General features: G+C 46.1%; 33 protein-coding genes and 1 tRNA gene. 19 read left to right on the top strand and 15 right to left on the bottom strand.

Translation table 11 applies throughout. From position 1 onward, the window contains the following. Positions 1-16 precede the first annotated feature (16 nt). A tRNA-Met gene (locus AAKU61_RS17400) sits at positions 17-93 on the bottom strand. 285 nt (positions 94-378) lie between these two features. Between AAKU61_RS17400 and AAKU61_RS17395 the strand changes: the two genes are divergently transcribed. The 3 genes from AAKU61_RS17395 (at position 379) to AAKU61_RS17385 (ending at position 5,641) form a co-directional block, all read left to right on the top strand. Further along, a complete protein-coding gene (locus AAKU61_RS17395) occupies positions 379-3,135 on the top strand; it encodes a diguanylate cyclase domain-containing protein (RefSeq protein ID WP_354334309.1) in 2,757 nt (918 codons plus the stop codon). Between the two features lie 83 nt (positions 3,136-3,218). Further along, positions 3,219-4,589, top strand: coding sequence for a nucleotide 5'-monophosphate nucleosidase PpnN (gene ppnN, locus AAKU61_RS17390; protein WP_354334307.1), 1,371 nt, complete (start codon positions 3,219-3,221; stop codon positions 4,587-4,589). A gap of 92 nt (positions 4,590-4,681) precedes the next feature. Further along, a complete protein-coding gene (locus tag AAKU61_RS17385) occupies positions 4,682-5,641 on the top strand; it encodes a chemotaxis protein (protein WP_322118267.1) in 960 nt (319 codons plus the stop codon). A 180-nt stretch (positions 5,642-5,821) separates the two neighbouring features. On the opposite strand, the gene AAKU61_RS17380 is transcribed toward AAKU61_RS17385, so the two are convergent. Then, the gene (locus AAKU61_RS17380; RefSeq protein ID WP_354334305.1) at positions 5,822-6,223 is read right to left on the bottom strand and encodes a hypothetical protein; all 402 of its coding nucleotides are present in this window, start codon (positions 6,221-6,223) and stop codon (positions 5,822-5,824) included. A 266-nt stretch (positions 6,224-6,489) separates the two neighbouring features. Here AAKU61_RS17380 and AAKU61_RS17375 point away from each other — a divergent pair, with 266 nt between their 5' ends. From AAKU61_RS17375 to AAKU61_RS17365, 3 genes are all read left to right on the top strand, one after another. Beyond that, positions 6,490-6,714: a hypothetical protein gene (locus AAKU61_RS17375; RefSeq protein ID WP_322118269.1), complete on the top strand. Its 225-nt coding sequence runs from the start codon at positions 6,490-6,492 to the stop codon at positions 6,712-6,714. A 172-nt stretch (positions 6,715-6,886) separates the two neighbouring features. After that, positions 6,887-8,803, top strand: coding sequence for a CocE/NonD family hydrolase (locus tag AAKU61_RS17370; protein ID WP_354334303.1), 1,917 nt, complete (start codon positions 6,887-6,889; stop codon positions 8,801-8,803). Between the two features lie 245 nt (positions 8,804-9,048). After that, positions 9,049-11,112 carry a M13 family metallopeptidase gene (locus AAKU61_RS17365; RefSeq protein ID WP_354334301.1) on the top strand — a complete coding sequence of 688 codons (2,064 nt, stop codon included), beginning with the start codon at positions 9,049-9,051 and terminating at the stop codon, positions 11,110-11,112. Positions 11,113-11,192: 80 nt separating this feature from the next. Here the strand turns inward: AAKU61_RS17365 and AAKU61_RS17360 are convergent, their stop codons facing one another. Together AAKU61_RS17360 and AAKU61_RS17355 are read right to left on the bottom strand one after the other, a co-directional pair. Next, positions 11,193-11,459 (bottom strand): hypothetical protein, encoded by a 267-nt coding sequence (locus AAKU61_RS17360; RefSeq protein WP_354334299.1) that lies wholly within the window; start codon positions 11,457-11,459, stop codon positions 11,193-11,195. Between the two features lie 270 nt (positions 11,460-11,729). After that, complete coding sequence (locus AAKU61_RS17355) at positions 11,730-15,104, bottom strand: S41 family peptidase (protein ID WP_354334298.1); 3,375 nt, start codon at positions 15,102-15,104, stop codon at positions 11,730-11,732. 633 nt (positions 15,105-15,737) lie between these two features. Between AAKU61_RS17355 and AAKU61_RS17350 the strand changes: the two genes are divergently transcribed. After that, complete coding sequence (locus AAKU61_RS17350; protein ID WP_354334296.1) at positions 15,738-16,079, top strand: zinc ribbon domain-containing protein YjdM; 342 nt, start codon at positions 15,738-15,740, stop codon at positions 16,077-16,079. Between the two features lie 265 nt (positions 16,080-16,344). After that, positions 16,345-17,754 (top strand): MFS transporter, encoded by a 1,410-nt coding sequence (locus tag AAKU61_RS17345; RefSeq protein ID WP_354334294.1) that lies wholly within the window; start codon positions 16,345-16,347, stop codon positions 17,752-17,754. A 538-nt stretch (positions 17,755-18,292) separates the two neighbouring features. Here AAKU61_RS17345 and rsgA read toward each other — a convergent pair. From rsgA to AAKU61_RS17330, 3 genes are read right to left on the bottom strand one after another with little or no spacing between them, the layout of a single operon-like run. Further along, positions 18,293-19,228, bottom strand: a complete 936-nt coding sequence (gene rsgA / locus AAKU61_RS17340) for a ribosome small subunit-dependent GTPase A (RefSeq protein WP_322119355.1) — start codon at positions 19,226-19,228, stop codon at positions 18,293-18,295. Next, positions 19,228-19,575 carry a 4a-hydroxytetrahydrobiopterin dehydratase gene (locus tag AAKU61_RS17335; RefSeq protein WP_354334292.1) on the bottom strand — a complete coding sequence of 116 codons (348 nt, stop codon included), beginning with the start codon at positions 19,573-19,575 and terminating at the stop codon, positions 19,228-19,230. Before AAKU61_RS17335 ends, rsgA begins: the two co-directional genes overlap by 1 nt. Positions 19,576-19,601: 26 nt before the next feature. Continuing rightward, on the bottom strand, positions 19,602-20,876 hold the full coding sequence (locus tag AAKU61_RS17330) for a M48 family metallopeptidase (protein ID WP_354334291.1): 1,275 nt from the start codon (positions 20,874-20,876) through the stop codon (positions 19,602-19,604). A 36-nt stretch (positions 20,877-20,912) separates the two neighbouring features. Here AAKU61_RS17330 and orn point away from each other — a divergent pair, with 36 nt between their 5' ends. Then, positions 20,913-21,521 carry an oligoribonuclease gene (gene orn, locus AAKU61_RS17325; protein WP_354334289.1) on the top strand — a complete coding sequence of 203 codons (609 nt, stop codon included), beginning with the start codon at positions 20,913-20,915 and terminating at the stop codon, positions 21,519-21,521. A 157-nt stretch (positions 21,522-21,678) separates the two neighbouring features. Here orn and AAKU61_RS17320 read toward each other — a convergent pair whose 3' ends face one another. From AAKU61_RS17320 to AAKU61_RS17310, 3 genes are all read right to left on the bottom strand, one after another. After that, positions 21,679-22,062 carry a hypothetical protein gene (locus AAKU61_RS17320; protein WP_354334287.1) on the bottom strand — a complete coding sequence of 128 codons (384 nt, stop codon included), beginning with the start codon at positions 22,060-22,062 and terminating at the stop codon, positions 21,679-21,681. Between the two features lie 48 nt (positions 22,063-22,110). Further along, complete coding sequence (locus AAKU61_RS17315) at positions 22,111-24,684, bottom strand: PKD domain-containing protein (protein WP_354334285.1); 2,574 nt, start codon at positions 24,682-24,684, stop codon at positions 22,111-22,113. A gap of 380 nt (positions 24,685-25,064) precedes the next feature. Further along, the gene (locus AAKU61_RS17310; RefSeq protein ID WP_354334284.1) at positions 25,065-25,421 is read right to left on the bottom strand and encodes an FKBP-type peptidyl-prolyl cis-trans isomerase; all 357 of its coding nucleotides are present in this window, start codon (positions 25,419-25,421) and stop codon (positions 25,065-25,067) included. 373 nt (positions 25,422-25,794) lie between these two features. Between AAKU61_RS17310 and AAKU61_RS17305 the strand changes: the two genes are divergently transcribed. The 8 genes from AAKU61_RS17305 to AAKU61_RS17270 all read left to right on the top strand — a co-directional run bounded on the left by AAKU61_RS17305 (position 25,795) and on the right by AAKU61_RS17270 (position 33,843). Next, positions 25,795-26,769: a YncE family protein gene (locus tag AAKU61_RS17305; protein WP_354334282.1), complete on the top strand. Its 975-nt coding sequence runs from the start codon at positions 25,795-25,797 to the stop codon at positions 26,767-26,769. 101 nt (positions 26,770-26,870) lie between these two features. After that, the gene (locus AAKU61_RS17300; protein ID WP_354334311.1) at positions 26,871-27,605 is read left to right on the top strand and encodes a polysaccharide deacetylase family protein; all 735 of its coding nucleotides are present in this window, start codon (positions 26,871-26,873) and stop codon (positions 27,603-27,605) included. A gap of 71 nt (positions 27,606-27,676) precedes the next feature. Beyond that, the gene (locus AAKU61_RS17295) at positions 27,677-28,711 is read left to right on the top strand and encodes a sterol desaturase family protein (RefSeq protein ID WP_354334280.1); all 1,035 of its coding nucleotides are present in this window, start codon (positions 27,677-27,679) and stop codon (positions 28,709-28,711) included. Continuing rightward, complete coding sequence (locus AAKU61_RS17290; RefSeq protein ID WP_354334278.1) at positions 28,711-29,541, top strand: EI24 domain-containing protein; 831 nt, start codon at positions 28,711-28,713, stop codon at positions 29,539-29,541. The genes AAKU61_RS17295 and AAKU61_RS17290 overlap by 1 nt, the downstream gene beginning before the upstream one ends. A gap of 133 nt (positions 29,542-29,674) precedes the next feature. Then, positions 29,675-30,460 carry a competence/damage-inducible protein A gene (locus AAKU61_RS17285; protein ID WP_322119346.1) on the top strand — a complete coding sequence of 262 codons (786 nt, stop codon included), beginning with the start codon at positions 29,675-29,677 and terminating at the stop codon, positions 30,458-30,460. A 48-nt stretch (positions 30,461-30,508) separates the two neighbouring features. Continuing rightward, the gene (locus AAKU61_RS17280) at positions 30,509-31,834 is read left to right on the top strand and encodes a TAXI family TRAP transporter solute-binding subunit (RefSeq protein WP_354334276.1); all 1,326 of its coding nucleotides are present in this window, start codon (positions 30,509-30,511) and stop codon (positions 31,832-31,834) included. Positions 31,835-32,060: 226 nt separating this feature from the next. After that, positions 32,061-32,645 carry a response regulator gene (locus tag AAKU61_RS17275; protein WP_354334274.1) on the top strand — a complete coding sequence of 195 codons (585 nt, stop codon included), beginning with the start codon at positions 32,061-32,063 and terminating at the stop codon, positions 32,643-32,645. Between the two features lie 373 nt (positions 32,646-33,018). Further along, positions 33,019-33,843 (top strand): formyltransferase family protein, encoded by an 825-nt coding sequence (locus AAKU61_RS17270; RefSeq protein ID WP_354334273.1) that lies wholly within the window; start codon positions 33,019-33,021, stop codon positions 33,841-33,843. Between the two features lie 237 nt (positions 33,844-34,080). Here AAKU61_RS17270 and AAKU61_RS17265 read toward each other — a convergent pair whose 3' ends face one another. Both AAKU61_RS17265 and AAKU61_RS17260 read right to left on the bottom strand, forming a co-directional pair. Beyond that, a complete protein-coding gene (locus AAKU61_RS17265) occupies positions 34,081-34,758 on the bottom strand; it encodes a Bax inhibitor-1/YccA family protein (RefSeq protein ID WP_322118782.1) in 678 nt (225 codons plus the stop codon). 168 nt (positions 34,759-34,926) lie between these two features. Then, positions 34,927-35,472, bottom strand: coding sequence for a YybH family protein (locus tag AAKU61_RS17260; RefSeq protein ID WP_354334271.1), 546 nt, complete (start codon positions 35,470-35,472; stop codon positions 34,927-34,929). A 525-nt stretch (positions 35,473-35,997) separates the two neighbouring features. Here AAKU61_RS17260 and AAKU61_RS17255 point away from each other — a divergent pair. Then, positions 35,998-36,963 carry a DUF808 domain-containing protein gene (locus tag AAKU61_RS17255; RefSeq protein ID WP_354334269.1) on the top strand — a complete coding sequence of 322 codons (966 nt, stop codon included), beginning with the start codon at positions 35,998-36,000 and terminating at the stop codon, positions 36,961-36,963. A gap of 126 nt (positions 36,964-37,089) precedes the next feature. On the opposite strand, the gene AAKU61_RS17250 is transcribed toward AAKU61_RS17255, so the two are convergent. The 3 genes from AAKU61_RS17250 to AAKU61_RS17240 all read right to left on the bottom strand — a co-directional run bounded on the left by AAKU61_RS17250 (position 37,090) and on the right by AAKU61_RS17240 (position 40,503). Next, complete coding sequence (locus tag AAKU61_RS17250; RefSeq protein WP_354334267.1) at positions 37,090-38,196, bottom strand: alpha/beta fold hydrolase; 1,107 nt, start codon at positions 38,194-38,196, stop codon at positions 37,090-37,092. Between the two features lie 144 nt (positions 38,197-38,340). Next, entirely contained in the window at positions 38,341-39,225 is an 885-nt protein-coding gene (locus AAKU61_RS17245) for a CPBP family intramembrane glutamic endopeptidase (RefSeq protein WP_354334265.1), read from the bottom strand. Positions 39,226-39,762: 537 nt separating this feature from the next. Next, positions 39,763-40,503 carry a hypothetical protein gene (locus AAKU61_RS17240; RefSeq protein ID WP_354334263.1) on the bottom strand — a complete coding sequence of 247 codons (741 nt, stop codon included), beginning with the start codon at positions 40,501-40,503 and terminating at the stop codon, positions 39,763-39,765. Positions 40,504-41,015: 512 nt separating this feature from the next. Here AAKU61_RS17240 and AAKU61_RS17235 point away from each other — a divergent pair. After that, positions 41,016-41,600, top strand: coding sequence for a hypothetical protein (locus tag AAKU61_RS17235; RefSeq protein WP_354334261.1), 585 nt, complete (start codon positions 41,016-41,018; stop codon positions 41,598-41,600). Positions 41,601-41,679: the final 79 nt, after the last annotated feature.

Here is a 41,679-nt window from a genome sequence, read left to right as displayed (position 1 = left end):
AAGCCTTTGATTTTATTGGTTGCGGGGGCAGGATTTGAACCTACGACCTTCGGGTTATGAGCCCGACGAGCTGCCAGACTGCTCCACCCCGCGTCCGAAGGGGCGAATTGTACAGGTCGATCATGAACTTCACAATCTATTACTGAAAATAATGTTTTGCCGCATTATTTACTACATTCATATCGGCACTACTATTTTTTTGAGGAAACATTTTCTGTCGTTTAATGTTGAAAAAAATAGGTGGAGCCGCACGCAAACTGAAGGCTAATTTTGATCTATGCATGTTTCACTCAAGATAATGTCTTATCGCAATAAAACCTACATAAAATGCATGCATAATAGAGCGCTTTGATGCTATTGCACATTTAAAGAATTTCCATGTATTTATACGCGCTTGATGATGAAGTAAATCGGCTTGAGACCGAGTTGGCTGCATTGGCTGGCGCAGCAAGAGTTAACACCTTAGTCAACGTTGCCTGGCACTTAAGGCAGCGCGATAGCCAGCGGGCATTAAGTTTGGTGGACGAGGCTGACGGTTTGTTGCGCAACAGCCCTTTGATGCCAGACCAGCGTCGCGGCGTGCGCGCCAGATTGGCATTAATCCGCGCTGAGGTGGCTGCGCTGTTCCGCGAATTTGATAACGCTGAAGAGTTTTTGCAAAGTGCCAGAACGGGTTTTATTGCTGCCAGAGATCCGGTCGGCGAGGGCGACGCCGCCTTAACAGAATCAGTGATCGCGCTGGAACAAGGTCAATTGGAGCGCGCCATTGCCGCTGCTCAAAATGGCAGCAGTAATTTTGGGCGAGTTGGCGATCACATGCGCCAAACCCTGGCTCGTGGCTGGGCGATTTATTTAACGGCATTTACCGATAGCTTGGCTGCAAGTGAGCTGTTGGCTGAACTGATTACTCTCAATCTTGAGCCACGACACCCCGCTGTTGCCGCGTTGATTTCAGCAGCACAAGGAGAAATTTTATTCTCTCCTGAACTGACTCGATCTGCTGTGATGTACCACGACGCCAGTAAATCTGCTGAACAGGCAGGGCTTTTACGGTTGGCGATTGTCGCCGCATCAAACGCGGGCGTTTGCTTGCAAAAACTTGGTGACTTTGAAGAGGCCGCAGCTTGCTATGACTGGGCGGTATCTTGCTCGCGCAAGACTGGATGGCCTGCATTAATTGGTTACAGTATGATGCGCCTGGGCGAATTATTACGGCATTTGGGGCAGTTAGAACAAAGCCAGATTGTGCTGCAAGAAGCCTTAGAGCGCATGAGTGATAACAAGATCGGTATTCACAAAGCAATTGCGCAGGCAGAGCTTGCTAATACCTTGTTGTTGCGTGGAGATGCGATTCAGGCGGCACGTTATTTTGAATCCGCAATTGTGTTGTACCGTGAAGCAGGTTCGCGTAATAATTTGGCTGAGCATTTGATTTGTTACGCCCGCGCCTTATCAACAGCAGGTCAGCCAGATGCCGCGCTAAAAGCGATTGAGGAGGCAAGACAGTTAATCGACGAGCTATCTTTCGATGCGCTGGGTGTTGATATTAACGAGGCAATGGCCGAAATTTATGGTCGTCATACTTCGTTCTCACCTGCGGATATGACGGCACCGAATATCGTCTTGCATTATCTTGAGCGAGCTTTGAACTTTGGTAACACGGTACCTGGTTGGCTGGCACCTTCTAAATTGTTATTGTCTTTAGGTGAAGCTTGGTCCAACGCGGGCGATGGCCAACGCGCGTTTGCGTATGCCAAACAAGCGATTGCTGCTGACCAGCGCGAGCGTACCAAACAAGCGGCAAATTGGGCAACATTGATGCAAGTGCGTCATGAGACTGAACGTGCCCGAGCTGATGCATTGCATCATCAGCAGCTAGCTGCGACCCTGATAGAAACCTCGCAAACTCTCGATTTACTGAGCAAGATCGGTCAAGAAATCACCGCTGACTTAAACCTCGAAAATGTTTGTCACGGGCTGCATCGCCACCTGAGTGCTTTATTAGATGCATCTGATTTATCCATCTGGTTGTTAGACGCAGATGGCATTAGTCTGAACTTGTATCACCGGGTAGAAAATGGCGAAGTTATTTCTTTGCAACTGACGACACCAGATAGAAGCACCCGCAATGCTGCGCGTTGTATCACTGAGGGCCAAGAATTGTTGATGGAGATGGGATTTTCTAATTCGTCTTCTGATGTATCCAATGCTGATCGCATGCGCATCGCTTTGTATGGCCCTTTGATTGTCGGCGATCATATCTTGGGTGTGATCGCGATACAGTCGCCCAACCAAGCCGCTTACGGGGAGCGGCAACGACTCATATTTCGTAGCTTATGTGCATACGGTGCTATCGCTTTAGATAACGCTCATACGCACCACAATTTACAAAAAACTCAAAAACAGCTAGAACAAGCTTTGCTTGAATTAGAAGATGCGAGTTTGACTGATCCTTTAACCGGACTCAAAAACCGACGTTTTCTGACTCAAAATATTGAGGCTGATGTCGCTTTAAGTATTCGTAGCTATCAGGCGCCATCTACCACGGATGACCCAATTCCAAAAGATACAGATTTGCTAATGTTCCTAGTTGATCTAGACCATTTTAAGCAAGTCAATGATAAATATGGTCATGCTGCCGGTGATGCGATCTTGGTGCAGATACGGCAACGCTTGCAGCAAGTATTCCGCGATTCTGATTACCTGATACGGTGGGGCGGTGAAGAATTTTTGATCGTGGCACGTGGCACTTCAAGAGACAGAGCTGAAGAACTGGCAGAGAGAGTGAGAACTATTGTGGCTGATGTGCCCTTCCAACTTGAGGGCGACCTATTTATCCGTCAGACTTGCTCGATTGGTTTTGCTTGTTTCCCGTTCGTGACAGCTTATCCACGTGCGATTGACTGGCAAGACGTAATTGATATTGCTGATATCGCCTTATATTCAGTGAAGCATTCTGGCAGAAATGGTTGGGTTGGCTTGTTGGCGGAAGAACACGCATGGCCAGAATTATTGCTTTGTACCTTGAAGGCCGACGCGCAAGCCGCCATACTCAATAACGAATTGCGCATGACTACAAATAAAGTGACGGAGGCTGTAGTCCATGCTTTGCGTGCCAAGCAGCCCGGCGAGTAAAATAAATACATCATCACAGGTACGTTCGGATATCGACTAAGCGACTGCCTGAGTTCATTCCTATTTAGAAAGATATGCGACACATGGAATATGCCGTAATTGATACACAAATTTCACCCGATGGCCGGATGGAAGTTTTATCCAAAGCCGAAGTACAAAAATTATTGGATACCAGCCATAGCGGTCTTTATCAATTGTTTCGCCGATGCTCACTCGCTGTATTAAATTGCGGTAGCAGTCTGGATGACGGTAAAGAATTGCTGGAGCGTTATAAGAACTTTGATATTCGCATTGTCCAACGTGAACGTGGCATTAAGCTGGACGTCAAAGCGGCACCTGCCAGCGCCTTTGTTGATGGTGTAATGATCAAGGGAATACAAGAGCATTTGTTTGCTGTGCTGCGCGATATTTTGTTTGTTCAGTCCGAGATAGAAGACAATCCACAGTTCGATTTGACAGCCACAGAAGGTATTAGCAACGCGGTATTTCACATTCTGCGCAACGCTAATTTCTTACGACCACAAATCAATCCTAATATCGTCGTTTGTTGGGGCGGGCACTCCATCTCTAGTGATGAATATGACTACACCAAGCAGGTGGGTTATCAAATGGGTTTGCGAGCCTTAGATATTTGCACCGGTTGTGGTCCGGGCGCAATGAAGGGGCCGATGAAGGGTGCAACGATCGGCCATGCGAAACAACGTATTCACGGCGGACGTTATTTAGGGCTGACTGAGCCAGGTATTATCGCGGCAGAGGCACCAAATCCTATCGTCAATGATTTGATTATTTTGCCTGATATTGAAAAGCGCTTAGAAGCATTTGTCAGAGTAGGTCATGCTGTTGTCGTGTTCCCTGGCGGAGCAGGTACGGCGGAAGAGATTTTGTATTTGTTGGGTATTTTGCTTCACCCAGAAAATGCGGAAATGCCTTTTCCCTTGATTTTTACAGGACCAGAAAGCGCTAAGGATTATTTCAAACAAATTGATCAATTTATTGCTCATACTTTGGGTGCAGAGGCGCAGCAACGCTATCAAATTATTGTGAACGATCCCGTATTAGTCGCGCAGGAAGTGCAGGCCGGTATCAAGAAGGTAAGAGAATTCCGTAAAGCCAGAGGAGATGCGTATTATTTCAATTGGTTGTTAAAAATCGATACAGAATTCCAAAAGCCGTTTGATCCCACTCATGAGAATATGCGCAACCTCGCGTTGCACAAAAATCAGGAGCGCCATTTGTTGGCGGCCAATTTACGGCGCGCTTTTTCAGGCGTGGTCGCAGGCAATGTCAAAGACCAGGGGATACGTGCCATCGAGAAGCATGGCCATTTTGAAATCAGGGGCGATGTCACTCTGATGGAGTCCATGGATGCCTTGCTTAACTCATTTGTTGCACAAAGTCGCATGAAACTACCAGGCAAAGCATATATACCGTGTTATCGCGTTATAAAATAAGTTTTAGTAGCATAATTAGATGTAATGACGAGTCGCCCGATTTGCTCATACATACAACATGATCGACTCCCTAACCCTTGAGGATTACTGACATGAGTAGCAGCGTACAACAGGAAGTTGATGAGCGTACTAACCTGACTGGTTCTAATAAATTTGAGCTGTTGTTATTCCGGCTAGGCGGAGATGCTAACGGCGATCGCTCGGAGCTGTTTGGTATTAATGTTTTTAAGGTGCGTGAGATTGTTGCCATGCCAGTGATTACTGCTGTCGCTGGTGCTATGCCACACAATCTTGGTGTAGTGAATTTGCGTGGACAGATTATTCCGGTAATTGACTTGCCATCGGTAGTTGGGTGCAAGCCTAAGACTGGTCTAAATATTATGTTGGTTACTGAATACGCCCGTTCAACCCAAGGTTTTGCGGTGGAATCGGTAGAAGAAATCGTACGTCTCGACTGGAGCCAGGTGTTATCCGCAGAATCTAGCGCCGGTGGCGGCATGGTCACCAGTATAGCCCGCCTTGATGGCGATGTAGAAGATACCCGTTTGGCACAAGTCTTGGATGTGGAGCAAATCCTACGTCAAATTTCACCCAAAGATGGTAAGGACGTAGACCCAGAAACAATAGGTGCCAAAATTGCACTACGCGCTGGCGCAGCGATTTTGGCAGCCGATGATTCTGCCGTTGCACGTGGCTTGATCGAGCAAGCTTTAAATGCCATGGGAACGCCATTCATTATGACCAAAACTGGCAAGGAAGCATGGGAGCGCTTGCAAGCTATTTCAGCTGCTGCGCAAGCAGAAGGCAAGACGGTATACGACAAAGTAGCGATGGTGCTGACGGATTTGGAAATGCCAGAGATGGACGGCTTCACCTTGACCCGCAATATAAAACAGGATGAGCGTTTTAAAGGGTTGCCAGTGGTGATTCATTCATCTTTGTCCGGTTCCACTAATGAGGATCATGTCAGAAGCGTTGGCGCAGATGCATATGTCGCAAAATTTGTAGCAGAAGAATTGGCTGCGACTATTCGTGAGGTGTTACGAGGTTAATCTTGATCGCTTAAGTTTGACTACGCTAGTAAGTTAAACTGAGCTAAGTTAATTTGATTTAAACGTAAGTTCACATGTAAATTACCAATTATAAAGGGCGCATTAAGCGCCCTTTATAATTAAATAGTCTAATTAAGTAATCGTTTGGGACAGTCACTTTAGGCCAAAATTAATTTTGATTTAACGATCTGCTGGTGCTTGTGCCGGTACTCGTTGCCAGCCAGCAGGGCAACTTTTAATTGATGGATAAAAGCCATCGGGGTTATGACAGTAGTACCAATCACCAGAACTTTGTTGCGGTGTCACAGGTGTTACGTAGTTATTAGGCGGATTATTACTATTTGACTGCTCAATATAGACTGTGGTTGGAGGAGCAACTACGACATCTGGATAATAGCGATAGGTATTTGGGTAATAATATGGTCCACCATAGTAATATGAACTGGCAAACACAGGGAATGGGTTTACATAAATCCCCAGACCAAAGCGTGGTCCATGATAAAACGGACGTGCTAGCGCTACACTGCTGCTAGTGATGGCAAGGATTACCAACAAAGAAACAAAAGGTTTAATTAACTTCATCACACACCTCACAAAAAATACAATGACGACATCTATACTTAGTTTAGGATGAAAATCATAATATTGCTTAACGAATTACAGCCTGTTACTGGTTCGTTACACACTTATCATCTTTATTTAAACTACGTTACATGGCAGGTTTTAAGCAAAATAGAGCTCAATACATTATTGATACAGCCGTGTGTATCTGACCGGATAAGTATGAAAAAGTTTAATCAATACAATACAAATAGCGTTTTAATTAAGATAGTAAAGCGGAGAGAAAAATGACTTACGAAGAATATTTAGATGAAGTAACCACGCTGTTGACTGAAATGTATGACCTCACAGACGAGGCGGCGATTAGGTATGTGATGCGCGCACAAGCGGCGAGTTTTTTTAGTTTGCATGACGATTACCCAGAAATGCGCAATCAACAGCGCGCGATTCATGATGCCAAACTAGTATTTGAGCAAAGAAACAAATCACGTCCAGAAATTTATCGAAAATAATTTCGATTTTCAGGCACTAAATGTTGCTCTAATGGTCAATATCAAGATTTTGATTTAGTTTTTACAGTTTAAAGAGAAAATCATCCTTTTTATGAAAGAGCGCTAGTGCTTTCTATTAAGGTTTTTTTCTTTCATTTTGTCCAATGCTGATTTAATTTACTTGAAAGCTGCCATGCCAAGTTTGAAGTCCTTGTTCGTTATTTTCCCCCTCTCTGTCTTTGCTTTTACAAATATTGCTAGTGCGGATAGTTTCAATACAAAAGAGTTGAACAAAGCCGACGCTGCTGAAGCAAGTAAGCCCAATACCCGTGAAAACTACACCAAGTATGAATATCGCATTCCCATGCGTGACGGCGTTAAGTTATTCACTGTGGTGTATGTTCCCAAAGATGCCAGCAAGACCTATCCATTTTTGATGGTACGCACGCCATACAGTGCAGGCGTTCATCAGCAGGATCAATTGCATTATGGGGTAGATTTTTATCCTACTTCTTTAGGTCCATCTAAAGAGTTTGATGCCAGCGGCTACATTTTCGTCAATCAAGATGTGCGTGGCCGTTATATGTCTGAGGGTAAATGGCAAGAGATGACGCCGCATCAAAAAACTGCGCGTTTAGCAGGTGAGGGTGTTGAGAGTCAGGATATGCATGACACCGTTGAATGGTTGCTGAAAAATGTATCTGGCAATAACGGCAAAGTCGGAATCTGGGGCATTTCTTATCCCGGATTTTATACATCTGCCAGTATCATCGACTCCCATCCGGCGATCAAAGCAGCATCTCCGCAAGCACCAGTGACTGATTTGTATATGGGCGATGACTCATATCACGGCGGCGCCTTCATGCTGGCGGCAAATTTTGGGTTTTATGCCAGCTTTACAGAGCAAGCTAACCCGACTAATCAACCTAAGCGTTGGGATGAATTTGATTACGGCACTGACGACGGTTATGACTATTTTCTGTCACACTTAACGTTAAAAAATATTACGGATCAGCTCACAGAAAAGCAGCGCGAGTTATTGATGCCCACAATTACTCACACTAGCTACGATGGTTTTTGGCAGTCCAGAAATATCGCAGCACACCTCAAAAACATACATGCTGCCGTGCTCACCGTTGGTGGTTGGTATGACGCAGAAGATCCACAAGGACCTTTGACCACTTACCGTAGCATTAAGAAAAATAATACTGGTATCTACAATGGCTTGGTCATGGGGCCATGGGCACATGGAGGTTGGGGCCGCTCAGAAGGAAAGTCACTGGGATATGCCAATTTTGATGCGAAGACGGGCGACTATTATCGTAAAAATATCGTCTTCCCATTTTTTGAACAGTATCTGAAAGGCGTTACTGGCAAAGCGATGCCTGAGGCGCAAATGTTTGAAACTGGTACGAATGTTTGGCGCAGCTATCCATCCTGGCCGCCGCAACAAGCGCAATCCCGCAGCTTGTATTTAGGTGCCAATGGCAGTTTAAGCTGGACCCAGCCATCCTCTTCTCTTGCTGATGGCAACGCATTTGATGAGTATGTCAGTGATCCTAAAAAACCTGTCCCGTTTGTTGGTTATACCGCGATTGGTGTGCCAAGAGAATATCCGACATCCGATCAGCGTTTTGCCTCCACCAGATCAGATGTGCTGGTGTATAAGAGCCAGCCGCTGGAGGAAGATATCACCATCGTCGGACCGATTTCTCCTAAACTATTCGTTTCTACCACGGGCACTGATGCTGACTGGGTTGTGAAGCTGATCGATGTGTATCCGAGTGATTATCCTTCTACCGTAGAAGAAAAATCTAGACCCAATGATGTGCCACCACCTTCTATGACGATGGCTGGATATCAGCAATTAGTGCGCGGTGAACCCTTGCGCGGCAAATTCCGTAATGGTTTTGAAAAGCCGCAACCGTTCGTTCCTGGTCAGATTGAAAGCGTGAATTATTCTATGCCAGACGTCAACCATACTTTCCGTCGTGGTCACCGCATTATGGTGCAGGTGCAAAGTTCTTGGTTTCCGCTGATTGATTTGAACCCACAAAAATTTATGCAGATTCCTGATGCAAAGCCTGAAGATTTTCAAAAAGCGACTTAGCGCGTGTACCATGCACCGGGACAGTATTCCGCCATCGCGGTTCAAGTTTTACCGACGGAAAAATAGCGTCGATAAGCTAATCAGTGTTCGATGCAATGGCAACAAATGGTACTAAATGGTAGTAAAAAAGTGCCAAAAGCGCTTCGTGATCTGAGTGATGTCATTGACGTCATTTGATTACTTGATTCCTGTCTGACTTAGTTAAGCTGAGTCAGGCTTTCATTTATTTTTATGAGACACGATCGATGAAAAAAACAATGACACTACGTCGTAGCGCATTAGCGATTTTGCTGTGCTTCTCTTCAACCGCAGCGGTTCATGCCCAATCCAATACTAATAATCTGGTATTAGAGGCACAGACGATGGACCTCAAAGCAGATCCATGTACGAATTTTTTTGAATATTCTAACGGTACCTGGCTCAAGAATAATATGATCCCGGCCGACCGCTCCCGTTTTTCTGCTTATGACGAAGTGACTGAGAGAAATCTGCTGGCCTTGAAAGCGATTGCAGAATCCGCATCCGCCAAATTGGCAGAACCAGGAACTACCGCCGTTGTTAATCTGGTTGGTGCTTATTACCATAGCGGTATTGACGAGGCTCGGATCGAGGCCGATGGCGCCAAGCCACTGGCAGCAGATTTGGCGCAGATTGATGCGATTACTGATCGTACACAGTTGCTAGCTGTCATCGCCAGACAACATCAAATTGGTGTCGGATCGTTATTTAATTTTTATGTTGATCAAGATGCTAAAAACACGACGCGCTATATTGCGCAAATCGTTCAAGGTGGACTGGGATTGCCGGATCGTGACTATTACCTTAAGACCGATGTAAAGACGGTAGATATTCGTAAAAAATATCAAGCATATGTCGCCACTATGTTCACGTTGTTAGGTGATGCACCAGAAGTGGCAAAACAAAATGCAGCCGCAGTCATCGCATTCGAGACGCGCCTGGCAAAAGCCTCCTTAAGCAAAGTTGCACTGCGCGATCCACAAGCTTCTTACCACCTCATGGATATCAACGGCTTAAGCAAATTAAGCAAACTTGATGGCAATGCCAAGTGGGCAAACTATTTCAAAGACATAGGATTAGATCAGCCGGCACAATTTAATATCGGACAGCCAAAATTTATTGCGGAAGCCGGTTTGATGCTTAATACCTTACCGCTTCCTCAATGGAAAACCTATTTACGCTGGCAATTAGTCAACGCAAATGCCAAGGATTTATCTTCTGCATTTGTGAATGCTAATTTTGATTTTTACGGAAAAACTTTAGCGGGAACAAAAGAATTACAACCGCGTTGGAAGCGGGTATTACATAACCTCGATACCAATATCGGCGAAGCATTAGGCGAGCTTTATGTTGCGCAATTTTTTGGTCCAGATGCAAAAGCAGGTGTACTGGAAATGGTCGACAACATCAAGCAAGCGATGCGCGACAGTTTGAGTAAATTAGACTGGATGTCTGCCAGTACCAAACAGCAAGCTTATCGTAAGCTCGATACCATCGTAGTCAAAATTGGTTACCCAGATAAATGGCGTGATTACAGCCAGCTAAAGATTGATCCAAACTCCTACGCTGGTAACAACATGCGTGCTGCCGAGTTTGAGTTCAAACGCAATCTTGCCAAGTTAGGTAAGCCAATTGATCGTAACGAGTGGGGCATGACGCCGCAAACCGTCAACGCTTACTACAATCCTACGATGAATGAAATGGTCTTCCCAGCGGGTATTTTGCAACCGCCGCTGTACCATATTAAGGCTGATCTGGCCGCTAATTATGGCAATACTGGTGCGACTATCGGGCATGAGTTGACACACGCATTTGATGATGAGGGCCGTCAGTTTGATGCCGATGGTAATCTGAAAAGCTGGTGGACCAAGGCCGATGAAAAAGCCTTCTTAAAACGAGTAGCGGGAATAGAAAAACAATTTGACGAATTCAATCCTATCGAAAAATTGCATATCAACGGTAAATTAACTGCGGGTGAGAATATTGCCGATTTAGGTGGCGATAAAATCGCTCTGCAAGCATTGCGCGCAGCGCTGAAGAAGACGCCACAGCCCGAAGTGATTGATGGTTTGACGCCAGAGCAGCGCTACTTTATCGCCAACGCACAAAGTTTCCGTGGCAAAACACGTGATGAAAATTTGCGTCTGCAATTAGCGACTGATCCCCATTCACCTGAAAAATATCGGGTGATTGGACCTATCGCCAATATGCCAGAATTTGCCGAAGCTTTTAGCTGTCCTGCCGATCGCTCGCCGTTGCGCCCAGCAGGGAGGCGCGTCACGATCTGGTAACTTGGAACGGTCGTAGTCAGAGTAAATAACTAATACGGATAGAAGGTGTAATCAGACCCCGGCTGGATCATCGGGACTGATTACACCTTTTCCATTTCTTCTGCATCTAACGCGATCACATGAGTTTGCAGCATGCCCGTCTCGTCATGCCATTCGCGCACAACACATGCCTGGCCGAAATCATCCAGATCAACAATTTTAAAAAAATTACCGATCATTGATTCAAATAAAATTCTTTCATCTTCGGGAAAGCTTTTGATAAATTGCTTGTCCAGACTCACAATACGCACGATATCTCCCACCGCAACTGGTTGATTTTTACAGTCGAGTAATTTTGGGGTAGTCATATTGGGAGTCCTGAAGTGTGGTGATAGATGGGAGACGCATTATCCCATAGCTTGATGCCGCGGTTAAGTGTGCTTGCTCGTCTTGGTGTCTTCAAATATAAAATTATTTGAAATCAGATGTCTAGATTCTATAAGGCTTATGGCGCGAAAATAGCCTGCAAACCTTATAAGTGTTGAATGGTTTCCAACTCAATTGAGTTAAAAAAAGGGTAGTGCACCTGATGATATCACTACCCCAATGCTGTTAGTTACTACCTAAGCAGTCGCTCATTACTTACCTAATTGCGTCGGCATTGCGGGAGCCTGCTGGCGTTGTACTGGCTGATAGGTCTGCATTTTTTGCATGACATTCTGGATCGCTGCGTCGAGTTGTGTGTCGTGTCCGAGGTTGACTTCTGTCGGATCTAACTCGACATCAATGTCTGGTACGACGCCTTCATTCTCAACACGCCATTCGCCGTCTGGGGTAAAGAACCGGAAGAACGGTACTAGCAGATTGCCGCCATCGATTAGATCGGGATTGGTGGAGATGCCGATCAATCCACCCCAGGTGCGTTTGCCGATTAACGCACCCAAACCCAGACGTTTAAACGCATATGGTAAGAAGTCGCCGCCTGATCCTGCATCCTGATCAATCAGCATGGCTTTAGGGCCATAGATCGCTGCTCCTGGCGTATCAAACAGCAGGCCATCTCGGTCCTTCCAACTTGCCAGATATTTTCTGCTCAGGATGTCTGTGATGTAGTTAGCCGCTTGTCCACCGCTATTGCGGCGCTCGTCTACGATCAAGGCAGGTTTATCTGCTTGCGCATAAAACATGCGGTTGAAGTATCGATAGCCAGTTTCACCAGTATCTGGCAGATAAACGTAAGCGACTTTGCCGTTGGTTTTTTTCTGCACATACTCACGGTTTTTTTCTATCCATTGCCATTGGCGTAATGCAGATTCATTTCCGATAGGCTGCACGATAATCTGATGGGTTTGCTTGCTGGCCAGGTCACTGGTAAGCGTTAATGTCACTTGCTTACCTACCGTGTTTTCTAACAGTGAATAGATATTTTTGCTGGCATCCAGAGGTTTGCCATTAATCGCAAGCAAGTAATCACCAGGTTTGATTTGCAGGCCGGGGATTGCTAATGGTGCTTTTAAAAATGGATTCCAACGGTCGCCCGGCAGAATGTTTTTAACACGATAATGTCCTTGGTCGATGCTAAAGTCGGCACCGAGTAAACCTACAGCGACTGGTTTTTCTTCTTGCACGTCTCCACCACCGATGCGGTTATGACCGACCTGTAATTCACCGATCATTTCTACCAGCAAGTCGTTTAAATCCTCACGTCGTTGCACATGTTTAAGCAATGGTTGGTAGCGTTTATAAATACCGTCCCAGTCCAGTCCGTGCAAATTGGCATCATAGAAGAATTCTTTTTCCATCCACCAGGCTTCGTTAAAAATCTGTTCCCATTCCTCACGCGGATTGACCTTCATGCGTAGCTGAGATAAATCGATTGGTTTGGTTTCTAATTTTTCACCTGCATCGCCAATTTCTAGTTTGACTTTACCGGACTGGATTAAGATTTTTTTGCCATCACCACTGAGGCTGAAAGAAGCGATATTTTGTCTGAGTGATTTCGCTTTTTTGTCGTCAAAACTAAAACGGAACAATTCTGCATCGTCGTCATTTTTTGCAGAAGGCAGTTCATTGCTGACGCCGGGCTGACGATGCTCTAAATAAAATAGTGAGCCGTCGGAAGCGACCGCCAGCGTATCGTAATTACGCTCTGCCACTGGCAGCGCAACGATACGTTGTTGCAAGCCATCCAGATCAATTTTGACGGGCTTAGTTGGCTTGCCAGAGCTATCGTCCTTGGCTTTATCTTTACTCTCTTTATTATCCTTAGAGCTTTCTTTAGTATCGTCTTTAGCGCCTTCTTTTTTGTCGCTATCTTTTTTATCCTCGTCTTTTTTTGCATCATCTTTTTTATCGTTCTCATCACCGCTCTTCGGTAGCAGAGGCGATTTGCCGTCCGCCGCTAGTACGGCAACGTAGATGCCATTGCGCAAGGGACGTTCTTGGGTAGACATATCCAGTCCTACATGGGTGGGTCCAGAATTAGTCGACGCAGTAAAGTACAAATAGTCTGCCGCGGCAAAAACAGGATTATCGGCGTGGCTCATGCCATCGGTCAGATTGACGTTTTTACCCGTTTGGAAATCATGCAGTTTGATTTGTGAAAACTGGTTCGCACCCACCACGGTATATGCCAGCCAGCGGCTGTCGGATGAAAACGAGACAGCGAATTTAGAACGTCGGGCGCTCACATCGATCTTGCTGATATTGCCCGTCACCAGACTGATTGCATACAGTTGCAAGTGATTGTCCTGTAGCACGATCGTCTTGGCATCCGGTGACCAGTCTAATAAGTTGAAATAGCCTTGCTTGCCCAGCGCATAGGTTTTGGCTTTGTCTAAGCCGGTCTGATCGCGTACGACCAGACTATGCTGACGACCTGCATCTGAGATGTAGGCGATCTGCTTGCCATCAGCGCTCCAGATACCATCTTTTTCACGGATGCCTGAGGTCTCTGTCAAATTGCGGACTGAACCATCTTTCACCGGTACGGTAAATACATCGCCGCGGGCGCTAACGACGACACGTTTGCCGCTGGGGGACAGACTCGCCGAAGTGATATTGCTGCTGGCGTCTTTCCATTGTGGTCGCGCTTGTATTGCTTGCGCTGTTTGTGACTCCAGATCGACGTGGATGCTTTGTGTTTTGCCGCTGACCGTATCCAGTTCCTTAAGCGCGCCACCGACTTCATACACGACTGTCGTGCCATAAGCACCGAGGTTACGGACATCCCAAACGGTTTCTGTCGTGACTTGCCGTACTGTTTTATTTTGGCGGTTGTAAGCAAATAGATTGGCCGCACCATCTTTGCGATCAGAGATAAAAAATACCTCGTCGCCAACCCAGACAGGATTGCTGTCGTTGGCGTTCTCGTGAGGGATTTTTTCTAATTTGTTATTTGCCACATCCATAATCCAGACCGGTGGCGTGGTACCGCCGCGATGCTGACGCCAGCCGCTGGTACCGCTATATGCCTGACGGAAAGGGCGATAGGCCAAGAGTTTTCCATCGCCAGACCAGTTACCTTCAAAGGCAATGGCTTCCATGACTTTTTTCTCGTAACCGCCTTCCAGCGGCACCTCATACAACTGGTTACTGCGACTATTCGCGATTTCTCGGTTGGATGAAAACAGCACGCGTTTACCATCGGCACTCCAGCCCACCACCACGTCTTGACCAGGGTGCCAGGTCAAGCGCCGCGCTTCTCCGCCTTGGACTGGGATTACATACACGTCGGTATTGTTGTCATAGCTGGCAGAGAACGCCAGCCATTTGCCATCAGGAGAAAATTTGGGGGCAAATTCAGATGCCGGATGCGTAGTCAGTCGCATAGGATGTTGGCCGTCGCGATCTGCCAGCCAGATGTCACCTGCATATACAAACGCCAGATGGTCGCGGGACACCGTTGGTTGGCGCAGCAGCAGCGTGTCGGCAGCGTTTGCTGCCTGGGTAGTAAAACAGCTTGCCAGCAAGATGCTCAGAACAGATAGACGACCAAGTTGATGAATACGCATTCGACTCCTCCTTTATAAGTTTTCTAGTTCAGGCAGGTGCCTGAGTATATTTAGACTGACGCAAAATTTAGCATACACAGTTGCTATCGCTGCGTCTTGTCGACGCAAATTGTTTCAGTCTTATTATATTAATGAATTACATAGACTATTTCACCATAGAAATAGTTCGCAGTTTTAAAAAAATACCTCGGCGAGTCTAAGCTTTATAGCCAGTGTTGCGTTATTTGTCGATCTTGTTTGTGCTCAAGATTCCTAGTACGGCACGAAGTGAATCACTTGCTATTTTAATTAATAGGGGAGTATGTCGATAAATATGCGTTTAAGACCATTAATTATTTGGACAATAAAATATACTAAATAGGAGTATATTTTTATGAAGACTTAATTTTTTATCTAACTTTTAATGTAATTGCACGTTTGTTAGCGTATTGTTTGCCTGTCGTTGATTGCGGTCATAAAGTCGTTATCGCTTTCTGCCAAGACTCAATTCTTATCCGTCAGATGTAGAAGAGCGCATAAAATAGCGAACTTCAATACTTCCTATTTATTCGCTGGCAATACTGCACTCGATCTGATTTATTGCCTGCTCCCGTCTAAAAATCGTCTCCCAGTTCCAATACAAGAAAGCACACCATGAGCAGTTTGCCGCAATGTCCTCAATGCCAATCCGTCTATACCTATGAGGATGGCAGTAATTTTGTTTGCCCTGAATGTGCTCATGAGTGGAGCAAGGACGTAGTGGAGGATAGCGTTGATCAAAAAGCAGTGGTGCGCGACGCCAATGGCACGGTGCTCAATGACGGTGATTCGGTCACGGTCATCAAAGATTTAAAAGTCAAAGGTTCTTCTTTAGTCGTCAAGGTCGGCACCAAGGTCAAATCGATTCGTCTGGTGGATGGCGATCATGATATTGATTGCAAAATTGATGGCATAGGCGCGATGCAATTGAAATCGGAGTTCGTTAAAAAAGCCTGATGCTGAGTTTTAGCGCATCAGCATCAGGTATCAATAATGTGATTGCTTTGGTTTTTGCTAATTGGATAGCGGCAGGCGGTATAAATATGTAGCAAGGCGGGGCTCTAACTTACACATGCTGCATGCTGTTACAGCGGATTAAAGGGGGCGGTGCTATCATCGCCTTATTGTTCAGCAGCACTAATTAGTGATTCAAGCTAAATTTCTTACTAGCTTTTAAGAAAATTTTAAGCAAATTCCTGTACTCACTTACTCTCTTTTCTCTATGAATGAAACCGACGTCAAACGCTACCTGCCCTGGGTAGTAGCAACCGCCTTATTCATGGAGCAGCTCGACTCCACCATCCTCAATACCGCAGTCCCCTCAATGGCCCTCAGTTTGCAGGTCACACCGCTGAGTCTTAAAGCGGTTGTCACCAGTTATATCCTGAGTCTGGCGGTGTGTATTCCCATCAGCGGCTGGATGGCAGATCGCTTTGGTACGCGGCGTGTGTTCAGCACGGCGGTCGGCATTTTTACCTTGGCTTCTGTGCTGAGTGGTTTGTCAGTTAATGTGCCGATGCTGGTTGCCGCCCGGATTTTGCAGGGGATAGGTGCGGCGATGATGATGCCAGTCGGGCGCCTGGCGATTATTCGTACCTTTCCAAAATCTGAGCTATTGATGGCGATGAACTTTGTAATCATCCCGGCCTTGATCGGCCCTTTGTTGGGGCCGACGATTGGTGGTCTGATTGTGCATTGGTTACCCTGGAGGGTGATTTTCTTTATCAATGTGCCGGTCGGTTTGGTCGCGCAATGGCTGATCCACAAACATATGCCTGATTATCGTGGTGATGGCAATCGGCCGATTGATGTGATTGGTCTGCTGCTGTTTGGCGTTGGCACGGCCTTGCTATCTTGGCTGCTAGAGATATTTGGCGAACACCGGATAGACGGGACATCAGAGGGCATTTTATTTTTGCTGTCGCTTTGTCTGCTAGCCGCCTATGGCTGGCATGCACGCAATACGCCGCACCCCTTATTGCGTTTGACCTTGTTCCGCATCCGTACTTTTAGAGTCTCTGTGGTGGGTGGGTTTATCACGCGCCTAGGCTTGGGCGGTTTGCCGTTTTTGCTGCCTTTACTTTACCAGCTTGGTCTTGGATTGCCGGCCTGGCAATCTGGTTTGCTGATGATGCCCGCTGCTGCCGCTGCGATGGGGATGAAGCTGATTTCAGCGCGCGTATTGCGCCGCTTTGGTTATCGCAAAGTATTGATGATGAATACCGTCATGATCGGCGTGACGATTTGCACATTTGCTACGGTGTCTTCAGGCACACCGATTATCTGGATTGTTTTTTTAGGATTAACGCAGGGCTTTTTTAATTCGCTGCAATTCTCCAGCATGAATTCGATGGCGTTTGCCGATATTGGCACTGCCGATTCCAGTATGGCTAGTACGATTGCCAGTTCGTTGCAGCAGATGTCGATGAGCTTTGGTCTGGCTTGCGGATCTTTAGTGACGGCCTGGTATTTGGGGGACTTGCCGCAGTCGGACAAAGTCGCCGTGACCAGCGCCTTGCATCACGCATTTTTGACTTTGGGGGTAATGACGATGCTCTCGTCGCTGACATTTTGGACTTTGCGCGCCGAGGATGGTGAGAGCGTCAGCAAGGGCTTGCCAGCGGCAAATTGATTACCATCGCTGCTGCTAGATTAAACCCAGATTTTCCATTAGATCGCTACCACTTCGCAAAAAACCCAGACGGCGTGCGGTCTTCAGAGGGATAGCACCACCGCGATTTGAGTGGGAACGCTACAGCGACAATTGCACCTTTGGCGAAACTGCCTCGCGTTGTTGCTCCTCCTAGCAAGATGCAGCTTGCGTCATCGTCGCGTCTAGCCAGTCAGTTCGCCAAAGGCACACTTGTCGCTGTTCCAATGGAAAATCTGGGTTAAATATACTGGTAGTGTGTATATTTAATCGTCCAAGTAATCATTGGTCGGTGGGGCATATTTTATCAAATAGGTGGGGAGTATATTGATATTTCGACTGATGTCACCTGATTTTGACTGGATTTTTTAGTGATGGCTCAGCGTGCTGCCAGCAGATAAATTCTTTATTAATCTTCCTTAATAATTTTCTTTAATAGTTTTCCTACCCGGGTATAAAAAAACGAGAAATACCTCTTTCTCGTTTTTTGATGTGACTTAATGATTTACTTAGCCGCTACTTAATATCCTATCGTTTGTGCTGCCTCATGCACCAGTTGCTCAAATAAATCATGGCGCATCTGTGCAATTTCTCCCGATTTGACTGCGGCTAAAATTGCACAGCCAGGCTCGGTATGGTGATGGCAGTTATAGAATTTGCACTCGCCCAGATGCGGTAAAAATTCTGGGAAGGCGCGTTCCAGCATCCCTTCGCTCAGATGATGTAATCCAAACTCTTGAAAGCCCGGCGAATCAATAACGCCAGTTTTGTCATCCATCTGGTACAGACGGGTAAACGTTGTTGTATGTTTGCCCGTGTCCAATGCTGCAGAGATTTCGCGGGTGGCGATCTCAGCGTCGGGGATCAGCAAATTGATTAGCGACGATTTGCCCATACCTGACTGGCCGATCAGAATCGTGTGATTGTCCTGGATCAGTTCCATCATTGCGACGCGGGTTTGTTCCGGTGCGGTGGTGACCGACACTTCTAATACTGGATAGCCCAAGCCAGAATACAGCGCCAGACGTTCACGCGCTTTAGGTAAGCTGGCGGTGACGTCAATTTTATTTAAAACGATACTAGCTTTGATGCCGGATGATTCAGAGGCGACCAGCGCGCGTGATATCAGATCATCGGCAAAGCTAGGCTCGGTGGCGACCACAATGATCAGTTGCGTCAGATTGGCCGACAGCATTTTTGATTTGTATTGATCCGAGCGGTAGAGCAAAGTCGTGCGCGGTGTGATCGCCTCAATCACGCCCTGGTTCTTGGACGTGAGCTGATATTCAACAATATCGCCGACTGCTACATCACTTTTTTTACCACGTGTGACACAGTGCAGTTTGATACCTTCTGCCTGCACCAGATAATGACGGCCATGTGCAGCAATGACAGTCGCTAACAGCTTTTCGCTGGTGGACGATTTTGACTTGGGCTTGCTTTTGATCTGGCTCATTAAGAAAAACTTTGCTGAAAAATCGCATCGACTTTAGCGGCGCAAATAAAATCATTTTCAGAAATCCCACCTTTACCGCCGTTGACGGTATGCGTATCAAATTTGATCAGACAACGATTGTAGGTGACGACCATTTCAGGGTGATGATCTTCTGCATGGATTACGTAGGCGATGGCATTGATAAACGCCAGCGTCTCATAATAATTTTTGAAATTATAGGCTTTAACAATCCGCGGTCCATCTTGTGTCCAGCCCGGTACCGCGGCAAGATAAGTGGGCAAACTAGCTGTATCAAGACCAATGTCGGTCGGTACGGATTTTTTTGCTAACAGGTCTGTCGTTTTCATGATGCATTTACCTTGTAGAGTTCTGGTTAGGTTGCTGCTGAGCTTGATGCTGACAGCAGCTGCTTAATTCGCAAGGACGCAGGCGGATGCGAATCATAAAATTTGGAATGCAAAGGATCTGGCGTCAAGGTATTGGCATTGTCTTCATATAGCTTGACCAGCGCAGCAACCAGATCGTTGGCATTGGTATGTTTGGCGGCAAACGCATCTGCCTCAAACTCATGTTTGCGCGAACTGATCGAGGTTAGTGGCGACAGCAAAAAGGTGAAGACGGGCAGTGCCAGCACAAACAAAATCAGCGCCATTGCATCGTTCGACGCCAGTAACATCGGGTCAACACCCAAGCCGTTATAAAACCATAGTTGTTGTTTGAGGTAGCCCAGCAAAGCTAAAAAGCCTAGCGAAACCACAAACATCACGCCGATGCGCTTAACAATGTGTTTTAGCTTGAAATGTCCCAGTTCGTGCGCCAGCACGGCTTCAATTTCTTCCGGTGACAGACGTGACAGCAATGTATCAAAAAATACGATGCGTTTAGCCGCACCAAAACCTGAGAAATACGCATTACCATGCGCGCTGCGTTTGGAACCGTCCATCACAAACAAACCGCTGGACGCAAAGCCGACACGCTGCATCAAGCCTTCAATCCGGGTACGCAAACTGTCATCCTCCAGCGGAGTAAATTTGTTGAAGATCGGTGCGATTACGCTAGGATAAATTAGCATCATTAGTAGTTGAAATCCGCTCCATACCAACCATGCGTACAGCCACCACAATGCGCCAGATTTTTCCATCAGGCTCAGTACTACCCAGATGAGCGGCAAGCCAATCGCTGCGCCAAGCAAGGTGCTTTTGATCATGTCACCAAAGAACAGGGCAGGTGTCATTTTATTAAAACCAAATTTTTGTTCCAATACGAATTGCCGGTAATAGTCAAAAGGCAATTCGATTACGCTACCAATGGCTGCAAACGCAGCGAGCAAACAAAGTTGGTACACCATGCCAGGACCGGTGAGTTTGATGATCATCACCGACAATAATTGCAGGCCGCCGAGTAAGGTAAATCCGATCAATACAGCGGCATTCAACACCAGCAGCAACAAGTCTAGCTTAGTCTTGGCGACGGTATAGTCAGCCGCTTTTTGATGGGCAGAGAGAGGGATTTTTTCGGCAAATTCTGCCGGAACCGCAGCTCGGTGCCGTAAAACATGGCGTAGTTGCCGCGAACCCAGCCAAAATCGCACGACGAGGGTCACTAATAAAAATGCCGCGAATAAAACGGAAAATGCTACAGAAATCATGGGAAAATGCCACATTGATTAAGAGAAGGAAGAATTATGTCACAAGCTACCGACATTCAAGCAAACACTGCATCTGATAAGCCAGCGCCGACCCCACCGGCAAAGCCAAATGAGTTCAATCTGATCTGGCTGGACATGGAAATGACCGGTCTTGATCCCGACAATGACCGCATCATCGAAGTGGCCGTTGTCGTCACCGATATGCAATTAAACGTCTTGGCTGAAGGTCCGGTATTCGCGATCCACCAGTCGGATGAGACCATGGGCAAGATGGACGCCTGGAACAAAGGCACGCACGGTCGCTCAGGTTTGATTGAACGTGTTAAGGCATCGACCGTGTCGGAAGAAGATGCAGAAAAAGAATTGATCGCTTTCTTAAAACAATATGTACCGGCAGGAAAATCGCCGATGTGCGGTAATTCAATTTGCCAAGATCGTCGTTTTATGGCGCGCGGTATGCCTAAACTGGAAGCGTTTTTCCATTACCGAAATCTGGATGTATCGACGCTGAAAGAATTATGCAAACGCTGGAAGCCAGCAATTGCCAGCGGCTTTAAAAAACATCAGAAGCACACAGCGATGGCCGATATTATCGAGTCGATTGAAGAGCTGAAATACTACCGTGAACATTTCATCAAGGAGTGATCTGAAGTTTGGATTTTAGTGTGGCCTTGATTTGGTGTTTAGCGAGATGTTTGCTTAGATGCCTGATGTAGAGTGTCATTTGCTTAAAATAAAAAAACGCGCCAATGGCGCGTTTTTTTATTGGACGATACTTATTCAGCAGTACTACACATAAACACTACTCCAAATTGATATTGCTAATTTGCAGCCTGTTGACATTTAAGAAGGCGGGTAATTTTGTACCCTTTACTTTTACATTACGATTTTGCCATTCGCGCAATTGCACCAGACGATTTTTATCATCGCTTTCTAAACGCCAGACTTTGCCGTTGACATCGCTCACCGCCAGCCACAAGTTTATGTCTGATCCCTTTAAAGTCAGCATGCCAGAAATCGTCAATTGCTCGGCGACCGTATCAGTTTTTGCAGAACTTTGGGTTGCTGCTGCCGGAGTTGCTGCTATCGCTTGCGCCCGATGCTCAGCGCAAGCAATCAATAGCGTTGAGACTGTCAGTGCTGGTAGCAAATAAAATAGCCGGTGCGAGATGAGATTTTTTTTCATGGCTTGTCTTAATGGGGAGGCGTGGCGATACAGTCACGCCTCCCTACATTAATGAATCACCAAGGTGACAGACGTACCCGATGGCACCACTACCGAGTTTTTGGTGTAGGTGCCAGAAGTGATGCTGTCTTTAGCGTAAGTGTGTGTAGTTGCCGTGTAGCTGTTGTTTAAACTTGTTGCCGTGGCTGGCTGATATATCTTCGCCAAGGTGCCAATATCGATAGCTGCAAAACTGTAAGTCGTACCACTATCAACATAGGATGCCCCGGGGAAGCCAAAGCCCGACGGTAAATTAGACCCTGGCATCCCACCAAACATGGATGCACCGAACTTAGTAAATTCGTCAGCCATTCCTGTTCCGCCCAATGTTTTAATCAAATTATCGAGACAAGTATAGCTAGTCGGACTAGTTGTTCCATTTAGGTTATCACTGCAATTCGTGATCAAGTTTTTAGCAAGTGCGACACCGTAACGACGATTCATAAATGCGCCAAATGATCCGCCCATCGCATAACTATTACTTGCGTTATTAATATCTGATGCCCAGTTAATATAACTAACGCCACCGCCAGATTGTAAATAATCAGGGATACGCACTGAGGTCATTTTATCTATACCATTCAGACTGATATTGGCAAGAATATCTTCACTCATCATGGCTGAAGTTTCTTCTAACCAGGTGTCATGATCAACACCTCGCAGAATAGCTCTTTGATAAAAATTAATCATATGTGTTGATTCATGCAACAGTGTTGATTTAACGTAGTCTGGGTCATTTTTGATCGAGGTTGCATTGACAAAAAATGCGAGTGCTTGGTTTGAGCTGGAGTAATCAATTTTACTAGGTGATGGATCTTTGTAGGTTTTCAACACATTATTGAATGCAGCAAAATAGCCTGCCCATCCAGTATTGCTTGGGACATTCAGGATAACAACATTAATATCTTGCAAGCCAGCACTGTCATTGATGAGTTGTGAGGAATAGTTTGCAGCAGCAGTGCCATATGCATCACCCAATAAGGACACTAATTTGTCAAATCCTGCTGTTCCAGGACCACCTTGGCCATCAAATGCACAGTAGGTCGCACTAAGCGCTAACACGTCACTATCTTTGATGGTGCCGCTACTGGTTGCTAATGGGTCAACCCAAAATACGGCTTTGCGTCCAGAAGACAAAGTACAGATTTGTTTAACCGCCACGTTGTTGTAGATCACGGGCGCTTCATAGTTATCTGTCCAGCTGCGAGTGGTGTTAAGTACAGGCGTTGCGTGAGGTATTACAGCATTGATTGCATTTGTATTGGGGGCTAAATTAGCAGAAGTTTTCGCTGCAAAACTACGCGTCATTAATTGTTGTGCTATCTGATGATTTTTCTCAAGCATTTTTGTATGGGCGTAATTTTCATCTTGATGCAGAGCTAAAGACATCATATTTAAATTCGCCACTGGCGCAGTTTGAGCATTCGATGCGATCAGTCCCTTTGGTGCAATTTGTGAACTAACAACACTAGAGCCGCTGGATGGGACGGTGTAGGCAGTTGTTGTTGATGCATTAGAAAATACCAAGGTCGCACTATTTGTTGCTGTTACACCAGAGATCGCGATGTTGACTGATTGCGGGCTGTTGCTATTGTTGCTGTAGGTCCAGACGCCAACGCCGCTGCCGCTATAAGTTGTGGCACTCGTCGCACCGCAATTGGTGCCTGCACAAGCAGGAGTTAAGGTGTTTGACGAATTTAAAGGCAAAACACCGACGACGATACTGCCGGTACTGGATTTGTTATTACTGTTGCTGACCGTAACCGTTGCTGTGTAGTTACCTGCTGCAGTGTAAGCATGAGTTGCGGTTGCTGTGTTGGCAGTAATGCCATCACCAAAATTCCACAAGTAAGTTAATGGCAACCCGTTTGGATCAGTCGATGCAGCGCTGAAGGTTTCTACTTTATTTACCGTCGTGGTGAGTACTGTTGGTTTTAATACAGGTGCTGATGGCAAGTCAATGTTGACGGTATAAGTGGATTTGGCCGTCGTTCCCAGATCATTGCTTGCAGTTAAGGTGACCGTGTAAGAGCCGCTGGCGTTGTACGTATGATTAGTTGTTGCACCGGTTCCTGTGGTGCCATCACCGAATGCCCATGCGTAAGTGACCGTACCGCCGCTAGGATCGCTGGAGCTGCCTGTAAAGCTGATGATTTGATTTGCCTTGAAACCTGTCAGTGCCGTTGCCGAAATCACCGGTGTCGATAGCACTGCATCGATGACAGTAAATGATGCCGTAGCCTGTGCACTTGCACCCGCGCTATCACTCGCTACCACCTTGACGGGGTAGGTTCCTGCTGCTGATGCGGTGATATCAATGCTGTTTCCAACCAGGACTGGCTGGGTACCAACAGTCCAGCTATATGTAATTGGTAGATTCGATGAGGCAGTTGCTGTAGCGGTTAAATTAAATTTTCTGCCTGCATACAGTACTGACTGACTTGGGGGATTGATTTTTACGGTTATTGTTGTCGCTGGAGTTGCTGCGGCAGGAGTCGCATCTCCGCCACCACCACCGCCACATGCGGATAAGCCAGCAATGACAAGAAATGCCAGAGCGATTTTAGATAAATGAGTTTTCATCGAGTACAAAATAGTAGGTAAATAAAATAACAATTAATACTCTGAATTAGTGCTCTGAATTTGCACTCTTAAGGTATCGCTTGCCAGCTCAACAAATTAGAATTCTCTTGTTCGCTACGATAAATTTGAAATGACTTAAAAAGTCTAGTGCATCTATATGTGAAATATACAGGTAGGGAGTAATTTTAATCGTCCATTTAAAGTGCCGATCTTAAGGCGATTAACGCCTATACTCCCCACTTTTTTGTAACTATTCGTATCAATTCGTATTCAGAACTTCAAAAAATACCTCAGTAGCTTAATTGAAGGTCTAACCGACACGTTCGACTAAAAAGTGCAGTTAAAACCTAGAACTGAAACCTAGAACTGAAACGTAGAACTTAAACGCCCAACAATTCCACTTCAAAAATCAAGGTTGCGTTGCCTGGAATGACGCCGCCTGCACCGCGTGGACCGTATCCCAATGCAGATGGAATCGTCAATTTGCGGGTGCCGCCGATTTTCATACCTTGTACGCCTTCATCCCAGCCTTTGATTACATGACCAGCACCTAATGGGAATGAAAACGGATCATTACGGTCTTTGCTTGAATCAAATTTTTTGCCAGCACTGCCATCTGGATTTTGCAGCCAGCCGGTGTAATGAACGACGACATGATTGCCAGCTTGCGCTTCTGCGCCTTCGCCGACGATAGTGTCTTCATATTGCAGGCCGGATACGGTAGTGATTGTGGTCATGATTTTCCTTAATTAAAAAATTGATGCAATTGTAATAGAGCGAATGATTCTTCAGTGCAATGCCCTAACAGAAATTTTAGTCGATTTCTTCAGATTTGCTTGGGATTTACTCAAAATAGATCGCTACGATAACGGGTGAATTAACAGGTGAATTAACGGGTTAATTAACGGGTGAAGTATGACGCAAGTCTTGATGGCTACATTTTGATTTCATTTTGAGTACATTCTGAATACATCACGGGGATATTGTAATTAATATTTTGGAAATAATATCTTGAAGTTCACAGCTTGTAACGCTTGCATTAGGTCTTGCGGGTTAAAATAGTGTCCATTATTTTTAATCTGTCCTCACATTGCAAAGCGGTAAAAATTCATGCTTAGTCGTATTTTGTGTTTGCTGTTGTTCGTGTTGTCTTCGTTCCCCGTTATTGCACCACAAGCAGAGGCTGGTATTGTTGTAGTGCTTAATTCCCGCGATGCCACAGTCAGCCTGCTGGATCAAGAGTCCCAAAAAGAAATCAGCACCTATGCCATCGGTAAAGAGCCACATCATTTGATGGCAACACCCGACAATAAATCGGTAATCGTCGCCAATGCTGTTGGTAATGAATTGGTTTTTCTGGACCCGAAAACAGGCCAGGTGCAGCGCCGCATGAAGGATATTGCCGATCCTTATCAAATTGGATTTTCGCCTGACCAAAAATGGTTTGTCTCTAATTCTTTGCGGCTTGACCGGGTCGACTTTTATCAATACGGCGGTAAAGATCTTAGCCTGGTTAAGCGTGTCCCCTTGGCTAAATTACCTAGCCACATGGCGTTTGATGCTGCCAGTACGACTGTGTTCATTACTCACCAGGGTAGCGATCAGGTGTCTGCGATTGATTTGGCAACGCAAAAAGTTAAATGGACGCTGCCGGTAGGCAAACTTCCCGCAGGTATTGCGATGACGCCGGATGATAAATATTTATTAGTCGGCATTATGGGGAGTGATTATGTCGAGGTGATTGATTGGCGTGCTCAAAAAACGATTAAACGTATTAAGACCGGAGCAGGGGCGCACAACTTCCGCGCTTTGGGTGATAAACGTAATACGTTTGTATCTAACCGCGTTTCCAATACGATTAATATCATCGATCAGATATCGCTAGAAAATGTAGCGACGATTGATGTGCCGGGTGGCCCGGATTGTATGGAGCTGAGTGCCGACGGTAAGACCTTATGGGTAACGCTGCGCTGGATTAAGAAAGTGGCCGTGATTGATGTGCCATCCAAAAAAGTTCTCAAGCTAATCCCAGTTGGCCGGTCGCCGCATGGCGTTTATTTTATGGATCATGCGCCGCGTATTTAGCTGCATTTAGACGAACCGCAGGCTCAGAGACAAAATACATGATCCATTATCGCCGTCAGATTATTACTTTATTAATCTCGTCCTTGAATGTGCTGCCAGTCATGGTCAGCGCTGCTGAAATTATTAATGGCGCTGCCTGCAAGGCAAAGATTTATCTCACGTTTGATACCGGTAGTCAGTCGCAAGCAGAATTGATCGCCAATACCCTACGCCAGCATCACATCAAGGCGACGTTTTTTCTAGCGAATGAAAAGACCATTAAGGGCGATTATTCTCTTGACCTAAGTTGGGCGCCTTTTTGGAAGAAACTGGTTGAGGACGGTCATGCCTTTGGTACGCATACCTTTGATCACGTTTATGTAGTCCGTGATCTGAGGGATGGACGGATAGAAGTCAAACCGCAGTTTGGTGATTCTGCGGGAAAAAAATTAGTCTGGACGCCGCAGCAATATTGCGACGAATTAAAACGGGTCGATCAGCGTTTTCAGCAATTAACAGGACGCCCGCTAGATCATTATTGGCGTGCGCCTGGTGGCAAGCTCACTAAGAACTTACTCAGCGCCGGGCAAGCCTGCGGTTACGCCCATGTTGGCTGGGCGCCTGCCGGATTTTCTGGCGATGAATTATCTAGTGAGGCCTGGAGCAATCCGGTCTTATTGCAACGTGTATTAAGTCAGCTCAAAGACGGTGATATTTTTATGGCGCATATGGGCATCTGGTCACGTAAGCAAGCCTGGATGCCAGAAAATTTGCAGCCTCTGCTAACAGGACTTGAGGCCAAAGGCTATTGCTTTGCAACTTTGCGTGAACATCCTATGTATAAAGCGGCTCAATAAAAAAGTAAGTCCTAACAGTGCAAAACAATAATTCCGTTGAACAGTAACCTCGCCCTTTTTAAAAACACCTCATGAACTTCCTCGATCTATTCGCATCGCTGCAAGCCTGGATTTTTGAAACACTGGTACAGCCTGTAATTTTTTTTACGGGGCTGGGCGAATTTACTGAAGATGCGTTTGAAGGCGTTGAATGGTTTTTGATTGGCGTGTGTGAACTACTTATTTTATTTGTGCTCTTGCGTCCGCTAGAAGCTTTGATTCCTGTGCATCGATTTAATGATCGTAATGCTCGCTGGAATGATTTTATTTATACCGCTTTGCATCGCCTTGGTATTTTCTCTTTACTGATCTTTGTCTCGCTTGATCCGGCGCTAGATGCGTTGACTGGTGTCTTACATTTAGAAGGTGTCAATCCTTTTAATCTTGACAATCTCTGGCCAGGTTTGGTCGATTACCCTGTATTGGTTTTTATAGTGTATCTGGTGGTGCTGGATTTTTTTGACTACTGGTATCACCGCGCCTCGCATCAGTTTAACTGGTGGTGGGCTTTGCATAGTTTGCACCATAGCCAGCGTGATATGAACTTATGGAGCGATAACCGTAATCACTTGCTGGATGATTTTATTCGTGACGTGTATATGGGTTTAATCGCTATTGCGATTGGCGTGCAGCCGGGACAATATGCTTTGCTAGTTGTGATCTCGCGCATGGTCGAGAGCTTGCAACACGCGAATATTCGTTTGCATTTTGGCGCCATAGGCGAACGCTTGCTGGTATCGCCACGCTACCACCGCACTCACCATGCGATAGGTATTGGACACGAGTCGCAGGGGAGTGGCACCTTAGGCGGACACAACTTTGCTGTGCTGTTCCCGATCTGGGATATGCTGTTTGGTACCGCTTTATTTAGTAAGGAATTTTCTATGACAGGTATCCGCGATCAATTGCCATCACCAGATGGCAGAAGTGGCAGAGAATATGGTCGTGGCTTCTGGTCGCAACAAAGTCTGGGTTTAAAACGACTATTCGGATTAGACCATCGGACCGCCACACCGATGAACGCGCAAACAGATCGACAAACTGGTTTCAATAAGGAGGCAAGTTAATGCGCCGCTTACTGCATGTAGGCAGCTCTATGGGGCGCGCTTTTGTTGGCCAATTTCATCCTCGTATGTTGATGCTGACCTTGTTGCCCTTGATCGTCTCCTTATTGTTATGGAGCGGATTAATGTGGTGGGGCTTGCAAAGTCTGATCGATTTTATTCAAGAGTCTTTGTTGCAGCATGATGGCTTTCGGCTGGCGGGTGATTTCCTCGCAGTGCTCGGTGCTTTAGCATTGAAGACGGTACTCGCACCCTTACTGGCAATGTGGCTACTGCTGCCGCTGATGATCGTGACGACCCTCATTTGTATTGGCGTATTTGCGATGCCGATGATTTCTCGCCATGTACAAAAACGTGATTATCCTCATCTGGAGGCCAGACATGGCGGCTCTTTATTTGGCAGCTTATGGCACGCTTTGTCCTCGTTTTTAATTTTTGTATTGCTCTGGTTTGTTTGTCTGCCTTTGTTGTTTGTGCCGGTCGTCAATGTCGTAGTACATGCCGTTTTATGGGGTTGGTTGACCTATCGCGTAATGGCTTATGATGCGTTAGCAGAACACGCCGATGCAGCCGAGCGTATTGCTTTGTTGCGCACACATCGCTGGCCTTTATTAATGATCGGCACGATGGCTGGCGCTTTGGGCGCTGCACCTAGCATGATGTGGTTAGGCGGCGTATTGGCGGTAGTATTTTTGCCTATGCTGGCCGCACTGGCGATAGGCCTGTATATCTTGATTTTTGTGTTTTGTGGGATATGGTTTCAGTACTATTGTTTGAACGCACTTGCGTTGCTGCGTTGCAAAGCACAAGCAGATGAAACAGTAGATACATAAGCAGAATACTCAAAACTGTTTCAGCGGCTTAGTAGCGTTCTGCTCCGCATTGCAAATGTGATTTTGCGTATTCAATTTTGCGAATTTAAATTATGCATTGATTGAATCAGATTCAAAAACCTGGGAGTTAATTATGGCGATCGGTCTTATCATTATTGGTGACGAAATTTTATCTGGCAAACGTGCGGATAAACATTTACCCAAAGTAATTGAGCTATTAACTGCGCGTGGTCTGCAACTGGATTGGGCAGAATATATTGGCGATGATCGCACTCGCATCACATCCACGCTAGAGCGCTCTTTTGCAGGTAACGATATTGTATTTGTTACAGGTGGTATTGGCGCTACACCGGATGACCATACCCGCCAATGTGCGGCAGCAGCATTGCATTTGCCGATTGTTTTACACCCGGAAGCAAAAACCTTAATTGAACAAAGAATTACCGATATGCTGATCGAAGCTGGTAAGCCAGTTGACTTGAATTTGCCAGAGAATTTGCATCGTCTGAAGATGGGGGAGTTTCCACAAGGCGCACAAATTATCCCCAATCCGTATAACAAGATTCCCGGGTTTGCGATTCAAAATCATTACTTTGTACCAGGCTTCCCTGTAATGGCATGGCCAATGCTGGAGTGGGTACTTGATTCGCATTATTCACATTTGTTCCATCAGCACGCCAGGGCAGAAAAATCGGTTTTGGTATTTGATGCGATGGAATCGACGCTAACGCCAATGATGGAAGCGTTGGAATCACAATACCCTTTAATCAAAGTATTTAGTCTGCCCAGCGTCGGTAATCACCAGATACGCAGGCATATAGAGCTGGGTGTCAAAGGTGAGCCACAACAAGTCGAGGCTGCTTTTGATGCGATGTTAAAAGGCTTAGATGGCTTTCAGGCGGAATACGTCCCAGCCTGATTTTTATTATTCCGCATTTGGTACTGACTTCTCTTCACAATTCGCTCAATGCAAAAAATCAAATTCACATTGTTTTCTGTCAGAGCGCTGCTGATCGCTTTTGGTCCTATGATCCTGGCGGTATTGCTAGTTTGTGGCGTCGGATATTGGTTAGTCGATCCAGCGCCGCCGCGCACAATTGATTTTGCGACAGGGCAGGAGAATAGTCCTTATCAACGCTTTGCCAAACAGTACGCCGACGAGTTGGCAAAAAATGATATTACGATCCGCTTCCAGGCGACTCAAGGTTCTCAGGAAAACTTAAAACTGATCAGCGATCCCGACTCTGAGATAGAGCTCGGTTTTGTCCAAAGCGGCTCTACTAACGAAGCCGATACTTTGGATAAGGGATTGGTATCTCTAGGCAGTTTATTTTATGAGCCGATCTGGATTTTTTATCGCGGCACCAAAGAAATCAGCACCCTCAATCAGTTTAAAGGTAAGCAAATTAATGTAGGGCCAGAAGGCACTGGCGTAGCGCGTTTGTTTAAGCAGATATTGTCAGTCAATGGCATGGAAGCTACAGACGTCCATCTATCTAGCCTGGAAGATACACCCGCGACGGTCGCACTGTTGGATGGCACTATAGACGTGCTGGTATTTAGCTCTGCATCAGATTCACCGCTACTGCAAATGTTGTTGCAAACACCGGGTATCCAGCTATTTGATTTTGCACAGGCGGAAGCTTATACCCGGCGTTTTCCGTTTTTATCTCATGTGGTACTGCCGCGTGGCATCGTTGATCTGGGTAAAAATATTCCAGCTAAGGATTACCATTTAATCTCGCCAACCGCAACCTTAGTCGCGCACGAAAGTCTGCATCCCGCGTTGATCAGTTTGCTACTACAGGCAGCACGCAAGATTCATGGTGGCGCTGGTTGGTTCCACAAACAAGGTGAATTTCCTTCTGATAAATACATAGAAATCCCCGTGGCAGAGCAGGCGGAAAAATTCTATAAAAATGGACCACCATTTTTGCAGCGCTATCTAAGTTTTTGGTTAGCCAATTTTGTAGAACGCATGTGGGTCGTGATTGTCGCGCTGGGAGCCTTGATTTTGCCGTTGTCAAAAATTATCCCACCGCTGTATGTCTGGCGTATTCGTTCCCGCGTCTATCGCTGGTACGGTCAGCTGATGATGGTAGAGCAGGCAATTGATAACGTTAGTCCTGATCAGCGTCAGCAAGTTTTCTCGGATCAATTAAAAATGCTTGATGAGATAGAAGAGAAGGTCAACCGTATTTCTATCCCGCTGTCTTATGCCGTCGAACTATACGGCTTGCGCAGTCATATCAACTTTGTTCGCAAGCGGGTAGAAGGCCTGATGGTAGTTTAGCCCTGTTGAGTTAGTCGACATAGTTGCCTGATTGCAGGACTAAGATGATTTAGTCGGCAGAATTGATATGGGTGTAAGACGGCACGAGGTATTTTGTAAATTAATCCCAGATGCTGGTAGTAAATGCTATTAGAATAAGATTCCTAGATTATTTTTGTCTGCCTACGCTCACACTGTATCTTTTCTCCCACCACGAAACTGACTATGAAACTGACCACGAAATAGCATGAGCGCCAATTTGTCTCCCTTGGTTAATTTGAGTTCTCAGGTTTTTTATATCTTGAGTAATTATCTTTTGCCGGTCGGTATTGCGATTGCATTAATCGTATTGATTTTATTGTTGCTATTTGGTCGAGGTAAAAATCTTGAGCCTGTGATTCTCATGCCTGTGGTTGATGAAGATCTCCCTGCACAAGATAGCCGCATCGCGTTGTTGATTGTCGATGATTCAGCTGTCGCGCGCGCCAAATTATCAAAACTGTTTGCGATCGATGGATACCGTGTAGAGCTGGCAGTAGATGGTATTGAGGCGATGGAGAAGATGTCACAGCAATTTTTTTCTGTATTGATCACAGATTTAGAAATGCCCAATATGAATGGTCTGGAATTGATTGCAGCCGTTCTCGGTAGTATGGAGACAGAAGACATGCCCATCATCGCAATCACCGGGCATGACGAATTGCAAGCGCGGGTGCATGAATATCAAGGTCTATACGGTATCTTCAAAAAACCATGGAACGATAGAGAATTGCTGAAACGAGTCGAAGCTCTGGCAAGTCTGCGCAAGCCACATTTAGCCACTGCGATCTAAAAAGTATTGGCAGTATTTAAGTCAGATTTAAGAATGTTCTGTATTCAGCAGGCAAATCAGCATCGATAATTACAACAAAAGACAGATTGAATTGAAAAGATTTGCACTGATTTTGTTACAAGTTCGTCTCGACTTATTACGCTCTTTAGCGGCTCTAAAACAACGCTCAAAAATACGTGCCCTATTAGCATATCAAAAAACACCTAGCCCCAATTTTTAGCGCAACGCTATTCCCCGTCTAATCGCTTTGGATTGATAATACGTTTTTACAAACTGATCCAAACCGTTACACAGTACTGCTCCGTATCGCTGCATCATCCATAAAATCAATATTTTATATGTCATTTTTCGTCGTCAATTTCGAAAGAAAATAATGCGCTTTGCGTTTGCAGGATGTGACAGAGATCTCAGCTTATTTAAAGCTTTGATTGCAGAAGAGTGGGAGCCGGTTCAACTATTCTCGGTACCAGAAATTAATCATCTCAGTACCAACAAAGATTTGCTCGCACTTGCGCAAGCTAAAAAAATTTCTATCCATCTTTCTCGTATGAACGAGCACGATCTAGCCGGACTACACGAGATGCAGTGTGACATTCTGGTCGTTGGCAGCTATAACTGGCGTATACCGGAGTGGAAAAACTACTTGTCGTACGCGATTAATTTTCATCCTGCACCGTTACCGCTGGGACGCGGCCCTTATCCTATAGTGAACGCGATTTTGCAATCACATAAAACCTGGGCGGTTACTTGCCACAAAATCGCACCGGATTTTGATACTGGCGAGATACTCGATAGCGAAGTCTTCCCGCTTTTGCCACATGAGATTCATGATAGTTTGGAAATCAAAATTCAGATCGCAAAGAGCAAGCTGGCAAGTCGTATTGCCAGGAATTTTCCAGCGCTCTGGCAAGACGCGCAGATACAAACAGGCGGTGAGTATTGGCCGCTGTTCAAAGATGAAGATAAAACTATCGACTTTGCTCAACCGGTTTACAACATAGACAGGCAATTACGTGCTTTCGGTCCGATTGAATGTATAGCACGCATTAACGACAACAAAATTTTGATCAAAGCCGGATACGTCTGGCCAGAGCCACATAGCCATTTGCCAGGGCAAGTTATACACGTCAGTGGAAAAACGGTCGTCATCGCCTGCACAGATGGTTTTCTTGCGGTGACGGATTGGTATTCTGTGTGAGTACAGCAACTAGGTTCTGCTAGCGATTTATTTTTGGCTCGTATGCATTATTCACAACGCTTACAAGCGGTAGCTGATGCAGCAAGTGATGGGATTATTTAGCAGGGAAAAGAATTTGAAGAGAACAGAATTGATCAGATCAGCCAGATGATCATTTTGGACGTGGTGTTGAGCTTTTAAAACTTAACACCACGTTGGCACATCTACAGTACGCGTGGCGCACCGTAGCTTGGATAATTAACGCAAACGCATCAGTATCCGCAATACGTACCAGAACATCATCGCAACAGAGGCAAACAATTGTAGTGCAGCGCCGACATAACGATCTTCCGGATAATGGTTGATCACATTGGAAGCATCATACAAAATGGCTGCACCTGCTAAGCCGACCATCGCCACGCTAAAGAACAAACCTAACTGGAAACCAAAAATAGCGCCGCAGACGATCAAGATCAGCGCCATAATTCCGCCCCATTTCAATAGGCTACCAAGAAAAGAAAAGTCTTTACGCGACACATACGCTACACCGACCAGACACACAGTCGCCAGAATCGTGATCAAGCCAGCGTCAGAAATTGCACCTGGCGCAATGGTGTTGGCAATTACCAGCATCGGTACAAAAATAATCGCTTCTGCCAGCACATAGGCACCCAGCGCAGCGTATTGCAGAGGCACGCTTTCAACGGTATGTGCCGCACGTGACGCCAGCCAGCCGACTAACATAAACGCACCCATGATCACGAGCCAAGGCAAGCCCAACATCGCTTTTGCCAATACTTCAGCGATACCGGTTTTGAACAAAATAACCTCGATTGCAGTGAACGCGAGGATAGCGCCACCGAGATGATTAAAAGTCTTACTGATAAAACGCTCACGCGCCGGACCATAGCCTTGTTGGGTGCTTGTCAGTTCCATGAATTTCCCTTTTGGATTTATGTTTTCTATGTTTGTACATTGTTGCAGTCAACTGTGCTGCAAACTACTGATGCAATCAATCACCTGTTAAAAGAACAAGTCCCTCATTCTACAACAGGCCATTGTGCCTTTTTGTTTAATTGCATTAAGCGAGGTATCAAGCTCGGCTTACTTCGCCGATGATTCAACTGGCTTTGGCATAAGGTGAGTAGTCCACAACACGCTCAATATCTTCCATTTGCCCTCGGTAGTTTTCATCATTTGCCAAGTCTCGACACCATAGTTTTGTACCTGATCGTTGAGTAAAAACTCGTAGTCGAACATGACCCAGGCGATATGTCCGTCTTGCGTGATTTGGATATTACTAAATTTTTCGTCCAAAGCACCTTTTTCGCTACCGATAAATTGTGCAAAGTTAGCGTAGCTGCCTGTCGCGGTGCCATCAAAACTCGCATCAAATTTCTCTCGTACATTTTTTACCATTTCTGGTGAGCTTGGAGATTCGAACATGATTTTTGAATTGAGCATCAGGCTCGATAACATCTTCAAATCTTTGCTGCGTACTGCTGCTTGAAAATCTTGTGTTACCTGTGTGATTGCCTGCATATCTTCTGGTGTACTGCTGCGTAAATGCACTGGCGGACTGTCAGCAAAGGCAGAAAGTGAGGAGAGTAAAGTACAAGTTAAAACCGCTGCAGTGAGATGTCGGATCATGGGAGGACTTTCGTAGAAGAGTAAACGCAAATCGTAGGTGATCTGTGCTGGTAGATCAATACAATTTTGATTTTTGGCGCGGCGCGAATCCAGGCGTTTAAATTACATCACAGGACTGTTCATGAACCCCAGTAAAACAAGTCCTTCCTCATCCAGGCAAAAAGAGCGCGTTTAGGTGTCCGTTTATAAGATTTTCCTAAGTGCCAATAAATCTAAATTGAATATACTCCCCATAATTTTTAATTAATATGCCATATTGTCCAATAAATATATGGACGATTAAAATATACTTATTGGGAGTATATGTGGAAGTGTAAATGTGAGTATAGAGAGAAGTAAGTGAGCCAACAAGTCTTGAATCACAGAGCCACAAGCTACTCTGCGTCATCGATATCAGCTATTTTTTATACGCTATCTGATGATGAAATGATTGAATGAATTAGAATGCCAGGCAAGCGATGCGCTGTCATCATGGCTCGCATCGATGTTTGAATAATCAGACGACTCTACATAAAGGAACACTCAATGGCTGGCGCAAGTCTTTTAACACTACTCGACGACATCGCAACCGTGCTCGATGATGTGGCATCCATGACCGGTATGGCAGCTAAAAAAACCGCCGGGGTGTTAGGCGATGATCTTGCCTTGAATGCCGAGCAGGTGAGTGGCGTCAGGGCTAGTCGTGAGTTGCCAGTGGTGTGGGCGGTTGCTGTTGGCTCCTTAAAAAATAAACTGATTTTGGTACCGCTGGCATTGTTGCTCAGCGCGTTTGCGCCTTGGGCGATTCCGCCGCTATTGATGTTGGGCGGTGCGTATTTATGTTACGAAGGATTTGAGAAAGTAGCCCACAAGTTTTTGCATAGCGATGCCGAAGACAAGGCGCATGAAGCCGAAGTGTTAAGCGCCGTAATGCAACCCGAAGTGGACATGGTCGCATTTGAAAAAGACAAAATCAAAGGTGCTATCCGTACCGACTTTGTACTCAGCGGAGAAATCATCATTATTACGTTAGGAGCTGTCGCAGAATCTGCTTTTAGCATGCAAGTTGCGGTGTTATGTGCAATTGGACTGATCATGACGGTGGGCGTATACGGCTTTGTCGGTCTGATCGTCAAGCTTGATGATATTGGCCTGTATCTGAAGGTGAAGGAAGGCAGCAAAGCCCTCAACGGATTGCGCCAGACGACTGGCAACGCCTTACTGGCATTCGCCCCACGACTGATGAAATCGCTCACCGTAATCGGTACGATCGCTATGTTTATGGTCGGTGGCGGTATTCTGACGCATCAGATTCCCTTCGCGCATCACCTGATCACCGATCTCACCGCAGCGGCCAGCAATGTGGGTAGTTTGGGCGGTCTGGTCACGACGATCTTGCCATCCTTACTCAATACCATTGCAGGTTTGATCGCAGGTGGTTTGGTGTTGTTGGTGGTTAGTACATTACAAGCGCTGTATAAAAAAATGAAACCGCAAGCCACTGCTGAATAAAGTGCATTGAATAGCGAAGTGCATTGAATAGTTCAAGCTTGATTCAAAGTTAGGTAGCAAATGCGCTCAATTAAAGGCACGAATGACAGCGCAATGTGCTACCAGCGAGTTGATCGACAAGCGACTTTATTTTTTTAAATCAGCACTTTGCGCTACGCTTTCTTTGAGTAATTTATATTGCGCATCCAGCGTCACTTGATTTGGATCATGGCCGGCATGCGGTACCAGGACAAACGCTTTTTTCGGTGCCGTGATGCTGTCAAAATACCGTTGTGCTATCTCTGGTGTGGATAGCAAATCCTCTTCTCCCTGGACGAGGAAAAATGGCACATCAAACTGAGTCCCCAGTTTGGGTAAATCGACTTTTGAAAACATCCCGTCGCCATTCATTCCCACAAACTGAACGAAAGAATATTCTTCACTCTCTTCAAAATCCGCGAGTATTTTTGGCGTTGTATACGCTGCAGCGGGTACCCACCAGTTGGCCGGTGGTGGTGTACTGACCTTCGCTTCATATTTGCGCAGGATGCGGCGCACGATGCCAAAGTTACGCGGATTTGTCCAAGGTGGAGCGCCTATGGTATCCAGTGTGGTGAGCGTCGCCTTATCATCTGTGGCGCGTGCCAGCGCCTGTAGTTTGGTATATGTCGCCGTCTGGTTATCGCGATAACTCACCACTTGCGCAGTACCGATATACGCTTGAAAAAGTGCCGGTTGCGCTTTGACCATGTACACACCCAAAATAGAGCCCCACGATCCGCCCATCAGGATGAGTTTCTTTTGCCCTAAATAATGGGTCAGATAAGCGGCCAGTTCGACGCCATCATTACTCAATTGCTCTAACGTCAGTGTCGCGCCAGTTGCTGGTTTGTTCTCACCATAAGTTAAGCCTGCGCCACGCTGATCCCATAGCGCTAGCGTGAAATCATTCTCCCAGTCAGCATACATGTTCGCAGCATAAGGCGTGAGCGGATTGCCGGGCCCACCATGCACAATCAGTATCACTGGATTAGCGCAGCTATTCCCTTTGATCGTTACCCATTGTTTGATCCCCCCAATAAGGACGAACCGTTGTTCATTAATTTTTTGTGTCTTTGATTGGCATACCAGAGGCGGTATTTTGTCTGATGACGTTGCCGTGCTTGCAGTGCCGCTTTGCGCTAGTGCGAGCGAAGAAAATAAAGCAACAGCGCTGGTGCACAATACAGAAAATACGGCAGATAGTTTTTGCATTAGCTACTTTCGAAATGATGCCATTCATATGGAATACAGCAGTATTGATTGCGTATTTTTAAAGTACGTTCTTATCTTGCTCAGCGTTACAATCTTAGCTGATCGGTGACGACAACGATCACTATTTTCGATCAAAAATTACAATCAAAAATTGCGATCGATCCTCTTCCAAAATGGTTGCACAATGCGGCCGCGTCTAGCTGCTTGATATAACAAACCGACAGTGACAACCACCACGATGATGAATGCAATTGCAGAACCTTCAATGCCAAAAGCGCCGCCCGTCATCCAGTCCGGCCCATTCATTTTGCTGATCCATAAACCATTGCGTACCGGATGACCAGACACCGCAACCGAAAAAATGCCATCCTGAAAAAAATTCCACGCCGCGTGCATTGCCACACACATCCACAATCTACCAGTCAGCATAAAGGCAGACGCCAACCATAAACCGGCAGCGGTGATGCTGGCAAAGCCAAGTACCGTGATGTTGTCGTTCACCAGATGCATGGCACCAAAGACCACCGCAGATGCCAGCAAGGCTAACCAGCTTCCCAGTGATTGCTGAACAATGCGAAAGAATACGCCACGCAGCAGTATCTCTTCTACCAATCCAATCGTCAGATGCATCAACAGGGGGATCAAAATCACAGTCCACGAGGACGTAGCCGTGATCTGAAAACCGCCCATCAATGCGATGATGCCCACGGTCGCGCACACCATCAAACTACCGAGCAAAAAGCCACCGCTAAATTCTTGTGTAAACCCACGCAAAGACAGCTCGGTAACGGCACGTTGTTCGATCTTGCGCACATACATTGCATAGCAAAAATAGCCAATGAGTGCGCCAGTCAATTGTCCGAGTTTGACAAATAATTTGTCGTCGAACATCTTCGATGAGACGGCCTGTATTAATAAAAACGGTAACATGAACGCGATCAGCGCCAGCACAATCCGTGTCAGCGGGAAGCGCAAAATACGTTGACCAAGTGGGAGGGCGATGCCAGGTTGTAGGATGCTGGAGGACATAGAAGTGTCTCTTAAAAATAGTCGTGGACGGGATGAACAAAGTGAACAGCCACGACTGTACCGTCCGCCCCCATGAGCAAACAAGTCTGGTGCGACCAACTGCAGAATACGCGGGATGGGTTGTGAATCTTTAGGATAAATGTGCGATGGAGAAGAGCTTTGCGAAGGGCGTCGATCGGTCAGATCACAGCGGCAATAACAACGGCGGCCTCCTGATCTTCACAAATAATGGGCATGCGATATTGACCTGAAAATACCGCCAATATCAATATACTCCCCATTTATTTTTGAAAATAAGGCTCATTGTCCAATGATTATATGGACAATAAAAATATACTCGGGTCAGTAATAGGAGAAGCTAACATCATCAGCAACCAGTAGCTTACCCAGTCGCATGTAATGTCGCATTAGTTTGATCGTTGGCAGACCAAAATCAGGTGAGTGCGTCAAGCGAGCACGTTAAGTGTGTACCTTAAGTGTGTACCTTACGTCTGTACCTTACGTCTGTACCTTACGTCTGTACCTTATGTGTGTACCTCACGCGCTGGCATCAAACAAATTGCCGACGAACGAGGTATTTTGAATGTTCGCCACCACCACTTTTAAAAAACCTTGTAAGGACGACTGACTAGGATTGCCACCGCTAGTCGTTACCAGGTTGTTAAAAGAATCCTGCAAGTTCTGCAGCGATGAGTTGGTGCCGCTAGTGCTGCCACCACTGCCCAGTAGATCCGCGATGCTGCCGCTGCTGCCAAGACCGCTACTATTGTTATCCAACTGCGTAATCAAATTCTGAATACTCGTCTGTAGTTGTATCGTCCCGCTGGTTGGATCTAATTGCACCGGCGTCGCCGATTGGCCGGACGATCCAGATCCGGTCAGCAAATCTGCCAGAGAGCTTGATGATGACCCAGAGGACGATCCTGACAATAACCCCAGATTAGATAAGCCAGAAGCCGACGAGCCCGAAAGCGACCCCAGCAAGCTACTCAAAAAATCCGACGACGATTGCTGAGTATCACCAGAACTGCTAGAGCTATCCAACAGACTGGTAATGCTGGACCCCGCATTAAACTGCGCCAATGACAATTGCAGCGCTGCTGCCAGACTGCTGTTATTGCCGCCAATGCCAGTAGTTGCCGATGTGCCAGTTGTGGTGGTGGAGGTCGCGCTGGTATTGTTGACGGTCGAGGCCAAAGCGGTACCATCTAGCGCCAGCGACTGCGTCAAATTACTAATGCCCTGATAGCTATTCGATCCTATGGATGAAATCGACATACGCCCCTCCGTTAAATATTGTTTAATCAGTTTCACGACCTGTTTCTGGTGATAGGCGCTACTTCAGCCTGTCCCTCGCCACCGTCTTTTTATTTTCTACGACAACGATGTCGATTGCAATGACACTTTGAAAACTACGGTGTAACTCGCTGTAACAATCTTATGCAAGACTGATCTAAGAATCGTGATCTGAGAATCGTGATCTCAGATGCATGATCTCAGATTCAGCAACCCAGTGGCTAAAGTACAAAGCAAGCGCAGGCGAAAATCATATACTCCCCATAAATTTATAGAAATATGCCTCATTGTCCAGGGATTAATTGGACAATTAAAATATACCTAGTGAGAGTATCTGTAAGCAGGGTGTACTATGCGCACCGATAATACTGAAGTGCAGTTACGAATAATTTAAATGAAGCCGAGATAAGTTGTTCATAGCGCATCTATAATCAGAAAATTGAATTATTTCCTCCTGAGCCAGATTGCTCACTTCAACCTAAACAAAATTGCAGATGTCCTCAATGTCACGCGGTTTCTTCCGGCAGTCATTTAGTTGTTTTCATAAACCTATCCCCTATGTCAGCATCATCATCGCCTTGTGCAGCCCATTGATTGCCCGTGCAGGTGCGCTCAACGCCGCCAATCTGGGTTTTGAAGAATTGCAGGCCGGGCAAAACCTACCCACTTCTTGGAACCTGATGGTACAAACCCACACCGTCAGTGCCGATTGCCAGATCGCCAAAGAGGGAAAATGCTCACTCAAATTAGAGAGCAACCCGCAGACGCAAACAGCAATCATGACCGTCGTCGCCCAAACACTAGATGCCAGCACGGCAGGCGGCCACCCCTTACATTTATCTGGCTGGATCAAGACCAAAGACCTTCGGAACGGGCGTGCGGTGCTGATATTTCAAGTCAATGGCAAAGCTCAAAATGTCTTAGCTAACACCATACTTGGCGAACAGGGTCCGACCGGTACTAGCGACTGGCAACGCTTTGAGATTCAAGTCCCCGTGCCGGGTAACGCGGCAGTCATCTATTTTGGTATCGGACTTTCAGGCACCGGCACAGCTTGGTTTGATGTAAGCCCTCCATAAACCCCAGATAGCGAGCAGATTTCGTGATTTTTATCGATTTTCGTTCAAAGGTGTGATTCAGGAGAGCTGGCTTAATTTT

It is taken from the genome of Undibacterium sp. GrIS 1.2 (genome assembly GCF_040544435.1).
In the GTDB taxonomy this organism is placed as follows: Bacteria; Pseudomonadota; Gammaproteobacteria; order Burkholderiales; family Burkholderiaceae_D; genus Undibacterium.
The sequence above is the reverse complement of the archived record's forward strand: the minus strand, read 5'-3'. Positions and strand labels throughout refer to the sequence as shown.

Coding starts and splice junctions, on each gene's coding strand:
- AAKU61_RS17315 (WP_354334285.1), bottom strand. CDS start 24,684: ATGAAAACTCATTTATCTAAAATCGCTCTGGCATTTCTTGTCATTGCT.
- AAKU61_RS17380 (WP_354334305.1), bottom strand. CDS start 6,223: ATGAAGTTAATTAAACCTTTTGTTTCTTTGTTGGTAATCCTTGCCATC.
- rsgA (WP_322119355.1), bottom strand. CDS start 19,228: ATGAGCCAGATCAAAAGCAAGCCCAAGTCAAAATCGTCCACCAGCGAA.
- AAKU61_RS17355 (WP_354334298.1), bottom strand. CDS start 15,104: ATGCGTATTCATCAACTTGGTCGTCTATCTGTTCTGAGCATCTTGCTG.
- AAKU61_RS17260 (WP_354334271.1), bottom strand. CDS start 35,472: ATGATCCGACATCTCACTGCAGCGGTTTTAACTTGTACTTTACTCTCC.
- AAKU61_RS17375 (WP_322118269.1), top strand. CDS start 6,490: ATGACTTACGAAGAATATTTAGATGAAGTAACCACGCTGTTGACTGAA.
- AAKU61_RS17280 (WP_354334276.1), top strand. CDS start 30,509: ATGCAAAAAATCAAATTCACATTGTTTTCTGTCAGAGCGCTGCTGATC.
- AAKU61_RS17350 (WP_354334296.1), top strand. CDS start 15,738: ATGAGCAGTTTGCCGCAATGTCCTCAATGCCAATCCGTCTATACCTAT.
- AAKU61_RS17310 (WP_354334284.1), bottom strand. CDS start 25,421: ATGACCACAATCACTACCGTATCCGGCCTGCAATATGAAGACACTATC.
- AAKU61_RS17275 (WP_354334274.1), top strand. CDS start 32,061: ATGAGCGCCAATTTGTCTCCCTTGGTTAATTTGAGTTCTCAGGTTTTT.
- AAKU61_RS17345 (WP_354334294.1), top strand. CDS start 16,345: ATGAATGAAACCGACGTCAAACGCTACCTGCCCTGGGTAGTAGCAACC.
- AAKU61_RS17235 (WP_354334261.1), top strand. CDS start 41,016: ATGTCCTCAATGTCACGCGGTTTCTTCCGGCAGTCATTTAGTTGTTTT.
- AAKU61_RS17245 (WP_354334265.1), bottom strand. CDS start 39,225: ATGTCCTCCAGCATCCTACAACCTGGCATCGCCCTCCCACTTGGTCAA.
- AAKU61_RS17360 (WP_354334299.1), bottom strand. CDS start 11,459: ATGACTACCCCAAAATTACTCGACTGTAAAAATCAACCAGTTGCGGTG.
- AAKU61_RS17305 (WP_354334282.1), top strand. CDS start 25,795: ATGCTTAGTCGTATTTTGTGTTTGCTGTTGTTCGTGTTGTCTTCGTTC.
- AAKU61_RS17295 (WP_354334280.1), top strand. CDS start 27,677: ATGAACTTCCTCGATCTATTCGCATCGCTGCAAGCCTGGATTTTTGAA.
- AAKU61_RS17320 (WP_354334287.1), bottom strand. CDS start 22,062: ATGAAAAAAAATCTCATCTCGCACCGGCTATTTTATTTGCTACCAGCA.
- AAKU61_RS17365 (WP_354334301.1), top strand. CDS start 9,049: ATGAAAAAAACAATGACACTACGTCGTAGCGCATTAGCGATTTTGCTG.
- AAKU61_RS17395 (WP_354334309.1), top strand. CDS start 379: ATGTATTTATACGCGCTTGATGATGAAGTAAATCGGCTTGAGACCGAG.
- AAKU61_RS17265 (WP_322118782.1), bottom strand. CDS start 34,758: ATGGAACTGACAAGCACCCAACAAGGCTATGGTCCGGCGCGTGAGCGT.
- ppnN (WP_354334307.1), top strand. CDS start 3,219: ATGGAATATGCCGTAATTGATACACAAATTTCACCCGATGGCCGGATG.
- AAKU61_RS17240 (WP_354334263.1), bottom strand. CDS start 40,503: ATGTCGATTTCATCCATAGGATCGAATAGCTATCAGGGCATTAGTAAT.
- orn (WP_354334289.1), top strand. CDS start 20,913: ATGTCACAAGCTACCGACATTCAAGCAAACACTGCATCTGATAAGCCA.
- AAKU61_RS17255 (WP_354334269.1), top strand. CDS start 35,998: ATGGCTGGCGCAAGTCTTTTAACACTACTCGACGACATCGCAACCGTG.
- AAKU61_RS17330 (WP_354334291.1), bottom strand. CDS start 20,876: ATGATTTCTGTAGCATTTTCCGTTTTATTCGCGGCATTTTTATTAGTG.
- AAKU61_RS17270 (WP_354334273.1), top strand. CDS start 33,019: ATGCGCTTTGCGTTTGCAGGATGTGACAGAGATCTCAGCTTATTTAAA.
- AAKU61_RS17370 (WP_354334303.1), top strand. CDS start 6,887: ATGCCAAGTTTGAAGTCCTTGTTCGTTATTTTCCCCCTCTCTGTCTTT.
- AAKU61_RS17285 (WP_322119346.1), top strand. CDS start 29,675: ATGGCGATCGGTCTTATCATTATTGGTGACGAAATTTTATCTGGCAAA.
- AAKU61_RS17250 (WP_354334267.1), bottom strand. CDS start 38,196: ATGCAAAAACTATCTGCCGTATTTTCTGTATTGTGCACCAGCGCTGTT.
- AAKU61_RS17290 (WP_354334278.1), top strand. CDS start 28,711: ATGCGCCGCTTACTGCATGTAGGCAGCTCTATGGGGCGCGCTTTTGTT.
- AAKU61_RS17300 (WP_354334311.1), top strand. CDS start 26,871: ATGGTCAGCGCTGCTGAAATTATTAATGGCGCTGCCTGCAAGGCAAAG.
- AAKU61_RS17385 (WP_322118267.1), top strand. CDS start 4,682: ATGAGTAGCAGCGTACAACAGGAAGTTGATGAGCGTACTAACCTGACT.
- AAKU61_RS17335 (WP_354334292.1), bottom strand. CDS start 19,575: ATGAAAACGACAGACCTGTTAGCAAAAAAATCCGTACCGACCGACATT.